Origin of the sequence: Corynebacterium sp. H128, from assembly GCF_037482625.1 — a bacterium.
Lineage (GTDB): Bacteria > Actinomycetota > Actinomycetes > Mycobacteriales > Mycobacteriaceae > Corynebacterium.
The window spans coordinates 1-44,791 of record NZ_JBBHKW010000013.1 but is presented as its reverse complement, the minus strand read 5'-3'; the positions used below and the strand labels follow the sequence as shown (position 1 = coordinate 44,791).

At 59.0% G+C, this 44,791-nt stretch carries 40 protein-coding genes, 1 tRNA gene and 1 other RNA gene; 21 read left to right on the top strand and 21 right to left on the bottom strand.

Annotated elements, in window-relative coordinates; all coding sequences use genetic code 11:
• Window positions 1–169 precede the first annotated feature (169 nt).
• Window positions 170–2,917 (bottom strand): pyruvate dehydrogenase (acetyl-transferring), homodimeric type, encoded by a 2,748-nt coding sequence (gene aceE, locus WG915_RS10910; protein WP_339565411.1) that lies wholly within the window; start codon window positions 2,915–2,917, stop codon window positions 170–172.
• A gap of 353 nt (window positions 2,918–3,270) precedes the next feature.
• Between aceE and WG915_RS10905 the strand changes: the two genes are divergently transcribed.
• The 3 genes from WG915_RS10905 (at window position 3,271) to cbiB (ending at window position 5,054) form a co-directional block, all read left to right on the top strand.
• Window positions 3,271–3,699 (top strand): DUF3052 domain-containing protein, encoded by a 429-nt coding sequence (locus WG915_RS10905; protein WP_445227832.1) that lies wholly within the window; start codon window positions 3,271–3,273, stop codon window positions 3,697–3,699.
• Between the two features lie 79 nt (window positions 3,700–3,778).
• Window positions 3,779–3,851: transfer RNA gene (locus WG915_RS10900), tRNA-Val, on the top strand.
• A 276-nt stretch (window positions 3,852–4,127) separates the two neighbouring features.
• Window positions 4,128–5,054: an adenosylcobinamide-phosphate synthase CbiB gene (gene cbiB / locus WG915_RS10895; RefSeq protein WP_339565409.1), complete on the top strand. Its 927-nt coding sequence runs from the start codon at window positions 4,128–4,130 to the stop codon at window positions 5,052–5,054.
• On the opposite strand, the gene WG915_RS10890 is transcribed toward cbiB, so the two are convergent.
• The 3 genes from WG915_RS10890 to WG915_RS10880 are packed head-to-tail and all read right to left on the bottom strand — an operon-like array spanning window position 5,020 to window position 7,097.
• On the bottom strand, window positions 5,020–5,898 hold the full coding sequence (locus tag WG915_RS10890; RefSeq protein WP_339565408.1) for an SURF1 family cytochrome oxidase biogenesis protein: 879 nt from the start codon (window positions 5,896–5,898) through the stop codon (window positions 5,020–5,022). The genes cbiB and WG915_RS10890 overlap by 35 nt on opposite strands.
• Window positions 5,899–5,935: 37 nt before the next feature.
• The gene (locus tag WG915_RS10885; protein ID WP_339565407.1) at window positions 5,936–6,466 is read right to left on the bottom strand and encodes a low molecular weight protein-tyrosine-phosphatase; all 531 of its coding nucleotides are present in this window, start codon (window positions 6,464–6,466) and stop codon (window positions 5,936–5,938) included.
• Window positions 6,444–7,097, bottom strand: a complete 654-nt coding sequence (locus WG915_RS10880; RefSeq protein WP_339565406.1) for an HAD-IA family hydrolase — start codon at window positions 7,095–7,097, stop codon at window positions 6,444–6,446. Before WG915_RS10880 ends, WG915_RS10885 begins: the two co-directional genes overlap by 23 nt.
• Before the next feature lie 34 nt (window positions 7,098–7,131).
• On the opposite strand from WG915_RS10880, the gene cobC reads away from it, so the two are divergent.
• The 8 genes from cobC to WG915_RS10840 all read left to right on the top strand — a co-directional run bounded on the left by cobC (window position 7,132) and on the right by WG915_RS10840 (window position 14,816).
• Window positions 7,132–8,154 (top strand): Rv2231c family pyridoxal phosphate-dependent protein CobC, encoded by a 1,023-nt coding sequence (cobC, locus tag WG915_RS10875; protein WP_339565405.1) that lies wholly within the window; start codon window positions 7,132–7,134, stop codon window positions 8,152–8,154.
• Between the two features lie 30 nt (window positions 8,155–8,184).
• Window positions 8,185–9,300, top strand: coding sequence for a Nif3-like dinuclear metal center hexameric protein (locus WG915_RS10870; protein ID WP_445227833.1), 1,116 nt, complete (start codon window positions 8,185–8,187; stop codon window positions 9,298–9,300).
• 9 nt (window positions 9,301–9,309) lie between these two features.
• Window positions 9,310–10,017 carry a zinc ribbon domain-containing protein gene (locus WG915_RS10865; protein WP_339565403.1) on the top strand — a complete coding sequence of 236 codons (708 nt, stop codon included), beginning with the start codon at window positions 9,310–9,312 and terminating at the stop codon, window positions 10,015–10,017.
• Window positions 10,014–11,117: a bifunctional RNase H/acid phosphatase gene (locus tag WG915_RS10860; protein WP_339565402.1), complete on the top strand. Its 1,104-nt coding sequence runs from the start codon at window positions 10,014–10,016 to the stop codon at window positions 11,115–11,117. The genes WG915_RS10865 and WG915_RS10860 overlap by 4 nt, the downstream gene beginning before the upstream one ends.
• A 73-nt stretch (window positions 11,118–11,190) precedes the next feature.
• Window positions 11,191–12,297 carry an S-(hydroxymethyl)mycothiol dehydrogenase gene (locus tag WG915_RS10855; protein ID WP_339565401.1) on the top strand — a complete coding sequence of 369 codons (1,107 nt, stop codon included), beginning with the start codon at window positions 11,191–11,193 and terminating at the stop codon, window positions 12,295–12,297.
• Window positions 12,298–12,299: 2 nt separating this feature from the next.
• Window positions 12,300–12,926: an MBL fold metallo-hydrolase gene (locus WG915_RS10850; RefSeq protein WP_339565400.1), complete on the top strand. Its 627-nt coding sequence runs from the start codon at window positions 12,300–12,302 to the stop codon at window positions 12,924–12,926.
• 29 nt (window positions 12,927–12,955) lie between these two features.
• Window positions 12,956–13,355, top strand: an RNA gene (gene rnpB / locus WG915_RS10845) — RNase P RNA component class A.
• Window positions 13,356–13,412: 57 nt separating this feature from the next.
• Window positions 13,413–14,816, top strand: coding sequence for an RNB domain-containing ribonuclease (locus tag WG915_RS10840; RefSeq protein ID WP_339565399.1), 1,404 nt, complete (start codon window positions 13,413–13,415; stop codon window positions 14,814–14,816).
• Here WG915_RS10840 and WG915_RS10835 read toward each other — a convergent pair.
• Window positions 14,813–16,075, bottom strand: a complete 1,263-nt coding sequence (locus tag WG915_RS10835; RefSeq protein WP_339565398.1) for a galactokinase family protein — start codon at window positions 16,073–16,075, stop codon at window positions 14,813–14,815. The genes WG915_RS10840 and WG915_RS10835 overlap by 4 nt on opposite strands.
• Before the next feature lie 146 nt (window positions 16,076–16,221).
• Here WG915_RS10835 and WG915_RS10830 point away from each other — a divergent pair, with 146 nt between their 5' ends.
• Window positions 16,222–16,440: a hypothetical protein gene (locus WG915_RS10830; protein ID WP_339565397.1), complete on the top strand. Its 219-nt coding sequence runs from the start codon at window positions 16,222–16,224 to the stop codon at window positions 16,438–16,440.
• A 3-nt stretch (window positions 16,441–16,443) separates the two neighbouring features.
• Here WG915_RS10830 and WG915_RS10825 read toward each other — a convergent pair whose 3' ends face one another.
• A complete protein-coding gene (locus WG915_RS10825) occupies window positions 16,444–18,120 on the bottom strand; it encodes a CYTH and CHAD domain-containing protein (protein ID WP_339565396.1) in 1,677 nt (558 codons plus the stop codon).
• Window positions 18,121–18,276: 156 nt separating this feature from the next.
• Here WG915_RS10825 and WG915_RS10820 point away from each other — a divergent pair, with 156 nt between their 5' ends.
• The 4 genes from WG915_RS10820 to WG915_RS10805 all read left to right on the top strand — a co-directional run bounded on the left by WG915_RS10820 (window position 18,277) and on the right by WG915_RS10805 (window position 23,821).
• A complete protein-coding gene (locus WG915_RS10820; protein WP_339565395.1) occupies window positions 18,277–19,617 on the top strand; it encodes a glutamine synthetase family protein in 1,341 nt (446 codons plus the stop codon).
• Between the two features lie 55 nt (window positions 19,618–19,672).
• The gene (locus WG915_RS10815) at window positions 19,673–22,738 is read left to right on the top strand and encodes a bifunctional [glutamine synthetase] adenylyltransferase/[glutamine synthetase]-adenylyl-L-tyrosine phosphorylase (RefSeq protein WP_339565394.1); all 3,066 of its coding nucleotides are present in this window, start codon (window positions 19,673–19,675) and stop codon (window positions 22,736–22,738) included.
• Window positions 22,739–22,784: 46 nt separating this feature from the next.
• Complete coding sequence (locus WG915_RS10810; RefSeq protein WP_339565393.1) at window positions 22,785–23,090, top strand: hypothetical protein; 306 nt, start codon at window positions 22,785–22,787, stop codon at window positions 23,088–23,090.
• 188 nt (window positions 23,091–23,278) lie between these two features.
• The gene (locus WG915_RS10805) at window positions 23,279–23,821 is read left to right on the top strand and encodes a hypothetical protein (protein WP_339565392.1); all 543 of its coding nucleotides are present in this window, start codon (window positions 23,279–23,281) and stop codon (window positions 23,819–23,821) included.
• Window positions 23,822–23,831: 10 nt separating this feature from the next.
• Here WG915_RS10805 and WG915_RS10800 read toward each other — a convergent pair whose 3' ends face one another.
• From WG915_RS10800 to glnA, 7 genes are all read right to left on the bottom strand, one after another.
• Window positions 23,832–25,085 (bottom strand): MFS transporter, encoded by a 1,254-nt coding sequence (locus tag WG915_RS10800; RefSeq protein ID WP_339565391.1) that lies wholly within the window; start codon window positions 25,083–25,085, stop codon window positions 23,832–23,834.
• Window positions 25,086–25,784, bottom strand: a complete 699-nt coding sequence (locus tag WG915_RS10795; protein WP_339565390.1) for a sortase — start codon at window positions 25,782–25,784, stop codon at window positions 25,086–25,088.
• A gap of 6 nt (window positions 25,785–25,790) precedes the next feature.
• Window positions 25,791–26,522 (bottom strand): hypothetical protein, encoded by a 732-nt coding sequence (locus WG915_RS10790; RefSeq protein WP_339565389.1) that lies wholly within the window; start codon window positions 26,520–26,522, stop codon window positions 25,791–25,793.
• A 32-nt stretch (window positions 26,523–26,554) separates the two neighbouring features.
• Window positions 26,555–26,734: a hypothetical protein gene (locus WG915_RS10785; protein WP_339565388.1), complete on the bottom strand. Its 180-nt coding sequence runs from the start codon at window positions 26,732–26,734 to the stop codon at window positions 26,555–26,557.
• 96 nt (window positions 26,735–26,830) lie between these two features.
• Window positions 26,831–27,688 (bottom strand): PRC and DUF2382 domain-containing protein, encoded by an 858-nt coding sequence (locus WG915_RS10780; RefSeq protein ID WP_339565387.1) that lies wholly within the window; start codon window positions 27,686–27,688, stop codon window positions 26,831–26,833.
• A 453-nt stretch (window positions 27,689–28,141) separates the two neighbouring features.
• Complete coding sequence (locus WG915_RS10775) at window positions 28,142–28,657, bottom strand: hypothetical protein (protein ID WP_339565386.1); 516 nt, start codon at window positions 28,655–28,657, stop codon at window positions 28,142–28,144.
• A gap of 190 nt (window positions 28,658–28,847) precedes the next feature.
• Window positions 28,848–30,281: a type I glutamate--ammonia ligase gene (gene glnA, locus WG915_RS10770; RefSeq protein WP_339565385.1), complete on the bottom strand. Its 1,434-nt coding sequence runs from the start codon at window positions 30,279–30,281 to the stop codon at window positions 28,848–28,850.
• A gap of 203 nt (window positions 30,282–30,484) precedes the next feature.
• On the opposite strand from glnA, the gene WG915_RS10765 reads away from it, so the two are divergent.
• Window positions 30,485–30,955 carry an RDD family protein gene (locus WG915_RS10765; RefSeq protein ID WP_339565384.1) on the top strand — a complete coding sequence of 157 codons (471 nt, stop codon included), beginning with the start codon at window positions 30,485–30,487 and terminating at the stop codon, window positions 30,953–30,955.
• Window positions 30,956–30,961: 6 nt separating this feature from the next.
• On the opposite strand, the gene WG915_RS10760 is transcribed toward WG915_RS10765, so the two are convergent.
• Both WG915_RS10760 and WG915_RS10755 read right to left on the bottom strand, forming a co-directional pair.
• Window positions 30,962–32,578, bottom strand: coding sequence for an aspartate:alanine exchanger family transporter (locus tag WG915_RS10760; protein WP_339565383.1), 1,617 nt, complete (start codon window positions 32,576–32,578; stop codon window positions 30,962–30,964).
• 24 nt (window positions 32,579–32,602) lie between these two features.
• Window positions 32,603–33,379, bottom strand: a complete 777-nt coding sequence (locus WG915_RS10755; RefSeq protein WP_339565382.1) for a DUF4191 domain-containing protein — start codon at window positions 33,377–33,379, stop codon at window positions 32,603–32,605.
• A 47-nt stretch (window positions 33,380–33,426) separates the two neighbouring features.
• Between WG915_RS10755 and WG915_RS10750 the strand changes: the two genes are divergently transcribed.
• The 4 genes from WG915_RS10750 to WG915_RS10735 all read left to right on the top strand — a co-directional run bounded on the left by WG915_RS10750 (window position 33,427) and on the right by WG915_RS10735 (window position 37,058).
• On the top strand, window positions 33,427–34,149 hold the full coding sequence (locus tag WG915_RS10750) for an AAA family ATPase (RefSeq protein WP_339565381.1): 723 nt from the start codon (window positions 33,427–33,429) through the stop codon (window positions 34,147–34,149).
• Window positions 34,150–34,495: 346 nt separating this feature from the next.
• Window positions 34,496–35,659: an RtcB family protein gene (locus WG915_RS10745; protein WP_339565380.1), complete on the top strand. Its 1,164-nt coding sequence runs from the start codon at window positions 34,496–34,498 to the stop codon at window positions 35,657–35,659.
• Window positions 35,660–35,670: 11 nt separating this feature from the next.
• A complete protein-coding gene (locus WG915_RS10740; RefSeq protein WP_339565379.1) occupies window positions 35,671–36,354 on the top strand; it encodes an AAA family ATPase in 684 nt (227 codons plus the stop codon).
• Window positions 36,351–37,058, top strand: a complete 708-nt coding sequence (locus tag WG915_RS10735) for an AAA family ATPase (protein WP_339565378.1) — start codon at window positions 36,351–36,353, stop codon at window positions 37,056–37,058. Before WG915_RS10740 ends, WG915_RS10735 begins: the two co-directional genes overlap by 4 nt.
• Before the next feature lies 1 nt (window position 37,059).
• Here the strand turns inward: WG915_RS10735 and lipA are convergent, their stop codons facing one another.
• The 6 genes from lipA to sucB form a co-directional block, all read right to left on the bottom strand.
• Window positions 37,060–38,103: a lipoyl synthase gene (gene lipA / locus WG915_RS10730; RefSeq protein ID WP_339565377.1), complete on the bottom strand. Its 1,044-nt coding sequence runs from the start codon at window positions 38,101–38,103 to the stop codon at window positions 37,060–37,062.
• Window positions 38,104–38,145: 42 nt separating this feature from the next.
• A complete protein-coding gene (gene lipB / locus WG915_RS10725; protein WP_339565376.1) occupies window positions 38,146–38,904 on the bottom strand; it encodes a lipoyl(octanoyl) transferase LipB in 759 nt (252 codons plus the stop codon).
• A 72-nt stretch (window positions 38,905–38,976) separates the two neighbouring features.
• Entirely contained in the window at window positions 38,977–39,366 is a 390-nt protein-coding gene (gcvH, locus tag WG915_RS10720; RefSeq protein WP_339565375.1) for a glycine cleavage system protein GcvH, read from the bottom strand.
• 21 nt (window positions 39,367–39,387) lie between these two features.
• A complete protein-coding gene (gcvT, locus tag WG915_RS10715; RefSeq protein WP_339565374.1) occupies window positions 39,388–40,476 on the bottom strand; it encodes a glycine cleavage system aminomethyltransferase GcvT in 1,089 nt (362 codons plus the stop codon).
• Window positions 40,476–43,346 carry an aminomethyl-transferring glycine dehydrogenase gene (gene gcvP, locus WG915_RS10710; RefSeq protein ID WP_339565373.1) on the bottom strand — a complete coding sequence of 957 codons (2,871 nt, stop codon included), beginning with the start codon at window positions 43,344–43,346 and terminating at the stop codon, window positions 40,476–40,478. Before gcvP ends, gcvT begins: the two co-directional genes overlap by 1 nt.
• Before the next feature lie 207 nt (window positions 43,347–43,553).
• Window positions 43,554–44,791: 2-oxoglutarate dehydrogenase, E2 component, dihydrolipoamide succinyltransferase (gene sucB, locus WG915_RS10705; RefSeq protein WP_339565372.1), on the bottom strand; the 1,238-nt coding region annotated here is incomplete at its 5' end.

The window sequence follows — 44,791 nt, the reverse complement described above, 5'->3', positions numbered from 1 at the left end:
CCCCTGTTCAAATAACTCAACGAGCTGCTCCCGCTGTACCTGACTCAACGAACTTCGTGCTCTCAAAAGAAAAACTCCCCACTAGTCGGAAACTGATTTCTCAGTCCAACTAATGGGGAGCAGTTCATTTCACTGCGCATCCTGCGGGCGGTTGTTCTTTAGTCGGGGATTAGACGGAGGTTGGGTCCGTCAGTTTGTACTTAGCGGCGGCGGCATCGGCGACGGAGACGTCGATCTTGCCTTCACGCGCCAAGCCTGCCAGCACTGCAACGACGATGGACTCGGCATCGATGTTGAAGTAACGACGCGCCGCAGCGCGGGTATCAGAGAAGCCGAAGCCATCTGCACCTAATACGGTGTAGTCACCAGGCACCCACTTGCGAATCTGCTCAGGGACGGCGGTGGCGAAGTCGGAAACTGCCACAAACGGACCAGAAACCCCTGAGAGCTGCTTAACAACGAACGGTGCTTCCACCTCAGTAGCAGGGTGGCGGAGCTGCTCGAGATCGCGGGCAGCTCCCTCGCGGGCCAGTTCATTCCACGAGGTGACCGAGAAGATGTTCGCGGCCACGCCATAGTCGTCGCGAAGCAGCTCAGCAGCGCGCAAGGCTTGCTGCATACCGATGCCCGAGGCAAGAATGTTGGCTGTGTGGCCGGAGCCTTCGCCAGCACTGTACTGGTAGATGCCCTTGTGCAGGCCTTCAATATCCAGGTTCTCAGGCTCAGCAGGCTGGGACACTGGCTCGTTGTAAATCGTCAGGTAGTAGATGACGTCATCACCGCGGCCAGGGCCATACATGCGGTCAATGCCCTCACGAATCAGGTGCGCGACTTCGTAGGCGAATGCCGGGTCGTAGCTAACCACCGAAGGGTTAGTGGAGGCGAGCACAGGGGAGTGCCCGTCCATGTGCTGCAGGCCCTCACCAGTAAGTGTGGTGCGGCCAGCCGTAGCACCGAGCAGGAAGCCACGCGTCATCTGGTCTGCGGCAGCCCAGATTGAGTCGCCGGTGCGCTGGAAACCGAACATCGAGTAGAAGATGTACAGCGGAATCATGGCGTGACCGTGCGTCGCATAGGAGGTGCCGGCGGCGATGAAGGATGCCATCGAACCTGCCTCGTTGATGCCCTCGTGCAGGATGTGGCCGTCGGTGGCCTCACGGTAGGAGAGCATCAGATCATGATCCACCGGGGTGTAGTTCTGTCCGTGTGGGTTGTAGATCTTGAGCGTAGGGAACCACGAGTCCATACCGAAGGTACGTGCCTCATCAGGGATGATCGGCACGAGGCGCTCCGCTAGCTCCTTATCGCGCATGAGCTCCTTAAAGGTACGCACCACAGCCATGGTGGTGGCTACCTGCTGCTTGCCGGAGCCCTTACGCATGGACTTGAGCTGATCAATATCTGGGACCGTGATTGGCTCGTAGCTGCTGCGGCGTTCCGGCAGGAAGCCGCCCAATTCCTTACGACGCTCCAGCAGGTACTTGATTTCGGGGGCATCAGCACCAGGGTGGAAGTATGGCGGCAGGTAAGGATCCTTCTCCAGTTCTTCGTCGCTGATCGGGATCTGCTGCTTATCGCGGAACTGCTTCAGATCATCCAGAGTCAGCTTCTTCATCTGGTGCGTGGCGTTGCGGCCCTCGAAGTTGTGGCCGAGGCCGTAGCCCTTGATGGTGTGAGCGAGAATGACGGTCGGACGATCCGTCTCCTCCATCGCACGCTTGTATGCTGCATAGACCTTGCGGTAGTCGTGGCCACCGCGTGGCAGGGCCCAGATCTCTTCGTCGGTCATATCTTCGACCAGCTTGAGGGTGCGTGGATCGCGGCCGAAGAAGTGTTCACGCACGTAGGCGCCATCGTTGGCTTTGAAGGTCTGGTAGTCACCGTCAGGCGTGTTATTCATGATGTCGACAAGGGCACCGTCCTTGTCCTTTTCCAGCAGGGCATCCCACTCGCGGCCCCAAACCACCTTGATGACGGACCAGCCGGCACCACGGAAGAAGGACTCGAGCTCTTGGATGATCTGGGTGTTGCCGCGCACCGGGCCGTCGAGACGCTGCAGGTTGCAGTTGATCACAAAGGTCAGGTTGTTGAGGTTATTCAACGCCGCCATCTGGATCAGGCCACGAGACTCTGGCTCGTCCATTTCGCCGTCGCCAAGGAAAGCCCAGACATGCTGCTGGGAGGTGTCCTTGATGCCGCGGTCTTGCAGGTAGCGGTTGAATCGCGCCTGGTAAATAGCGTCCATAGGGCCAAGGCCCATAGAAACGGTAGGAAACTCCCAGAAGTCCTTCATGCCATGCGGGTGCGGGTAGGACGGGATGCCGCCCTGCTCGCGGGAAACTTCCTGACGGAATCCGTCCAAGTCATCCTCGGAGAGACGCCCCTCTAGGAAAGCGCGGGCATACATGCCTGGGGAGGCGTGGCCCTGGAAGAAGATCTGGTCGCCGCCGCCGGGGTGGTCCTTGCCACGGAAGAAGTGGTTGAAACCAACCTCGTACAGGGGGGCTGCGCCAGCGTAGGTGGAGATATGTCCACCGACACCGATGCCGGGGCGCTGGGCGCGGTGCACCATGATGGCGGCGTTCCAGCGCATCCAACGGCGGTAGCGCTTCTCGACGTCCTCATCACCCGGGAACTCAGGCTCTTGAGTCGTCGGAATGGTGTTGACGTAGTCCGTTGAGGTTAAAGCAGGCAGCTCAACCCGCTTGGCGGTGGCGCGCTCAAGCAGACGAAGCATCAGGTAACGGGCGCGCTCAGGGCTGGACTCTTCCAAAAGGCCGTCCAGTGAGTCCATCCACTCCTGGGTTTCCTCCGGATCGGAGTCATTGAGATAGGACGCAACACCGTCACGAATCAGTGCGATGTTGGAGTCGTCAGTTAGATGGCTACCGGGGTTCGGCTCAGCTGCATCAGCCATGGCATTCCTCCAATATGAATTCTTTGGTCAATCTTCGGCATGCGTGCATAGCTGCGCGCTCCGATATGTCCCTCCAGAATACGGGTTATGCAAGTTCAGTGTTGCATCCGCATAGGAAACTACTGGTGACGTGCGGAATGTTTGCAGAAATTGCAAATCTTCGGGGTATATTTCACAACAGTTTAGAAGCTGATTTTCGAGCCTAAATTTCCTGTGAAACTGCGTGGTTTACCTCTAAAATCCCCCTAAAGTCTGTAATTTCCCAGGAGAACTGGTATTTTCGACGATTGAATCAAGTTTTTGCTTCTGGATGCATCAGCGCCACAAGCGCAGTAAAGAGGAGGACAGATACAGTGGTCGACGTTCCGGGCGTGACTAAGTCAAACGCCCAGGATTATGCTCAGGTTCTGGGTATCGAAGCAGGTCATATAGTGCAGGAAGTGGGCTGGGACGAGGATTGTGACACCGCAATCAGCGAAGCAGTCGAGGATCGCATCGGCGAGGAGCTTCTTGATGAAGATACTGACGAAGTCTGCGATGTTGTACTGCTGTGGTGGCGCGACGACGATGGTGATCTAGTGGACGGCCTCGTGGATTCGATCCGCCCACTCGCAGAAAGCGGTCGCATTTGGTTGCTCACCCCTGGTGCCGGCAAGCCGGGCCACCTGGTGGCCGGTGAAATTGCCGAATCCGCAAAACTCGCCGGTTTGGTGCAAACCACCGCAACCCGTGTTGGTCAGTGGCAAGGTTCCTGCCTAGTGCGCCCGGGAAGCAAGAAGTAAAATCCTTTCTGAGCTGGTGATTTTGGAAGCCTAATCAGGGCATGATACGCTTTTCCGAGTCGCACAGCGATGAAAGTTTGCGCCTTTAGCTCAGCTGGAAGAGCAGCTGGTTTACACCCAGCAGGTCGGCGGTTCGAGCCCGTCAGGGCGCACAGGTATTAACGCTCCGGATCATTTGATCCGGGGCGTTTCTGTTTTGCGGGGAAATCGTGCTCGGAGCAAGCAAGTATGCCGTGTTGCAGCGAACCCCTTTTGCCGAACTTTGCAGGATGCAGCTGAATCAGAATATTGCTCACCTGGAAAGTTCGGCAAAAGGGGTTCGCGTGTCAGGCCAACGCAGCGCAGCTGCCCATCCATAAACCCAGCCGGTTAGGCGCAATTGCGAATTGCTGATGAAACCATGTGCGCGGAAGGGGCTCCCGGTTAGCATGGAACTCGTGCACGCAACAGCAATCTTCGCAGGACTCGCTCTCGATCGGATTCTCGGCGATCCGCAACGTCATCACCCAGTGGCCTATTTCGGCTCGTTTGTGGGTGCGGTGGAAAAGTGCACCTACCGGGATTGCAAGTGGGCTGGTGTAGGGCTCGTGGCTGCGACAGTGGTACCTATGGTCGTCGTCACGCGCGCTGCTTATCGACGCGCCCCTGCGCTCACCACCGCCCTCGCGTTGTGGGCGGCTCTCGGCGGACGCACGCTTGAGGAGACTGGTGTGCGGCTTGCTACGGACCTAGAGTGCGGCGATCTCGACGCCGCTCGAGCTTGGATCCCATGGCTGTGCTCCCGTGACCCGCAGCTTTTGGATGCGGCCGGCATGGCGCGCGCTGCGGTGGAATCGATTGCGGAAAACACCTCTGACGCTGCTATAGCTCCCATCGTGTGGGCGGCCATCGCCGGCGCTCCGGGAGTGGTGCTGCATCGCTGTGTGAATACCCTCGACGCGATGGTGGGGTATCGAAACGATAGGTATAGCAACTATGGGTGGGCAGCGGCGCAGCTCGATGACGTGCTCGCTTTTGTGCCCGCGCGGCTTACTGCGGCGACGCACGTACTACTCGCGGCTACCCGGCGTCGTGGAGCGGCAGCGATCACCGCATGGCGCGAGGACGCGCCACAACACCCTAGTCCTAACGCTGGTCCAGTAGAGGCGACCGCGGCAGCTGCTTTGGGTGTGCAGCTGGGCGGGGAAACTCACTACTCCTACGGCGTGGAGCAGCGGCCGACGCTGGGAAGCGGTCCACAGCCAGGCACTGGCACCATCCGGGATGCCGTCAGGTTAGCGCGCGCAACACAAGTGCTCGTTGCCATCGGGGTGATCGGACTTAGAAGCGTTCTTCCTCGTCACGCTGCCAGTTAGCTTGGTGTGACTTGGTGGTGCCGTAGCGGCTCCGTGTCGGTGCCGTGAGGGGTGTTTGCGCTTCTGCCGGCGATTCCTCCGCGAGCTCCTTCTGCTCTTCGCGCTCGCGGCGACGCTCCCGAAGTTCCGCGTATACGAAGTAGCCGAGCCCGATGGGCGCGAGCAGGCCGAAGGCGATCCATTGAATGCCGTAGGAAAGGTGAGGGCCGTTGTCCAGTTTGGGAAGCGGGAAGGCGGTGAGGACGCCGGGTTGCTCTTCGGCAAGCTGTACGTAGTCCTTGGCCAGGTTTAGGTTCGTGAGCTGGGAAATCTCCTCGGTGTCGATGCCGGTGACCATCTGGTGCTCGTCTTCCATAGTTGGGGCAATCTGTGGGGACGGCTCGTCGATACGGGCATAACCGACGATGGTGTGCTCCCCAGCGGGGGGCTTAGGGAAATTTGCTGGCAGGTGCCCGTTTTCCGGGCGGGTCCAGCCGCGATTGACCAACACAACCGTGCCGTCGTTCATCTTGAAGGGGGTAAGAGCATGATAAGCCGGTCCCGACTCAACTGGACGCACCCGCATGATTACTTCCTGCTCCGGCAAATAGGTGCCGGTGATTGCGACTCGCAGGTACTCGTTGTCGGCAGGCAATGCGCCGTCGGGGCCGAATACCTGGTCGAAGGCCACCGGGGCTTTATCAAAATGCTCGGAAATTAGCTCATTGCGGTGACTGACCACGTCATTCTTGTGGAGCTGCCACGGGGCGAGCAGGCTGAATGCCGCGTAGGTAAACGCGATGATGATGAGGAAGGTGATGATCCATCCGGGCTGCAGGAACGTCTTCCATGCTTTGGCATTCATAATTTCCCCAGTCTAATGCGCGGGGCAGGAAAAACAATTAGCGGGCGGAAGCACTCGCGAGCATCGTCTTCACCCAGGAGAGCATGCCCGGAACTGCGGCCTCAATTTGAGCGCGGGTGGTAGTGAAGTCGGAGGCTTCGCCATAGTAGGGGTCCGCAACTTCTGCGTTTTCCGTTGCCGCGGGATCAAAAGAACGCAGCAAGCGGATGCGTTCTGGGTAGATGTCGCGGTTGATCAAGTCTTGGACATGATTGCCGTCGAGGGCAACGAAGAGATCCGCGGAACGATGCTGGTCGGAGAGCTGTGATGCGCGGTGCTGGGATCCGTCGTGGCCCGCGTTGCGAAGCTCTGCGATGGCGCGTCGATCAGCGCTCTGCCCAATATGCCAGCCGCCGATGCCACAGGAACGCACCCGCACAAATCGGGTTAGGCCGGCTTCTTCGATGGCATCGCGGAAAATAATCTCTGCCATGGGGGAGCGGCAAATGTTACCGGTACATACGAAAACGACGTAGAGGCTTTCCGTACGTTCGGTATCAAAACCGTTAATGCTGGCGTGCCCATTCATCGACAATGCTCTCCAACTCCACTGGCGTTGCAGCCTCGAAGGCTGCTTCCTTGCGTTCACTTTCACTGCCGTATCCCCACGCGACGGCGACTGTCTCAATCCCGAAACTGCGCGCGCCTTCAATATCGTGGATACGGTCACCGACCATGAGGATAGCGCTTTCCTGTCCGCGAAGCTGCATCGTGTCCAAGACGTGCGCAATTACCGCAGATTTAGAGCGACGTTCCCCGTCTTCTTGCGCAGCTCCCAAGAAGTCAAACAACTCCCAAAACCCATGTTCGCGCAGTGCTTGTTCGGCAAAGAATTCGCCCTTACTGGTGGCAGTGCACAGCAGGAACCCTTGGAGCCGAGCCCAGTTGAGAAACTCGTGCATTCCAGGGAACGGCGAGCTCATCTTCCACCCCGTGTGGCCGTAGTGATCTAGATAGTGGGCAAGCGCTAGCTGGGCTTGGCCTGGGGCCATACCGAGGTCGAGCATCGTATCAATCATGGGAGGTCCGGCGATCTGAGAGATGCGTTCTTCACTCGGGATAGGCCAATTCATTTCCGTCAGTGCGTGCAGAAAGCTAGCGCGGATGCCCGGGAAAGAATCGATGAGGGTGCCGTCAACGTCAACAAGGAGGATATTCACACACTCAAGTGTGTCAGACAATAGAGTGGAGCGAGTGAGTGTTCCTGATCCCTACCGATTCCATGGCGACGTTGAGGCCCGTGGCGCCCGCGTCGATTTCGCCGTCAACGTGCGTGGCTCCAAGCCTCCGGAGTGGCTGCAGCGCGTGCTTATCGACGCCATCGGCGACCTAGCTAGCTACCCGGATGCCTCCGATGAGAATGCGGCCCGGAAAGCCGTCGCACAGCTCCACGGCGTTGCCCCAGAGTCGGTGCTGCTCCTTTCCGGGGCGGCCGAAGGGTTTGCGCTACTGCCTAAGCTTCGTCCCCAAGCAGTCGCGCTTATCCACCCTGGCTTCACAGAGCCAAACGTGGTGTTCGAGGCTGCGAATATCCCCGTGCACAACGTGATTTTGCCACCGCCCTTCGAACTCGAAGGCGTAGTCGAACTCGGTGATACTGACATGGTGGTGGTGGGCAACCCCACCAACCCCACCGGTGTGCTGCACGATAAGAACGACCTCCTTGCGCTGGCGCAGGGCAAGTTTCTGGTGGTTGATGAGGCATTCCTGGATGTCACCGATGACTCCGAGTCGCTGTGCGCGACTGCTGCTTCTCGTACGGACCTGTTGGTATTGCGCAGTTTCACCAAAACTTGGGCGATCGCCGGGTTGCGCTGTGGCTATGCGATCGCGCATCCAGCGGTCGTCGCAAAGCTGGAGCGGGGGCGGGCTCAGTGGCCGCTGGGGACGCTACAATTGCGGGCCATCGCGGCTATAGCGTTGGGAGCCGTCGACGATGTAGAAAAGGAACGCGGCATCATCGCAGCGGAGCGGGCTACCATGACGGAAGCGCTTGGTCGCGCCGGATTCGAGATCGCTTCCGCAACGCAAGCGCCCTTTGTTCTGGTTCGGCCACCCGCCACCGATGCTGCAGCAGCCGAGGAGCTGCGACTCAAGCTCAAGGCCGCTGGCATTGCGATTCGGAGGTGCGATACATTCCCGGGGCTGGACCACAGCTATTGGCGGCTGGCGGTACGTCCCGCGAACCAGATCGCGGAACTTTTGAAGGAGATATAGGTGAGCACAGTTGGCGAAATCTGCGCGGTCATGGACCGCGCCTACCCACCGCACCTCGCAGAGTCCTGGGACCATGTCGGGTTAATCTGTGGTGATCCCGAGGCGAAGGTGAGCAAGATAGCTTTTGCCCTCGACTGCACGCAAGCAGTGGCCGAGCGCGCAGTAGAAATAGGTGCGCAGCTCCTCATCGTGCACCACCCGCTGTTGCTCCGTGGGGTGAACTCGGTGGCAGCGAATACTCCCAAAGGTAAAGTCATTCACACCTTGCTCAACGGGGGCGTAGCACTGTTCGCAGCCCACACCAATGCGGATTCTGCACGTCCTGGCGTCAATGATCGCCTGGCGGAACTGGTTGGGATCGTGCCGGGGCGGCCAATTGCTCCGAAGCCAGCAACAGGGGTTGATAAATGGGGCGTGATGGTGCCAGTGGCGGCAGCAGAGCAACTTAAAGCGGCGGTCTTTGCCGCCGGTGCTGGCGCGCTAGGCGACTACGCGGAGTGCGCTTTCCAATTTGAAGGTCAAGGACAGTTTCGTCCAGAGGCCGCTGCAGATCCTTTCGTCGGAAGCCAGGGACAGCTACATCACGAACCGGAGCTGCGCGTGGAGTTTGTAGCCCCGGTAACCCTAAGGCAGCGAATCCAGGAAGCGCTGGTGTCCGCGCACCCTTATGAAGAGCCGGCCTTTGACTGCGTGACCATCGCCTCTTTTGAAGATCCGGAAACTGCTTGTGGCCTGGGGCGCATTGGCGAGCTTCCTGAACCTATGACGCTGCGAGAGTTCACCCAACAGGTAGCAGATGCCCTGCCAGTGACCGAGTGGGGCGTCCGTGCCGCGGGCGATCCCGAGGCCATGATTAAGAAAGTCGCTGTTTCTTCGGGGGCAGGTGATAGCTTCCTGGATACTGTGGCTACGCTGGGGGTTGATGTTTACGTCACCTCGGACCTGCGACATCACCCGGTGGACGAGTACTTGCGCGCCGGGGGACCAGCAGTGATCGATACCGCGCACTGGGCGAGCGAATTCCCGTGGTGCGCGCAGGCCGCCGGGGTGATCGCTGACAGTGACATCGACAGCGTAGCCAGCATAGACACCGAGATCATTGAAATCCGTACCGACCCGTGGACCGTGTCCGCACACGCCCAGTAGGAGAAAACCATGAACATCACTAGCGCTGACCAGCGACTCCTGCTGGAGCTAGCTAATTTGGAGCGAACCCTGGACCTCGGACTGAAATCCGGATCTCAGGAAAAACAAGAATTGCAGGAACTGGAGTCGCAGCGAGATCGCCAGCGTGAGCTCGCAGCAGCCAACCAGCTCAACGTTGCAGATGTAGAGCTGGATATCCGGCGCATCCAAGACGACATAGCTAAGCTCAATCGCCGCTACAAAGCCGATACCGCGGGACTAGGAGCCGCAGTTGACCCGCAACAGCGCCGTGACCTGGAGCATGACCTGGCTACTACGTCGCGTCGTCTGTCCGACATGCAGCAGGAACTCAAAGAAGCCCATGACGAAGTCAACGCTATGCGTGCCAACGCGGAGCGAAACGGCGCGTTGCTCGATGAACTGGAACAGAAGGTAGCCGCTGCTGCGCGTGCTGCGGAGGCAGCCGAAGAAGCACACTCTGCTACTGATTCCGCGGAGCGGGTAGCGCAGCTGCGTGGGCAGCTCTCCGCAGACATCCTTGCGGAGTACGACGATCAGCGTTCCATTTTCGGTGTCGGTGCCGCGGCATTTTCCGGGCGCTCCTGCGGTGGCTGCCACATCGTGTTGCCACCTGCAGCGCTATCCGAGATCCGACATGCTTCCGCAACTGAGATGCCACGCTGCCCAGACTGTGGCACCTTCTTGGTGCGTGTATGAAGCTCATCATCGAATCTGACGGTGGCTCCCGGGGTAATCCCGGAGTCGCTGGCTCGGGAACCGTGGTCTATGACGCGGACCGGAAGGTACTGCGAGAAATTGCCTACGTAGTAGGCAAAGCATCCAACAATGTCGCGGAATACCACGGCATGCTGCGTGGCCTCGAGGCCGCTGCTGAGCTTGGCGCTACCGAGGTGGATGTGTATATGGACTCCAAGCTCGTCGTGGAACAAATGTCGGGCAAGTGGAAAATCAAGCACCCCGATATGAAAGAGCTGGCTCTGGCGGCTAAAAAGATCGCCCGTGGGTTCAAGCGGGTGAACTACCACTGGATTCCGCGCGAGAAAAACAAGAAAGCCGACGCACTATCCAATGTTGCGATGGATGCCTGCGCTGCCGGAAAACCAGTAGGAATCCTGGGCGCAGAAAAGAAAGCAGCTGCCACTAAACCCGAACCCGCGGCAGCACCCTCGTGGCATGGGGCCAGCATGCGTCCGACACGCTTCATCCTTATCAGACATGGGGAGACAGCGATGTCGGTGGCTAAGCAGTATTCGGGGATGAGCGATCCCGCGCTCACGGCGAAAGGGGAAGCGCAGGCGGCGGCCGTCGCTCAGCGACTGGCTCGCCGGGGTGGCATTGATGCCATCGTGTGCTCGCCGCTACAACGGGCCCGCCAAACTGCGGCTGCGATTGCTCAGGCCCTCGATGTTCCGGTGCGGGTGGTTGATGAGCTTCGCGAACTGGACTTTGGCACCTGGGAAGGGCGCACATTCTCTGAGGTGATGGAGAGCGACCCCGCTGCGCATGCAGCATTCCTTGCCGATACTAAGGCTGCCCCGACCGGCGGCGAATCCGTGCAGGCAGTAGCCCGCCGGGTGAAGAAGTGCGTTGAGGCGCTGACCGAGGAATACGGCGCCGCGAACATCCTCCTGGTTTCGCACGTCACTCCGATCAAGTGTGTGCTGCGCATGGCGCTAGACGTGCCGGCAGCTGTGGTGCATCGGATCCACTTGGATTTGGCGTCGATGTCCATTGCTGAGTTCTACGCCGATGGTCCGAGCATCGTGCGACTGGTCAATGACACGGCACACCTTTAGGATGCTTCAGCGCTGAACGTGCTGGTCGGGTAGGGTGGTGGCACTCAATCTTCCAGTTAAAAAGGAGTTCAGCATGTCTCAAACAGTGGCCGGAATCATTGCGCGGGAACAGGGTGCGCCGGTTGAGCGGGTGAACGTAGTAATCCCTGATCCGGGACCCAATGACGTGGTGGTGAAGATCCAGGCGTGCGGTGTGTGCCATACGGATTTGGCTTATCGCGACGGGGACATTGAAGATGCTTTCCCGTTCCTGCTGGGGCACGAGGCAGCGGGGATTGTGGAATCCGTTGGCTCGGCAGTCTCTCACGTCTCCGAGGGGGACTTTGTAGTCCTCAATTGGCGTGCGGTGTGTGGCGAATGCCGCGCCTGCAAGAAGGGTGAACCAAAGTACTGCTTCAACACGCATAATGCCTCCGTCCCTATGACATTGGAGGATGGCACTGTGCTGAAGCCGGCCTTGGGGATTGGTGCCTTTGCGGAGAAGACGCTGGTTCACGAGGGGCAGTGCACTCGGGTCAACCCGGAGGAAGACCCCGCGGCAGCAGGCTTGCTGGGATGCGGTGTGATGGCGGGCCTTGGCGCGGCAGTGAACACCGGCAATATCGGACGTGGTGATTCCGTAGCTGTATTTGGAGTGGGCGGCGTCGGGATGGCTGCGATCGCAGGGGCAAAGCTTGCCGGTGCGACAACGATCATCGCAGTGGATCTTTCGGAGGAAAAGCTGGAACTTGCTCGCACGTTCGGCGCGACGCACACGATCAACTCCTCGGGCGCCACGGGAGCCGGGGACGAAGACTCTACCGTCGCCGCTATCCGCGAGCTCACTGGCGGGTTTGGTGTGGATGTAGCAATCGACGCAGTCGGACGCCCAGAGACCTGGAACCAGGCGTTTTACGCCCGTGATTTGGCGGGCACCGTCGTGATGGTCGGTGTACCAGGCCCTGCCGCTCGTATCGACGTCCCGGCTATCGACGTCTTTGGCCGCGGAGGCTCCCTCAAGTCTTCCTGGTACGGCGACTGCTTGCCAGAGCGTGACTTCCCGATGTACGTGGATCTGCACCTGCAGGGACAGTTCCCACTCGGTGACTTTGTGAGCGAACGTGTCGGCCTCGACGAGGTGGAGCAGGCCTTTGAGACTATGAAGACCGGCAAGGTCCTGCGATCGGTGGTAGTGCTGTAGCTATGACGCTTCGAATTGATCACGTAGTAACGCATGGAATTTTCGCGCTCGATGGTGGCGAGTGGGAAGTGGACAATAACATCTGGGTCGTAGGCGATGACTCCGAGGTTTATGTCATTGATGCCGCCCATGATGCTGACCCGATTATTGCTGCCGTAGCCGGCCGAAAGGTCAAAGGCATCATCTGCACGCACGCTCACAATGACCACATCACCGTGGCACCCGAACTCTCCGAACAGCTCAATGCGCCCATTTTTGTTCATCCTGGCGATCAAATGTTGTGGGAAGAAACCCACGGGGCGTTGGCTCATGAAGATTTGGTGAATCTCCAGAAGTTTCAGATCGCAGGCACTGACCTGCAGGTCCTCAACACCCCAGGTCATAGCCCCGGCTCCTGTTGCCTGTATCTTCCGGAAGCAGGCGAACTCTTCTCGGGAGACACCCTATTCCAGGGCGGACCGGGGGCGACCGGGCGTTCCTATAGCTCCTTTGACACCATCATTGATTCCATTCAGAAGTCCATCTTGACGCTTCCGGCAGAAACTATCGTGCGTACCGGACACGGTGATCACACCACTGTCGGAGCCGAGGCTCCGCACCTAGAGGAATGGATCAAGCGGGGGCATTGAGTTCCCGGTGTATACTTACGAAACGCGAACGAGCCGACCGGGTAATCGCGGCGCCATGTAGCGGCCTTTTAAGGCGTTTGACAGGTGTCGAGGAAAGTCCGGACTCCGCAGAGCACGGTGGTTGCTAACGGCAACCCAGGGCGACCTGAGGGAATAGTGCAACAGAAAGTAAACCGCCCGGGCAACCGGGTAAGGGTGAAAGGGTGCGGTAAGAGCGCACCGGCATTTCGGGTGACCGAAGTGGCCAGGTAAACCCCACTGGGAGCAAGGCAAGAGGCTGCACTTTCTGAGTGTGGCTGCGTGGGCATTTTCAGGCTGCTCGTCTGACGTCCACGGGTAGCTGCTTGAGGCTAGTCGGCAACGGCTAGTCCAGATAGATGATTACCGCCCGAAAGGGAACATAATCCGGCTCATAGGTTGGCTCGTTCGCCCTCATTCCTGCGGTTTCGTGGCGGTTTTCGCCCGCAGCTGCAACAATGGCTTCTCATGAAGCTTTATGCGGCCACCCTCAACTTCCGACCAGTTGCAGAAGAATTCAACGTCCCCACAGAATTCTCCCCGGAGCAACATGCTGAGGCTGCGGCAGCTCAGGATCACTTCGCGGAGCAACGAGCTGACAAGCGGGATATAGAATTCGTGACGATTGATCCGGTCGGATCGATGGACCTAGACCAGGCAGTGTGCATCGAACCTGCTGGTGAGGGATACCGGGTCTATTATGCGATCGCTGATGTAGCGGCATTCATCGCTCCGGGCAGCGAGCTCGAACGGGAATCATTTGTGCGCGGGCAGACCATTTACCTCCCTGATGAGCCAGCACGTTTGCACCCGGCGGAAATCTCAGAAGGCGCGGCCAGCTTGTTGCCAGAGGTGGATCGCTCGGCCGTGTTGTGGACTATTGAGCTGGACAAACAAGGCGAGGTGACTCACACGGATGTGGAGCGTGCCTTGGTGCGCAGTCGTGCACGATTGGACTATGACGGTGTGCAGCGAGACTTCAATTCTGGCAAGATGCACCCTTCGATCCGATTGCTTCCGGAGGTAGGCAGACTCCGTCAAGCCAGCGCATTGCGTCGTAGCGCGGTTAATCTCAGGCTGCCGAGCCAACGTGTGGACCGTCGTGAAGATGGCCGTTATGAGCTTGAGCTGGAACCACGGTTGGATGTGATGGAATGGAATTCCGAGATTTCCTTGCTTACGGGGATGGTCGCGGGGCAGATGATCGCCAAGGCTCAGCTTGGTATCCTGCGTACGTTGGGTCCAGCAGATAAGAAGTCACTGCGTCAGTTCGCAGTGGAGGCGCAAGCCCTGGGCTTTGATTACACGCCAGAGCAACCGGTAGGAGAGTTCATCGCCGGGCTTGACGTGACTACTAACGCCGGTATGGCTGTAATGCGAGAAGCTCAAAAGCTGCTGCGCGGCGCGGACTACGAGGTCATTGCTGGTGCTCCGGCTGCACCAGAGGATGTCCATGCTGGCGTAGGAGGATACTACGCGCATGTAACTGCCCCGCTGCGCCGCCTAGTAGACCGCTTTGCCACCGAGGCCTGCCTAGCCATCGCTAAGGGGGAGGAAGTACCGGAATGGGCGCGCGCTAAATTCCCGGAGGTAGCGGAATCCATGCGACGTACCACGGCCTTGGCCGGCAACGTGGATCGCGCCTGCCTCCGGCTTACGGAAGCAACCGTGCTCAAACCACACGTTGGAGATACGTTCACCGCCGTGGTTCTGGCTACTACTCCCGAGCAGAGCAAGTGCCGGATCTTCCTGGAACAACCACCAATGCTGTGTGGCTGCGCTGGCACCCCCGAAGAAGCGACGGAGGTTCAGGTCCGGCTTGTCGACGCCGATATCGCTGCGCGAACAGTGTCCTTTGCCTGGCCCGCCTAGCAGCTACTGAGACGGATGACCAGCAGGCCGTCCTCGGCAAGATCAGCGATGAGGTTCTCGCATTTGCGTTGCTCAGCGTGAACGAGGACTGCGCTGCTCACCCCAGCGTAAGAGCTGCGGGCTGCGGCTGCTCCGCGAGTTCTACACAACTTAACGAGCGCTGCTTCCTGCTCCGGAACAGCATGGTACAAGCTGCTTAACTCTGCTTGGGAATCATTGACTAGCTGTAGTACCTCTGGGACTTTACGTGCCCGCAGTGCCATCGTTGCCTGCGCGGCCCGAGCAGTCTCCGACTCATAAAAGCTCAGCCACCCTGAGGCCTCAGTGACGGCAGGCAACCCGTCTGGCCCCGAGGCCTGGTGTACAGCGGTGAGCCATTGCGCTACGCGCTGCGCGGCATCCGGTAGCCGACGCAGATTATCGACGCCAAAGGCTGCGGCTGCGGCGGCGAGAAAAGCGGAGCGCTCAGTGATATTTGCTGTGGTGGAAGGAGCAACTGGTGGCACAACCAAGAAGACACCGAAGTCTTTAGCAGACTCCCGGAGCAGCGGTGCTTTAGTTACAGAATCATCCGCGTAGTCCACGATGCTGTAGGAACTCGGGGCACCCCGGAGCGCAGTGGTGTATCGAGCGCGGGGCGCTGCGGACGTCGAAAAGGTGCTTGCCGAGGACGCGCACAGCTCAGCCAACCGTGCCAACAGTGGCGGGTCGAGTTTGTGGCCTGAGCCCTGAATGAGGATCTTCGCGAACGCCACCTCCGCGGCGAGGTCATCGCCCAATCCCACCCCGGCTGGGATTTCAGACAGCACGGTGATATTAAAGCCCTTGGTGTCGCGACTGAGGTATTGGCGATTGACCATGGACCACACCACACCGGCAAGACGTACTTCGATCCCACCGAGGGGAAGCTGGCTCGGAGGCAGGGTATCAATGCCATCGATGTGCTGTTGGGAAGCAGCGTATTGGGCGATCTCCGCGAGGGTGATACCGCCCGTGACTGACAGTGCTTCGCCGGTGCAATCATGCCCGTGCAGGGTGACCATGACGGTGTCGTCGTCACGCGGGCTGGCAGCAACGGCAACCTGGTGGTCGGCGACGGCACTGATCACGATGCCGCCAAATTGATCGGTGTGCTCACCGAGAAGAGTCCACGTGGCGGGCGCAGTGGCGACCTCTGGCGCGGTGGCATCATAAGCCGCTTGATGCAGCTCAGAGATTCTCGCGGAAATCGTTGAATCGGGGGAGGGCCACACCGGCATGGATTTCAAGGCTCCTTGGCTCAGATGAAACGTGGTTACTAACAAGTGGCTACCACTTTACTGAAGGGCGCTGCCGAGAGCCTGTGAAGGCCGAAAAACAAGTACCGTGGAGGTCACCCGTTTCCCGATTGATTGAAGGAGTTGTCATGGACGACGCAGATCTGCAGTGGTACTACAGCCCATCGAGTGGCCAGGTGGCGCAGGGGCAGGAGCTTTCCTGGGACGACCGGATGGGGCCTTATGCTTCCCGTCAAGAGGCTGAACAAGCGCTAGCGAAGGCAGCCGAACGCACGAAGGCCGCCGACAACTACGACGAGAAGGACGACGACTGGGGCGTCACCCCAGCCTGGGACAAAGACAAGTAGGAGTTAGCGCGCGGACTTCTTGGCTTTGGCCGCAGCCCGCGCGGCTTCCCGCTTCTTGGACTTTGCCAACTTCTTATAGGCGCTTTCGATGTCACGCGCCGCCTCGGCGTATCCGCGTAACGCTTCCGCTCCCAACTCGCGCTCCCGCTGGTACAGCACACCATAAGCGAAGGTGTCTTCCCCATGCTTGCGTGCCGATTTCGCCAGCGCGAGCAGCTCATCACGTGAAGTCACCGAATCTTGGAAATCGCCCAGGACGGACTGCATCTTCTTACATGCGGCGTACAGATCTTTGGTCTTGAGTCCCGTGGCACGACCTACGGCATCAGCTGAATAACGCAGCTTCTTCGCTGCCTTCCGCATGTTGTGGAAGTTCTCTTCCCGCTCGCGCAGCGGGGTTTCCGTCTCTTCCCATTCAGAAACCGCCACGTTGTGGCGCTTCATCAATTTCTTGTAGGCGGAGTCTAGGTGCTCGAATAGGGCGGATTCTTCCTCAAACTTCACCTGCTCCTTGGTGACCTCTTCCTCGACCTCAGAACGTTGCTCTGCACTGGCCAGCGGTGGATGCGCGATGAGGTTTTCCAAACCTGCGAGCAAGGCGAAGTAGCGCTTGGAATTGAGCACTCGGACAATGGTGCGATGTGCGCGTTCGTATTTGCGCTGCATGTCATTTTCCAAGTGTGTGCTGGCAGCCTCATCGATGATGTGGTCGTCGTCCAAGCCGATGAGCATTTGGAAACGCTCGGCCACCACCTCGGCGTCTCGTGCCACACCCAGGGTGGCTGCGAGCAGCTTGAGTTCTTCTTCTAGCTCCAGGTATTCCTCGCCAACGAGGATGCCTTCAAAGGTCTGCATCAGGCTGCGTAGCTCGCGAGTAGCCACTCGCATTTGGTGCACAGAATCATAGTCATCACGGCGCACGGCTGGATCGACTTCCAACAACCGGTCACGGTTGATCCGCAACGCGTTGACCACGGCATGGGCCGCAGTATCTGGATCGAGTTCCGCCATAGCCGGGGGCAGGGGAGCGTAGTTGATGGAATTGCCCAGCGCCGCCACGAGCTTGGAGGGGCTGTCCGAAGCGACCGCTCCCGCCTCCTGGAACACCTGGTGCGCGGACTGGAGCAGCTGCGCATTTAAGGAGGTGTCCTCGCGCTCTAAGGCTTCCTGCGTCAACTCCAGCTCCCATTCCCGCCACATTTGCTTGGTTCCAGCAGGCAAAAGAGACCAAGCGGTGACGTGATCATCGCAAAACTCGGCGAGCGGAGTACCGGAGTCATCTGCCAGCACACTCTCGTGGCGTTCGTTATCTACCTGTGCAATGACCTGCAGCGGCAGGTCTCGCACGATGGCCCGAATTGGGTTGAGGATTTCGGCCGGGGCCTGCTCAGACTCCGCACCCAGTGGTAGTGCGATTTCCATTCGTCCGTGCTCCGCAGGCAGCTTTAGATGCCAACCAGCGTCTTTGCCGCCTGTGCGGCGCCGCAGGGTGATCTTCGACCGGGTGAGGCGAAGATCCGCAGTATCAAAATAGCGGGCGGACAAGTTGTGCACTGCGGTGCTGGAGACCGCAGCGATGCCGTCGATAAGCGCGAGCTCGGGGACCTCGGTGGTCTGCGATGCCGCGTACTTCACTTCGACTTCCATCGCAGTGGAAAGGGACTGGGTTGAATCGCTCATGGGGGTACCTGCCTGCACTAACGTCGGAACTGCGAGCACGAATCAAAAGAAAACTCGCAGGTGAGTTCGTCTTTAAGCTTATCGAAGAAAACGCACGCCCGGTATCTCCTGGCAGTTCTACGCATCTGCAGGCGCAGAATACGTACTGTTGTAGCTATGAATAGCCAACAGGAATTTGTGCTCCGGGCGCTAGAAGAGCGCGATATCCGCTACATTCGCCTCTGGTTTACTGACATCCTGGGATACCTCAAATCCGTGGCCGTGGTGCCTGCGGAGATTGAGGCAGCGTTTGAGGAAGGTATCGGTTTCGACGGCTCCGCGATCGAGGGCTTTTCCCGCGTCTCCGAATCCGACACCGTCGCGCGTCCTGACCCGTCGACCTTCCAGGTGCTGCCCTTCGAGCACGATGACCCGGAACCTCATTCTGCTCGCATGTTCTGCGATATCACGATGCCCGATGGAGAGCCATCCTGGGCGGACCCGCGCCAGGTACTGCGCCGCAACATTCACGCAGCCGCGAATGAAGGTTTCACCTGCTTCATCCACCCGGAGATCGAGTTTTACCTGACGAAGGATCTCCCCGCAGACGGTTCGCCACCAGAGCCCACCGACTCGGGTAGCTACTTCGATCAAGCCATGCATGACGAGGCGCCGCATTTTCGACGCGATGCCATCGCCGCACTAGAAGCCATGGGCATTTCGGTGGAATTCTCTCACCACGAGATCGGCCCCGGTCAGCAAGAAATTGATCTGCGCTACGCAGATGCGCTGACCATGGCCGATAACATCATGACGTTCCGCTACCTGGTTAAGGAGGTGGCACGTCGAAACAACGTTTATGCCACCTTCATGCCTAAGCCTTATCAAGAGCATGCAGGATCAGCGATGCATTCGCACATGTCCCTGTTCGAGGGGGACACCAATGCCTTCCATGATCCAGACGACGAGTACAACCTGTCCCGTACCGCGAAGCAGTTCATCGCGGGCATCCTTAACCATGCGCCAGAGATCTCGGCGGTAACCAATCAGTTTGTGAATTCCTACAAACGGTTGATGTTCGGCAATGAGGCCCCGACCGCCGCGACATGGGGTATCTCCAACCGCTCCGCGCTGGTGCGCGTGCCGACGTACAGCCCAGGCAAAGTGCACTCCCGGCGCATCGAGATCCGAAACCTGGATTCCTCTGCGAACCCTTACCTGGCGTACTCGGTCTTGTTGGCTGCCGGACTGAAAGGGATCAAAGAGGGATATGAGTTGCCCGATCCCGCAGAGGACGATATTTCCCTGCTCACCCGTCGTGAGCGCATCGCCATGGGATATGAAGATCTGCCACAAAGCCTCGATCAGGCGCTGATCTTGATGGAAAAATCGGAACTCGTCGCCGACTCGCTCGGCGAGCACGTCTTTGAAGTCTTCCTGCGCAATAAGTGGCGGGAGTGGAAGGACTACCAGGCGCAGGTTACCCCGTGGGAGCTACGCACAGACCTCGGTTACTAATTCGGTACGGCACTCATCTCGAAATAAGCCGCGCAAGCGCGATTCAAGGAGTCACATGTCCAGCCCTCGTTCCTCCCGGTCCAGTTTGCCCACCCCGGGCGCGCTCAGCCTGCAGGCAGCTACAGCAGTTGCTGATTTAGAACAGCTGGGCTGGTACAACGCCGAGTCCCTGGATGTGCTGTGGGCGTTGTCCGGAGCTGGTGACGGCGATCTTGCTCTCAATAACATCGTGCGCTTGCAGGAGTGCTTGGTTTCCCTGGGACAATGGGAGGCTTTCGATACCGCCTTACGTAATGATCTAGCCTTCCGGGTGCGCCTGATCGCGCTACTAGGGGCCTCTCGGGCTATGGGCGATCACCTCGTGGCGCATCCGGAACTGTGGACCTTGTTGCAGCTGCCATTGCCAACCTCAGCGGAGCTGATGCAGCAGATGCTGGCTAGTGTGGCCGCAGAACCTGCCGGGGTTCCGGGGGATAGCGCCCAGGCTGATTGCAGCACCCCGGGTACTTATCGGGCAGCCGCGGCCACGGCCGAACAAGAGCGCGCGTTGAAAATCGCCTACCGTAGTTTGTTGATGCGCATTGCCGCTCACGATGTGGCTGGCACATACCCCTTTAATTCGCGTCGTCCGGGGCAACCGCCAGTTCCTTTTGCAGTGATTTCGGGGCTGTTGGCAGATCTGGCCGACGCCGCACTCACAGCCACGTTGGCGGTGGGAGTACGCAAAGTTTATGGCGAAGAAGTGCCGGCTCAGCTTGCGGTGATGGCCATGGGTAAGTGCGGTGCGCGCGAACTGAACTACATCTCTGATGTAGACGTGGTCTTCATTGCGGAGCCTGCCGACGAGGCAACCACGAGGCTAGCTGGAGAGCTGATCCGGATCGGGTCGAAATCATTCTTTGAGGTGGACGCTGCCCTGCGCCCGGAGGGCAAATCCGGCGCGTTGGTGCGCACCCTGGAATCCCACGTCACGTACTACAAGCGTTGGGCGCACACCTGGGAGTTTCAGGCGCTGCTCAAAGCCCGCCCGATGACGGGATACTTACCCTTGGCCGAGGCGTATCGTGCAGAGCTCGACCCGATGGTGTGGGTGGCTTCCGAACGAGACAGCTTCGTGGCGGATGTGCAGGCGATGCGTCGGCGTGTGATAGAGCATGTGCCTCAGGAGCTGCGGGAACGCGAGTTAAAGTTGGGTATCGGGGGGCTGCGCGACGTTGAGTTTGCAGTGCAATTGCTACAAATGGTGCACGGCCGCAGTGACGAGTCGCTCCGCGTCCGCTCCACAATCGACGCGTTGCAGGCGCTTATCGACGCCGGTTATGTTGGTCGCGAAGACGGGCACGTCCTCATTGAGGACTACGAGTATCTGCGGCTACTGGAGCACCGCCTGCAATTGCAGCGGCTGCGCCGGACGCACACCATGCCGCCCGAAGAAGACGAAGATAACCTGCGTTGGTTAGCAAGGGCAACCGGAACGGTGGGCACGGGCGCCCGGAAGAGCGCGGAGATTCTGGCAGAGGAATTCCGCCGGGTGCGGATGAACATTTCCACGCTGCACTCCAAGCTGTTTTATCGCCCGCTACTGGAATCCGTGGCCTCATTGTCCGTGGACACGCTACGACTTTCCTCGGAAGCTGCAAAACGCCAGCTGGCTGCTTTGAACTACCACTTCCCAGAGCGTGCCTACGAGCATCTGACCGCTCTGGCAGCCGGAAACTCGCGCAAGGCGAAGATCCAAGCGATGCTGCTGCCAACGCTCATGGGCTGGTTGGCCGATACTGCAGACCCGGATGCGGGATTGTTGAACTATCGGAAGCTTTCCGATGCTGCGCATGAGAAACAGTGGTTCCTGCGGATGCTGCGAGATGAGGGAGTTGTGGGGCAGCGTCTCATGCATATCCTGGGAACATCGCCATATATTTCCGAGTTGCTATTGGCTACTCCCGACGCGGTACAACTGCTGCGTGATGGTGCCCATGGTCCTAACCTGTTGCAGTCCAACCCTGACACCGTTTCGAACTCATTGGTCGCCGCGGCCTCCCGCCACCCGGATCCAGAAAAGGCGGTAAAGGTGGCCCGCAGTCTGCGGCGAGTGGAACTCACTCGGATCGCTGCGGCGGATTTGTTGGGCCTGATGGATGTGAAGGAAGTGTGCGTCAGCCTTTCCCGAGTGTGGGATGCGGTGTTGGAGGCTGCGTTCAATGCCGAGATAGCGGCAGCCACTCCGGAAGGGGAGGAGCCTCTGGCCCGCATCGCCGTAATTGGTATGGGGCGTCTTGGTGGCCAAGAGCTGGGCTATGGTTCGGACGCAGACGTGATGTTTGTGTGCCAGCCGCATGCTGGTGCAGAAGAAAACGAGGCCATCAAATGGGCCATCGGTGTGTGTGACAATGTTCGACGTCGACTAGCTAAGCCTTCGCAGGACCCTTCCCTTGAGGTTGACCTCGGTCTTCGTCCCGAAGGGCGCTCGGGTGCGGTGGCGAGAACGATGGAATCCTACGAGCAATACTACGAGCGATGGGGCGAGACCTGGGAGATCCAGGCCTTGCTGCGAGCGGCCTTCATCGCCGGTGATGAGCCCCTGGGCACTGCCTTTATTGCGATGATCGAACGATTCCGCTACCCGAAGGGGGGCGCCTCGCCCAAGACCGTGCAGGAAGTCCGCAGGATGAAGGCTCGGGTAGATAATGAACGGTTGCCGCGCGGCGCGGATCGCAACATGCACACCAAACTCGGCCGTGGCGCGCTGACGGACATTGAGTGGACCGTGCAGCTGCTAACGATGCTGCATTCCCACGAGTACCCAGACTTGCGTACCCCATCGACCTTGGAGGCACTCGATGTGATCGAAAAGCATGAGATCATCGCCTCCTGGCAAGTCGAAACACTCCGGACGGCATGGCTGACTGCGACGAACGCACGTAACGCGCTGGTGCTCACGAGGGGGCGGCGCACGGATGAACTGCCACCATCGGGCCCGCACCTAGCCTCCGTAGCTGGTGCTGCGGGTTGGGGGCGGTCCCGCTCGCAGGAGTTCCTTGACCATTATCTCAAGACCACGCGCCGGGCTCGCGCCGTGGTGGACGAGGTGTTCTGGGGCGAGCCTGCCTTGGACCGTTAACTTGGGTTAGCCTGGGGCGTACAGGCAACGATCAAAGGAGCAAGTCATGGGAATCTCGATGTCACTAGACCTCGGCAGTGCCACACTCGCTGAACTCGCCGCGCTCGTCGACGCAGCCCAAGCTGCAGGAGTCAGCATGGACACCGTCGTACGTGTCGACGCCGAGCAACTCACTATCGACGTGGGCGAAGTCATCCGTCCGGAAGTAGTTGAAGCCGAGGAGGTGGCGGGTCCGCACATCTCTGCTGGAGCTGATGCCGTGCGGGACACCGTCCGACAAGTGTTGGGTGAGGAAGCCGTCCGTAATGTAATTGACTCGCTGATCCTAAAGAATTCGCAGCGTAAGAGCTAAATTTTCAGACTGCGCAGTAAACTGGCAGCCATTCATGGCTGCTTCAGATGCGCTTGGCAACCTGGTCTTAGTTTCCGGGAGTGAAGTAGAAATCAGCAACAAGGAAAGCTCTTCTCACCGCTTTCACGCACCCCAACTCAGAGTGCGCCAACAGTGCTTGTTTGCAGATTACTTCTAGGAGAACCGCCATGCGCGCGAATTCAATGACCGCAAAGATCCTTGCCGCCGGAGGAATTGGCCTTGCAGCCCTAACTGGCACTGCAGCGTTTGCCTTCGCCGCCGAGCCCGATACCCCCGCGACCCAGCAACAGCCAGACGGGAAGGACGGTTTGGCGCAGCGTCTCGGAGTCAGCGAAGAGCAACTACATGAGGCGATGGATACGGCTCGACAGTCTGATGCTCAGGATCGGGACCAGGTGCTGGCGGACGCCTTAGGCATCGATAAGGCCACGGTAACGTCGGCGATGACTGAGATGCACAGCGAACGCCAGACTGCGGTCCGGGAGGACCTGTCCAGCCGCATTGATGCCGCTGTCACCGAAGGAAAGCTGACTGCTGTGGACAAGGAATCCGTTCTGAAGGCTTTTGACGCCGGCTTGCTCGACCCGCGGGCACTCAAAGTTAAGGGGCTCGATCGTGCCCCAGGTGGCGAGCGTGGACATCACGGCGGCAAGCGGGAAGGTGCCGAAGGCACGGCACTAGAAACACCAGCTGAGACCACCGCTGGTTAACGTCGGGGGATCAACTCTCGACGGCGGGTCCTGGGCTGCGCAGCGCCAGGGCCCGGGTCAGCACTAGCCCAATGATGCCGATGATCCAAACTACGAACACCGCCCACCAGGCGATGCGGAAATCCGCCCAGGTCCAGACTCCATCAGAATAGTGCGCCAACAACAGGCCGATGCCCTGAGCGGAGATCATCGCGGCGCTAAAGCCGCCCATGTTCGCCAACCCAGTTCCTGTCGTGACCACCGCATGCGGTAAGGACTCTCGCACGGTGTCAAAGCCGTAGTTGGCTGCGGGTCCGAGCAGCCCGAGTAGGCCGGCGAGGGTCGCTATCGCTAGGAAGCCGCGCGGTGTGGTGCTCATAAAGAAGGCGATCATCGATACCAACAGCAGTACGGTGTATCCGAGGGAAAACAGTTCACGCTTGCGACCGGCGCGTGCGGAGATGATGCCATGAAGCGGACCTGCAAGAATCGTCACAATAGTGTTAATGACAAGCACAGAAGCTGCTTGAGATTCATCGAGTCCCATACCGAGCGTCATCGTTGGCATACCCCAGAGCAGGTTGAAAACGATGAGGGGCATCAGCATGGTGAAGTGGTTGAAAAAACCCATCCAGCACACCGGTAGGCGCAGGACGTCGAGAAGCGAGCCGGTGCGCTTAGTGCGTACTTCCGTTGGACTGTCATGAATGAGGATGTTGGCAGCCAGCGCCACCAATACTCCGGTCCCGCCCAGGGACAGGAAGGCCAGTCGCCAACCGGATGCGCCCAATAACGCTAAGAAGGGCACCGCAGAAAGAAACTGGCCGGCCTGGCCGACGGCGGCGGTGAGTTGGGTGAAGAGCGGGGTGTGCTTGAGCGGAAACCAAAACGGCAGGATACGCATGACCGAGAGAAAAGCGGAGGCATCGCCGGCCCCGACTAGTACGCGCGCGAAAATCGCGACGGAGTAGGAAGTAGTCAGCCCGAGGATGATCTGGCCGATCGCCATGATGAGTGCTCCGGCAAATAGCAGTCGCCGCGCTCCGAACCGGTCAATTAGAATACCCATCGGAATCTGCACCAGCGCATAGGTGCCCACCTGCACTGAAGTAAATACCGCTAGCTGCGCAGCGTTGATATGGAAGTGATCCACCGCGGCGACGCCAGCTACGCCCATGGAAGTTCTACCCGTGATCGCCATGACGTACACCAGGACTGCAGCGGTCCACACGATGAGCGCGGTTCGGCTGAGCTGGCTACGGGGATCGAAGCCGCTAGTAGTCATCTATGCCAGGTGACCTGAGACGATGACGTTGTAACCGAGATCCGTCGTTCCTGACACGGAGCATGCGATCAGGACGATGCGTCCGGCTTTGTGCTCGTCCATGAGCTCCTGATCCTCAATGGCCTCGTATTTGTCCACGAGCCAGGCGTTGTCAACGATCCATTCGCGCTGGTTGCCAGCAGCATCAGACAGGGTGATACGGGAGCCATTGAGAACGTCCGATGAGTAGCGCCCCACGGTGCCTCCGGAAACAGCAGTGACCTGCTCGGCTGGCTGATTCAGGTCGACGTCTGCGGTCACTACCTCTGAAATCGAGTTGAAGACCAGTTTCTGCTGACCCCACGCGTGCCCCAGGACGTACATCGTGCCCTGTTCGGCTTGGGAAGGGTTAACACCCCACCCTTCCACCCAGCGCACCATTGTTTCCTGCGGGCCGGCAGGGTTCAGCGGAAGCTCATACGGCATTTCATCGAACGTCGCCCCAACGACGGATGCCGGGCCATTCATCTCAAAGCTGCCGCTAGTTTGCAGCGGAGGTCCCTGATTGACCGTGGAGGTAGGTTTGTCCGAGGGCAGTGCGCTTGAGCTGCTTATCGACGTCTCCGGTGCGTCCGCAGTCCCCAGCTCATCCTTGGCGCCACATGAGCTGAGGGCGAGAGCTGCGCATAAAACGACTGCGGTGGTTGTGATGCGTTCCATAGGAAGCTACGATACCGAATACTCCCAGCCCTGCACGCTGTAACGAAGCGTTTCTCCCGGTTTCGGAGCGCGGAAAAACAGGCGGGAGCCGTGGACGCGGGGGAGTAGCTCAAGTGCTGAGCGGAACTCAAAATTGTCCGGATCATCGGCGTACCCAGCGGGTTCTTCCTCTGTCAAGGCGACGAATTTGCCGAAAGTGGTGTATTCGAGCCGACGCAGCGGAGCGCTAGTGGCGAGCTTGGCTGTGATCACTTGGATGCCGGCTAGCTCTTCATCAGAGATGTCGGTTAATGTGTTTTCCCTATCAAGGTCGCAGAGTGCGAAGGGGTCGCGCCCTAGGGTGATCGTCAAGGCGGCGATGGATTCCCGAGCCACCAGCACGGCTTCTGGCTCTGTAAGTGCGAATACCGGGGCTAGCACGCCTTCGCCTACTACGATGCCCTGGATGCGAGTGCCAGCGAGGAAAGGAACATCGTTCAGCCAGACGCGCCCCGGTACCCAGGGGCCGTCCGTCCGGAGGAATACCGTGCGTAAAGTTGCTACCGCAGCGGGGAGATCCGCCTCAAAAACTGTGCAACTGTATTCTTGCTCGGATCCGACAGTACACACGGTGACCACATAGCGGTCCTGCACCTTGTGCCGAAACGCGTACAGCGCGACGCCGTTGAACTCCTCGGCGATCCGAGCTGACTGCAACCCGAATCTTTGCTCCAACTGACGTATCTTCTCCCGGCTCATGGTATTCCAGCTTAGACCGCCACCTGCCGTGGTTACTTAATTTCGCGGCCGAAGTGACGTTCTACTTCGGTATCGCTGCCTGCAGCACTAGCTGGATTCTCGCTCGAGTTCACTTCGTCTTTGAGCTCGCGTCCGAAATGGCGCTGCACTTCTACGTCTGGTTTCTCCGCAGGGGCGGGAGTTACTTGATCGGAACTGTTTTCGGTGCTCATGGTTTTGCTCCTGGAGGGTGATGGAAGGAAAGCCTAATGGGGCCGTAGCCCTAAGACTACGACCCCATTAGTTAATGCGCAGGGTTAGCTTTTGACTTACTTGAAGTCGCGGCCGTGCTTATTGACGTCTACGCCATCAACGTCGATCTTTTCCTTGCGAACGTCCTCGGAAACGGTTTCGGTGTCGCGTACGACATCCTTCTCCAGGCGAACCTCTTCCACCGGGACGGTCTCCTTGTTTACGCTGACGCGTTCCTCATGCAGGGTGACAGATGCTTCTTCCTCGCCGATGCCAGCGTTGGAGATGCCACCCTCGCGTGCAGTGCCATTAACAGGGGTGCGCTCGACGCGGACCTCTTCGCGGGTAACCGGAACCTCAACGGTCTCGGTGTCCTGAACCACGTACTTGCGAAGGCGAGCCTCGCCGGTGTTGACCTTTTCCTTATCTACGGACAGGCGCTCCTCGGAGCGGACCAAAGAATCGGAGTCGCCAGCGTTAAGGTCGCGACGATCGCGGTCTACATCGGCGCCGTTTACGCCAGCACCTGCAACGCCCGCACGGTCGCGCTCGTAGCCTTCGGTGTGCAGCTCGCGGTCACGATCGGAGTGGTTGTAGCCACCGTAGGTCTCTACGTCCTTAACATCAGACAGGCCGTAGTGGCGGTAGATCTTCTCCTGATCAGCTGGGGTGAGAGCGTTGTTGACGTCCATGTCAGGTGCGTCCTTGATGCGGTCCTTAGCAAAAGCCAGCTTCAGATCGTTGCCGGAGAAGTTGTGGCCACGCAGCGGAACCAGGGAGGAGCCGAGGCCGAACAGGCCGTGGCCGACCTCTACGAAGGTTGGCTGACCGGTCTTATCGTCAACGAAGATTTCCTTGACATCGCCAAGCTTGTCGCCGGTGTTGTCATAAGCAGTCGCGTTGAACAGGTCCTGAATGTTCTTAGTGTTATTCATCTTTCGGTGCCTTTCTTTCGTACTGTTGTTGAATCTTCTTTGTCTCTCCCGACATCGTTCCGCTCTCGGTCTTCCTGTCGGATTTCCGTTGCGATCTTTCATTTGGCTAATCGGTGCTTCCCGATGTCGGTGATTCCAACGTTAACCATTTCGGCTCACGGCTTGCCACGAATTTGTGCTGATCACACGGCTGTGAAAGCGCAAAAACCGCCAATGTTACGGTTCTGTGACTTTTGCAGTTTCTCGAGCGATGCAGGGAATTTATTTGAATAATTTTTGCCCTTGCGTGGCAAAAATCAACAGTTGGTCACGATTAGAAAATCTGCAGTTTTCGGCCCCGTTTGGCCCGAAGTCATGTCGATTTTGGGATCAAAAAATCCGGATGCCTCTCGCTGAAATTGCGAAAGAGCACCCGGATTAAAAACGCAGGAGTTCTGCTCTGAAGCTAAAAAACTACTGTGCTGGCTTCTCGCCCTGCTCAGCCGGTGGTGCTGGTGTTTCTGCAGGCTTGTCTGCAGGCTTGTCTTCTGGCTTTTCTGCTGGGGCGGGAGCTTCCGGTGTCGCAGTTTCATCGTCGCCAATTACTGGAGGGACACCTTCACGGGAAGGTATGCCACCATTGTTTGGAGCTGGAGCTTCACCAACAGGCGCTGCTGGTGCCGGTGCTGCATCTCCTGCTGGTGCCGGCTGTGGAGCTGGTGCCACTGGTGCTGGAGCATTCCCGCCGGCGTTGCTGTTGCCAGTGTTGGAATTAGCTGGCTCTTGGCCACCTGCGGCATCTGGTGCGGTCTCAGATGAGCTTGGCTTAGCCGAGGTAGTGGTTGGCTTAGCGGAGCTGCTGGCTGCCGGGGTAGAAGTCTTGACAGGCTTTGCAGGCGCGTCATCTTTTCCGCAGGCGGTCAGGGATAGGCCGGCCAGCGTGATTGCGACAAGCGCTACACCGCGACTGAGAGGGGTTCGAATTGACATGTGTTCCTTTCAATAATGGCAATGGTACTCACCTGATTCTTTAGGTAAGAGCTAATGAAAGTGCTGCAATCAGACGACGTGTCCCAGAAATACCCCCGTATGATAGTAGCCACGGCGCGAAAAACCCCGCAGTTTGCGGATCTTTAGTGATCCAAATCAAACTGCGGGGCCTTAAGTTAAGGGGCGAATCCTATACGTCGTAGTACAGCTCGAACTCCAACGGGGTTGGGGTCATACGATTCGGGGTGATCTCGCGGTCATACTTGTACTTGATGTAAGTATCGATCAGGTCCTCGGTGAAAACGTCGCCTTCGGTGAGGAACTCATGGTCGTCGGCAAGCGCGGCCAGCGAAGCCTCGAGGGAGGTCGGGGCGGTCGGGATGCTTGCTGCTTCCTCTGGTGGGAGCTCGTAGAGGTCCTTGTCCACGGGAGCGTGTGGCTCGATGCGGTTCTTGATGCCGTCGAGACCGGCCATCATCATCGCTGCGAACGCGAAGTATGGGTTGCCGGAGGAGTCAGGAGCGCGGAACTCAATGCGCTTAGCCTTCGGGTTGGAGCCGGTGATTGGGATACGCACCGCAGCGGAGCGATTGCGCTGGGAGTACACCAGGTTGATGGGAGCCTCGAAGCCTGGCACCAGGCGGTGGTAAGAGTTCAGCGTAGCGTTGGAGAACGCAAGGACAGCACCTGCGTGATGCAGGATGCCACCGATGTAGTAGCGAGCTAGGTCGGACAGGCCTGCGTAGCCGTTTTCGTCGTGGAATAGCGGCTTGCCGTCCTTCCACAGTGACTGGTGCGCGTGCATGCCGGAGCCGGCATCGCCAGCCAGTGGCTTTGGCATGAAGGTGGCGGACTTGCCGGCGGCGCGTGCGGTCTGCTTGATGATGTATTTGAAGGTCTGCAGATCATCCGCGGCGTGCAGCATGGTGTTGAACTTGTAGTTGATCTCCTGCTGGCCAGCACCACACTCGTGGTGGAAGCGCTCGACCTCAAAGCCAGCATTTTTCAGGTGCTTAGCCATGTCATCGCGCAGGTCTACGACGCCGTCGTAAGGCGCGTTGGGGAAGTAGCCGCCCTTGATGCGGTTCTTATAGCCCAGGTTGCGGGAGCCATCGAGGTTGTACTCCTCGCCGCGGTTCCACCAGCCTTCATCAGAATCCAACTCATAAAAGGCTGCGTTGGTGTCGGCGTGGTAGCGGACGGAATCGAAGAGGTAGAACTCGGCCTCAGCACCGAAGAAACAGGTGTCAGCGATACCCGTAGATGCCAAGTATTCTTCAGCCTTGCGGGCGACGTTGCGTGGGTCGCGGGAGAACGGCTCGCGGGTGAACGGATCATGGACGAAGAACTTCATGTTCAGCGTCTTGGCCGCACGGAAAGGATCAATCATCGCGGTCTTCACATCCGGCAGCAAATTCATGTCGGATTCTTCGATGGTGGTGAAACCTCGAATGGACGATCCGTCGAATGCCAGTCCCGCTTCCGCTGCTTCTTCATCGAACATGGAGGCCGGGATGGAGAGGTGGTGCTCCGTGCCGGGGACGTCGGTGAATCGAATATCAAGGAATTCGACGTTCTCGTCCTTGATGTACTTGATTACATCTGCGACGTTTTCAAATGCCACGTGGTGCTCCTCGCGGGTGTGGTCCGATGACGGTTGGCGCGCGCATCGGGCCGGGCTGGTAATTATCGAACTACACACAAACTACGCATGCATAGGCTAAAGCGCCGGAAAATTATTCACTGGCGCATAGATCCAGTGTACAAAGTTCCCACAGAATTAGGTGAAATTGCGCGCTCATTTCGTTCACGGATAGATTGCTAGGTATGTCTGAACCCAAGCGCAGTTGGATTGAGGGGCCGCAAATCCCTGGCGATTATGATGAACTCGGCCCTGGTAAGTGGCCCGGGGAAAAACTGGGGCTCCCTGAGAAGGGCAACGGCGCTTTGGCTTCCGTCCTCCGGCGATGCGGTGGCATCACCCTGGACTGGTTCTTTGCCATGTTCATCGCCATAATCATCCGAAACTACACAGCCGATTTTGGTGGGGTGTCCACACTGACCCTGGTGATCTTTGTCGTCATCTCGGTGATCAGCGTGTGGCTCTTCGCCCGCACTCCAGGGCAAGCGATGATGAAGATGGGGGTGGCGCGTGTCGACGCCGAGGAGCGCGTCGGCTTGTGGCGTGCCCTTATCCGTGCTGCGTTGACGGTGTTCATCTTGCCCCCAATCATGGTGGACTCAGATGGCCGCGGCCTGCACGACCGCGCTACTGGCACTGCGGTGATTCTGGGATAGCTTGCCTCAGACTAAGGCAAACAGGAGCACTTGGGCGGCCACGATCTTGGCCACCATGCTCAAGGGGTACACGGAGGTGTAACCGATGGCAGGCAGTTCGTTCTTCGCCTGATCGCTGGCGTAGCCCAGGACAGCCGGATGGGTTTGCAGACCAGCCAAGATGCCTGCCGTTTGGCCAAAGGGGATCCGCAGCACCTTGTGGCCCACCACGAGAGTCGCCACGCTCACGAATAGGGTGAGCAGCGCGCCGAGTCCGATGACCAGCAATGAGGCGGGGTCAGACATCGCCTCCGCAAAACCCGCTCCTGCCGTAGTCCCGATGCCCGCCAAGAACAGCGTGATTCCCAGCGATTGGAGCGCCTGGATTGCAGAATACGGGGCCTGCCAGACAATAGGGCCAGTGCGTCCCAGCGCACCGAGGACGAGTGCCACCAACAAGGGGCCACCGGCGTTGCCGAGCTTCAGCGTCATTCCACCGGGCAACGGGAGCGCGATCATGCCAACCAGCACACCCAGCGTGATGCCGATAAGAAGCGGGATCAAGTTGATGTCGGAGACGTTTTTGTAGGAATCGCCAAAGAGCTTGGTCGCTCGGTCCATCTTGCTGATGGTGGTGACCACTCTGACACGATCACCCAAGTGCAGCGTCATGTCAGGCGTTGCCACCATGTCGTCATCACCGCGCCGGATGCGGGTGATCAGCATGTCAGACATTTTAGGGCGCAGCTTAGCCAGCGGAATACCCACAACATCTGGGTTCGAAACAAAGATGCGGCGATAGTCAAGGCCGTTATCGTGCGTGGGTTCTCCAGGAAGCGGCGTGCCGATGAGCTTTATGGCGCGTTTGATTTCCTCTTCGGTACCCACCACGCTGAGCACATCGCCTACTCGCGCGCGATCGCCAAGATCTGGGATGTGGAGATCACCGCCACGTTCCCGCCGGGAGATGATCACCGCCAACTCGAGAACATAAGGAATATTCGTGATAGCCGGCAGATCTGGATTCTCTACTCGGATGCGCTGGGTAACAAGTTCCTGCACTGCAACGCCCGCGGCTACCGCTTCGGCGTGGTGATCTACCCGGAACAGCTTCCCGCAGATGCCCACAGCGAGGATCACGATGAGCACACCAAGAGGGTAGGCCAGGGAATATGCGACGACGGGCAGTCCGGTGATGTGCGCGAGCTCGGTGGCGTCGAAAAGCGCAGGCAGTGACTCCTTCGCGGCGGCCATCGCCGGAGTGTTGGTCAGTGCGCCGGTGAAGAGTCCCGTAGCGGTGGCGGGGTGTATACCCGCTATTTTGACCATCAGATAGGCCAACGCCGTGGTAGCGATGATTACTCCAAGGGCGAAGGCATTGTGCTTCAAACCAGTGGTGCGCAGCGAGCTGAAGAAGTCAGGTCCCGCCTCAAGACCAATGGTGTACACGAAGATCGCTAGTCCCACCACGTAGACGATCGGCGGCAGTGTGATTTGCGGCTCGACGGTGGCGAAAGCTAGGCCCACGAAGAGGACCGCCGCCACCCCTAGTTTGAAAGAACCGATCCGAATCCGGCCAAACAAAAGCCCTAACGCCATAATGACGACTAGGGCTAATAGTTGATTTTCTACGAGGATGTGCACATCTCTATAGTGCCACTTTTGAAGCTACTTTCCACGCTCTGACTGACGACGCGCACGGCGGTTCATTCCGGAGACCTTTGCACCCTTCGGAAGGGGGCCCTTTGGCAGGCCAGGCTGTCCCATGTTGCCGGCAGCATCCATGGCCTCGATTTTGTTCGCGAGTGCGTAAACCTGATCCTTCTTGAAGTTGCGTGGCAGCTTCATGAGCTCCTTTTGGAGGTCGCGAATGCGGATCTGGCCCTCACCCTCCCCGGCGTACATTTCGTAGATTGGGGTGTCTCCGGCCACGCGGGCGGTGCGGCGCTTAGCCTGCGCCATGAGCTGCTTAGCCCGGAACTTATCTCCCTCAGCAACCAACACGATGCCAGGATTACCAATGACGCGGTGTACCGCATCCATGTGGTTGTTCGCGGCGATCGCCGTCTTCGTCCGCCATGCCATGCCGACACCAGACTTGAGGTTCTCCAACGCCCAGCCGGCAGCGCCAGGCTGATCAGAAGCTTGGTCATAAACCGAGTTCTCTACGCGCTTAGTGAAGATGAACATGGCGAGCATGAAACCCAGCGCCAAGCCGATTGGCAGCATCCACCACTCGGCGTTAATCAGCAGTCCGATACCGAAAAATACCAGGCCAATGCCCAGAATCGACGCGAGCATCAGCGGCACAAGAGCCTTATCGTTCTTGCGCTGCATGTTGAATGCTTGCCACATCTGGGAGTAATTCTGCTTGCGCTGTGCGCGCTTCGCGGCCTTTGCTTCCTTATCAGCGGCCTTCAACTGAGCTTTCTTTGCGTCTGCCATGTCTAATACTTTAGGTCACGTTGTAGCAATGTCTAAACTTGGTGGGTGTGTTTCTCCGCAGCATTCGTCTCCGCGACTATCCCGGCCACAGCTATATTCGCGACTTACCCGTAACTCGGGCGTTGCTCTCCGGTGAGCCCATGCTTTTCGACGTCCCAGTGACCTTCATCGTGGGCGAGAACGGATCGGGCAAGTCGACTCTGGTGGAAGCCATCGCGGTAGCACTGGGCTTCAATGCTGAAGGCGGCTCAAAGAACATGAACTTTGGCACAGTGAACACAGCATCGGACCTGCACTCCTCTCTGGAACTTGTCCGGAGCCGCAACCCCCGGGATGGCTACTTCTTCCGCGCAGAAACCCACTACAACATCGCATCAGAATATGATCGCCAAGCCAATGCGCTAGGTGGCATGCCACCGCCCGGCGGTAAGTCCTTGCATGCCATGTCCCACGGGGAGTCAGTATTCCAAATCATTGAGCATCGCTTCCACAGCTTCGGGCTGTTCATCCTCGACGAGCCAGAGGCTGGACTTTCCCCGCTGCGCCAGCTGGCATTGCTGGCCCGGATTCATGAATTGGCCGCAGCTGGAGCGCAGTTCATCATCGCCACTCACTCTCCGGTGTTACTCGCTGTGCCAGATGCCAGGATCTACCAGATCTCCGAATCCGGGATTGCTGCGGTGACTTTCGACGAGTGTGAGAATGTCCAGCTCACCAGGGAGTTTCTTGGTGATACTGGTGAGTTTGTGGCGGAGTTGCTGGGGGAGTGACTTCATGCGGAACTCCTTTTGCCGAACTTCCCAGTTCACAGTTAATGAAAACGGGTGACATCCAGGGAAGTTCGGCATTTAAAGTTCGGGGTATTGCGCAACTACACAGAATCTGCGACTATTTCCCATTGGACTATCAATCAGAAAGGAAGAAGTACATGAGCTACATCGTGTCTTCCCTCCAGAAGCACCTACAGGGCGAATTTTCGATCCCTGACAGGTGGATTTAGTCCTGGAATTTTTCATTTCGGTGCTGCCTGTCGATGGACAGAGCAGCACTTTTGTGTTTTAGGGGTGCGGGGCTGTGGCCGTCGACAAGCAGCGCCCAACACAGAAAGGGCACACAATGTGTACCGGCAAAGTCATCAACTTTGCATCGATCGTGGAGGATGAGGCGCTGCGCCAGGCCGCGATCACCGCTGAATTGCCGTTCGTCTACCCGCACGTGGCGTTGATGCCTGATGCACACGTGGGTATGGGATCGAGCATCGGCACTGTCTTCGGAACGAAGGGTGCGATCATCCCGGCAGCCGTCGGCGTGGATATTGGTTGCGGCATGATCGGCGTGCGCACTGAGTTCAGCGCCGCGGATCTGGCCGGCAAGGACCTCACCCAGCTTCGCGACGACATCGAGCGCATCATTCCGCTGTCTCCGGGTAACTACAACACCAAGGTGCGTTTCACCGCCACCAAGAACCGCGTGCGGGAACTGGAGGACCTGGCCGCGGAAGGCGGAGTTAACCTGGAGCACTCGCCGAAGTGGAAGGTGCAGCTTGGTTCGCTCGGCGGCGGAAATCACTTCATCGAGCTGTGTCTGGATGAAGTGGACCGGGTGTGGATGTTCCTGCACTCCGGTTCTCGCGGTGTGGGCAACAAAATTGCGCAGAAGCACATCCGCGCAGCGAAGGCCGATATGCGGATCCGGCGCCGGGAGGTATCTGATCCGAACCTGGCCTACCTCTCAGAAGGCACCCCGGAGTTCGATTCCTACATTCGGGACTTGAACTGGGCACAGCGCTTTGCCTACCTCAATCGGGAAGAGATGATGGACCGTTTCGCCTACGCGTTGGGTGAACTGATGGGTGCGCCCGTAGTGGAGGCAGAACGGATCAACTGCCACCACAACTACACCGTGCAGGAGGAGCACTTCGGTGAGAACGTCTGGCTGACCCGTAAGGGAGCGATTCGCGCCGACCGTGGCATGTTGGCGCTTATCCCCGGTTCGATGGGCACCGCTTCCTATGTGGTCGAGGGGCTCGGGAACGCGGATGCGCTGCGTTCGGCGCCGCACGGTGCCGGCCGCCTAATGTCGCGCACTGCCGCCAGAGCGGCCTTCACCGCAGCGGATTTGGAGGCGCGCATGGGAGATATTGTGCACCGTTCGGGCGAAGAGTTCGTCGACGAAATCCCGGATGCCTACAAAAACATCGATCAGGTCATGTTGGATGCGGCCCCGTTGGTGAAGGTACGGCACAAACTACGCCAGGTACTGAATGTGAAGGGTACGTAGAATAGGCGGGTATGTTCGTTGATTCGATTCGGGCAGTCCCAGCTGGAGTGGGGGACTACTCGGCCAGCCTGCCAGTCGTCAGCCAGCTGAGCCTAGCTGACGGGTGGCGGCTGGAACATCCGGTCACATTTCTCACCGGTGCGAACGGCTCCGGCAAGTCCACTCTGATCGAGGCGATTGCCTGCCGACTCGGCTTCAACGCCGCCGGCGGGCCGCAGGCAGATTTCACCCGCGGTACCGAGTGGACTACCTCAAAGCTACATTCGCGGCTGTACATGACCGGATCGAAACCACTGCTCGGAGGATACTTCCTGCGTTCCGAGACTCACTATGAGGTATGCGATCATGTGCATGCAATGTCTCATGGGCAGTCGATCATGGCGGTGGCTGACGAGTACTTCTTCAACAAGTGGCTGTTCATCCTGGATGAGCCCGAAGCTGGTCTGAGCCCGGTGCACCAGATGGCGTTACTCGGCTATATCTCCCGCATCGCACGGGGTGGCGGGCAGTTCATCATCGCCACGCACTCACCGATACTCCTTGCAGTGCCGGGAGCGGAGATCTATCACCTAGATGCCGGGTTGGAACGCGTGCGTTACGACGACCACTCCTTGGTCACCGCTACTACCGACTTCTTCGCCCATCGGACAGAGCGAGTCCGGTGCGCTATCGAAAAAGTGCGGAGGCAAGGATGAGGTTTCTCGCTGGTATTGAACTACGGGAGCTAGGCAGCGATACCTACATAGCGGACTTGCCCGTGGTACAAGGATTGCTGCGCGCCGGGCCATTGCGCTTTAAAAGCCCGGTGACCTTCTTGGTGGGGGAGAACGGTTCGGGAAAATCTACTCTCGTCGAGGCCATGGCCGTAGGGATGGGCTTCAACGCCGAGGGCGGATCCCGCAATACCCTGTTTTCCGCCGAGAATTCAGTGTCCGAGCTGCATCAATGGTTGACACTGCAGCGAATTCGGAATCCGCGCGACGGCTATTTCCTCCGCGGCGAATCCACCTACCGGTTGGCTATCTACCTAGACAAAGAGGTAGGCGGAACCGCTCCGCTGCTGCCAATTTCACACGGGGAAATGACCCTGAAGCTGCTGCGGGAGCGCTTCCACGGCAGAGGGCTGTACCTCCTTGACGAACCAGAATCAGGGCTTTCTCCGGAATCCCAACTGGAACTCATGGCCCGGATTGCGGTGTTGGCGGAGATGGGAGCCCAGTTCGTCGTCGCCACGCACTCACCGATTGTGCTGGCGGTTCCTGGTGCGGAGATCTGGCAGATCACCGACAGCGGGATTGTGCCCGCCAACTATGATTCCTGCGACCTGGTGGCGGGGTACCTCGAATTCATGGCCGATCCGCACGGCACGGCCGACTATCTGTGCTCCGAGGATGAATAGATTAGCGGGTGAGTATCGGGGTGTCTTCGGAAGCGCCGTACTTTTCTAGAAGCGAGGACGCCTCTTGGACAGCGGAACCACCGGAGGTCTCCGCCAGGTGAGCTAGGTTCTCCGGCAGCTCAAGGCCGCGGGCGTTGATGGTTTGCGCGTAGAGGCGACCTGCGCGGTAGGAGGAGCGCACCAACGGGCCAGACATGACGCCAGTGAAGCCGAGTTCACGGGCATAATCGGCGTGTTCGATGAATTCCTCTGGTTTTACCCAGCGGTCGATCGGGTGGTACTTGATGCCCGGGCGAAGGTACTGGGTGATGGTGATGATGTCACAGCCTGCGGAATGAAGATCGCGCAGTGCTTCGTGAATCTCTTCGGAGGTTTCACCCATGCCGAGGATGAGGTTGGACTTGGTCACCAGACCGAAGTCACGGGCCTGACGGATAACGTCCAGGGAACGCTCGTAGCGGAACGCCGGACGGATGCGTCGGAAGATGCGGGGCACGGTTTCAATGTTGTGCGCGAAAACCTCCGGGCGGGCCTCGAAAACCTCTTGGAGCAGATCAGGCTTGCCAGAGAAATCGGGTACGAGGTTTTCCACACCAGTGTTGGGATTCAAGGCGTGAACTTGGCGCACAACCTCTGCATAGAGCCAGGCACCCTGGTCTTCCAGGTCATCGCGAGTCACGCCGGTGATGGTGGCGTAGTTCAATTCCATTTCGCGCACGGACTCGGCGACACGTCGTGGCTCGTCACGATCCAGCGGACCTGGTTTTCCGGTGTGGATTTGGCAGAAATCGCAGCGCCTCGTGCACTGGTCGCCACCGATGAGGAAGGTAGCCTCGCGGGATTCCCAGCACTCGTGGATATTAGGGCAGCCGGCTTCCTGGCAGACGGTGTGTAGCGAGGCCCCGGAAACTCGCTCCTTCATATCCTGGTATTCCGGCCCAGTCTTCACAGCAGTGCGAATCCAGCGTGGTTTGCTCTCGATCGGGGTCTCGGCATTGCGGGCCTCGACACGGAGCATTTTTCTTCCCTCAGGTGCAACAGTCACGTTGCCCACCCTACAACTTATGGTTGAGCAAGTTCAAACACCTCAGTTTTGGCGCTTGCCCAGGCCCTTACAAGGATCAGGCGCAGTGGCAAAGGTGTGGTCTGCCACAATGAGTCGGCCTTCGAAGGCGTCGATGAGCGCGGTACTAAGCGGTGCGATGCATTCCGCGACGCTCACCTGGCGGCCTAATTCCTCAGACAGGGTTGTCACATCGGCATCGGAAATGCCGCATGGGACAATATGACCGTAGTACTCCAGGGTGTTGTCGCAGTTCAAGGCGAGGCCATGCATGGTGACGCCGCGGGTGACCCGGATCCCGAGCGCCGCAATTTTGCGGTCGGGTTTGCCGTTGTTTGCGGGGACCCACACGCCGGAACGGCCTTCGATACGCCCGGCGCTCACAACGCCGAGCTGGCGGACTACCTGGATCAACGCCTCCTCGACTCTTCGCACATAGTCCACCACATCCACTGGGTCGCGCAGTTTGATGATCGGGTAGCACACCAGCTGGCCGGGGCCGTGCCAGGTGATCCGGCCACCGCGGTCCACATCGATTACCGGCAGCCCGTTGGTGGGGCGGTCCTCTGGCTGGGTGCGCTTGCCTGCGGTGTAAATCGAGGGGTGCTCCAGCATGAGAAGCTGGTCAGGTACCTCGTCCGCCGCGCGCTGAGCAGCAATGTCGGCTTGGCGGTGCCACATCTCTTCATAGTCCTGCAAGCCCAGCTTAACGACGTCAATGGGCGCGGTATCGCGGCGAATCGAGATGTCTGCTGGAGTGAAGGGGTCACGCGGGGCTGTCATGGATATCAAGAATACAACCCCGTGAGGAGCCGCCGACAGGCCACTGGTTGAATCTAGGCCTGCCGGCGAGCTTTAGATCTTGTTCTTCGCCGCGTATTCGGCGGCGGTCATCATCGGTCCTACCTCGGTGACTTCCACCTCAATGAGCCAACCGGCATCGAAGGGATCGGAGTTGACGGTCTCTGGAGCATCAGCGAGCGCCTCATTGACCGAGACGACGGTGCCGTTGACAGGGGAGTACACGTCGGAGACAGACTTGGTGGATTCGACTTCGCCACAGGATTCGCCGATCTGGACGGTGTCGCCTACGGCTGGCAGGTCCACGTACACAATCTCACCGAGTGCCTTGGCGGCGAATTCGGTGATTCCCATCTTGACAGTGGTGCCGGCAGCTGCGTCAGCGCTCGCGGAAATCCACTCGTGGTCCTCGGAGTAAGAAAAATTCTCGGGCAGATTAGACATGGGTTCTCCTTTTTCGAGTTACTATCGTCGGGTATAAAATGGCGGCTTGACCACAGTGTACGGGTATTTTTTGCCGCGGATATCTGCTTCCAGCTGGGTTCCCTCAGCAGCGTATGCACGATCCACATACGCCAAGGCGATCGGGTAACCGAGCGTCGGGGAAAGCTGGCCGGAGGTGATCACACCGATGCTCTCGCCACCAGGGGTTGACACGGCTGCGTCAGCTCGCGCCGCGCGGCGACCGGTCCCCTGCAGCCCTATGAGCACACGCGCAGGTTCCGGGGCGTTCAGGAGTGCGTCAGCGGCGAAGAAGTCCGGGGACTTCTTCTTGCTTACCAAGACTCCCAAACCGGCATCAGCAGGGTGGAGGTCCTTGGACAGCTCGTGACCGTAGAGGGGCATCCCAGCTTCCAAGCGGAGCGAATCGCGAGCCGCGAGGCCACAGGGGAGCATGTCCAAAGGCTCCCCAGCCTTGAGCAGGGCATCCCACAGAGTCTGCGCAGCTGCGTTCGGGATGAAGAGCTCGAATCCATCTTCTCCGGTGTAACCCGTGCGGGCCAGCAGCACCTCATGGCCGGAAATTGTGGCTGGCATCGCGGCATAGTACTTCAACTGGCGCAGCGTATCCGGTTCATCTGCAATTCCTGCCAGCAAATCCGCAGCGCGCGGCCCTTGCACTGCGATGAGGGCGGTGTCGGAGGTTTCATCGCTGAGCGTGACATCGAAAGCTGTCGCGCGTTCTGCCAGCGCTGCGGAAACCGCTGCAGCGTTGCCCGCGTTGGGGACAACAAGGTATTCCGTCTCGCCCAGGCGATACACAATCAGGTCGTCGATAATGCCGCCGTCTTCGGCGACAATCATGGTGTACTTCGCGCGGCCCACAGCGAGGGCCGAGAGCTGTGAAATCAACGCAAAGTCAAGGAATTCTCCAGCCTGGTCTCCGGTGACACGGTTCTCTCCCATATGAGAGAGATCGAAGAGCCCAACATTTTCACGCACCGCGCGGTGCTCAGCGAGTTCATTGTCATAGCGTAAGGGCATCTCCCAGCCACCGAAGTCGGTGAACATGGCTCCCAGTTTCTCGTGTGCAGCATGCAGCGGGCTGTGCATTACTCGCCTCCTTCTTGTTGCGAAAGGTCGAAAGCCTCGGGCGGCGGGCAGGAGCACGCGAGATTTCTGTCGCCGTAGGCCTCATCGATGCGTCGTACAGCGGGGTAGTACTTGGTCTGTCGGAGGCCCGGAACCGGGAAAGCTGCCTGCTCGCGCGTGAACTTCTCATCCCAGTCATCCGCGGCTATCGCCACCGCAGTAAATGGAGCCTTACGCAGCACTGAATCCTCCAGGGATACCGCACCGGAAATCACTTCGTCGATCTCAGCTCGAATGCTGCGCATCGCCTCAATGAAGCGATCAAGCTCAGCAAGGTCCTCCGACTCGGTGGGTTCCACCATCAGTGTGCCGGCCACCGGGAAAGAGAGCGTTGGGGCGTGGAATCCATAGTCCACCAGGCGCTTGGCGACGTCCGCAGCCGTCACCCCGGATTTCTCCGTCAGCTCGCGCAGGTCAAGAATGCACTCATGCGCGACAAGCCCGTTGTCGCCGGTGTACAGCGTTGGGAATGCATCACGCAGTTGATGTGAAATGTAATTGGCGTTAAGGATCGCGGTCTCCGTAGCCCGGCGCAGCCCTGCAACCCCCATCATCGCGATGTAAGCGTAGGGAATGGGCAGCACACCAGCCGAGCCGTGAACTGCGCCCGCTACCGGGATACCAGCCGAGGTTGCCACTGGGGAGAGCGGATCGCGGGCGAGTGCGTCGCCCGGCAAGAATGGCACCAGATGCTCAGCCACGCACACTGGTCCGACGCCAGGGCCACCGCCGCCATGCGGGATGGTGAAAGTCTTGTGCAAGTTCAGGTGCGAGACATCCCCGCCAAACTCACCGGGGCCGGCGATACCGGTGAGAGCATTCATGTTCGCGCCGTCAATGTACACTTGTCCGCCCGCCTCGTGGACCTTCTGGCACACCTCCCGCACCGTATCTTCGAAGACACCGTGGGTGGAAGGATAAGTGATCATGATGCCTGCAATCGATGCCCCATGCTGGGCAATCTTCGCATCCAGGTCAGCCATGTCGATCGAACCATCGTTGGCAGTGCCAACCACAACGACGCGGAGACCCGCGAGAGTTGCAGAAGCAGCATTAGTGCCATGCGCAGACTGCGGGATCAGCACGATGTCGCGCCCCTCGTCACCGTTCGACACATGGAAGCGTCGGATAGCGAGCAGCCCGGCCAACTCGCCCATCGCGCCGGAAGGCGGTTGCACAGATACCTTTGCATAGCCGGTGAGCTTGGCCAGCCACTCCTCGAGCTCGGCGATGAGCTCCTTCCAACCGGTGGCATTATCCTCCGGCGCGAAGGGATGGATATTGGCAAAGCCGGGATAAGAAATAGTCTCCATGCCAGCCGTTGGATTGAGCTTCATGGTGCAAGAGCCCAACGGGATCATCGAGCGGTCTAGGGCTAAATCTCTGTCGCCCAATTTGCGGATATACCGCATCATCTGGGTCTCGGAGTGGACAGAAGTGAAGATCGGATGACTCAGCAGCTCGCCCTCTTTGCGCAGCCCCGCAAGCGGACTCGTGGTTGCTTCAGGCAGCCGGTGGGCGGGCACCCCGAAAAAGGAGGCCAACGCCAATACATCGTCCGTGGTGGCGGATTCACCAAAGGAAATGGATACTTTGTCAGCACCGATGCGGCGAATGAGGTAGCCAGCATCATCTGCTCTGGAAACAACGGCAGCGGCATCGGGGACATACGCCGTGACCGTGTCAAAGATTTGCTTGTGCAGGACGCGAACCCCGCCCTCGGTGAGAAGCTGGGCAAGCTGACATGCCAAATCATGGGCCCGGGTAGCAATACGCCATAATCCAGCCGGGCCGTGGTAGACCGCGTACATCGATGCAACGACAGCAAGCAATGCCTGTGCGGTGCAGATATTCGAGGTGGCCTTCTCACGTCGAATGTGCTGCTCTCGAGTCTGCAATGCCAGCCGGTACGCAGGAGCACCGGCAGCATCGATGGAGACACCGACGATTCTTCCGGGGATCTGTCGTTTCAGCTTATCCGTCACTGCCATAAAAGCTGCGTGCGGGCCGCCATAAAACAGCGGCACGCCGAAGCGTTGACTAGAGCCAACTGCGATGTCTGCGCCACACATGCCAGGAGACTTCAAAACGACGAGTGCCAGGATGTCAGCGACAACGGTGGCCAATCCGCCGCGAGAGTGGATATCCGCGATGATATCGGTGGGGTCGAAGACATCGCCCTCGGTGCCTGGGTAGGCGATCACAACGCCGAGGAGGTCCTCACCAACGAGGCCCTGGCTCAGGTCGGACACTTCCACTTCGAGGTCGAGTGCGCGGGCGCGTTCTGCGGCTACGACGAGGATCTGGGGGTGCAGTCGTGCATCGAGTACCACCCGACGCCCCTTTCGCACTGCGCGACTCATCAGGCCGACGGCTTCGGCGGCGGCCGTTGCTTCGTCGAGAAGCGATGCGTTCGCGATGGGCAGGCCGGTGAGGTCTGCAATCATCGTCTGGAAATTGAGCAATGCCTCGAGCCGCCCTTGGGAGATTTCCGGCTGGTAGGGGGTATAAGCGGTGTACCAACCCGCATCTTCTAGCACCCCACGGCGGATCACAGGAGGGGTGATGGTGTCGCTATAGCCCTGGCCGTAGAAGTTCCTGCGCTGGATATTGCGACTCGCTAGTTCCTGGAGGCGTGCTTGCACATCGTGCTCACTAATCGGCTCCGGCAACTCAGGCGTGTCAGCGAAGGCCAGACCGTGGGGCAGGGCCGCTGACACGAGGACCGCTAGGCTGCCATAGCCGAGCGCGTCCAGCATCACCTGCGCCTCTGCCTCATCGGGGCCGAGGTGGCGTTCGACGAATGTGGGATCACTCCAGTTCGCTGACATGCAACTTCCTGCACTTTCTCCAATAGACAACGGGTTAACGGAAACCGTTCTAAAACCCACTGTATATGCGCGAACGGACACGAGTTGGGGCTTTAAGAAAATCAACACTTATGCCTGTTAGCGCGCACAAAAGCGCCCCGCTTTGACTTTCGAATTTGTGGTTTCGAAGCAAAACGGGGCGCTCAAGTTGGGAGCGAAGAATCGTTCTTAGAGGCCGAGATCAGCGGTGAAGTCTACGTTCTCCAGGCGGTCGCGAACCGTGGTCATGAAGCGACCTGCGTCTGCGCCGTCGATCAGCTGGTGATCGTAGGTCATCGGCAAGTACACCATCTGGCGGATAGCGATGGCGTCGTTGCCGTCCTCGGTAACTACGACAGGTCGCTTGACGATGGCACCGGTGCCGATCATGGCAGCCTGTGGCGGAACCAGAATAGGGGTGTCTGAAAGCGCACCCTCAGAGCCGATGTTCGTGATGGTGAACGTGCCGCCCATCAGATCGTTTGGCTTGAGCTTGTTGTTGCGTGCGCGGTCTGCGATGTCGACGATGGCCTTAGCCAACTCCGGCAGGCTCATGTCCTGAGCGTTGTGAATGACAGGGGAGAGCAGGCCGGCAGGCGTATCGACGGCAATACCCAGGTTCACTGCTGGGTGGTACGTGATCTCCTTGGTCTTGGAGTTGTAGGACGCGTTGACGTTCGGGTGAGAAACCAGTGCCTCAACGATTGCCTTAGCAAAGAACGGCAGGTACGTGAGATTCAGGCCGTGCTTCTCCTGGAAAGCAGGCTTGTTGCTCTTGCGCAGTTCAGCAACACGGGTCATATCAACTTCGTGCAGCTGGGTGAGCTGAGCGGCGCCGTGCAGTGACTCCAAGGTCTTGACAGCGGTGATCTCGCGGATGCGGTTCACGCGAACCGTGGTGCCACGCAGCTTTGCCTTCTCAGGGTCAACGGACTTGGTGGAAACGTTAGCCTTAGGTGCCTCAGCGGCAGGAGCATCGCCCTGGCCGGCTGCAGCGAGCACGTCTTGCTTGCGGATGCGGCCACCGACACCGGTGCCCTCAACCTTGGAGAGATCGACGCCGTGCTTATCAGCCAACTTGCGTACCAGCGGGGTGACATAAGGAGCATCGCTATTGTCAGCCTTTGGTGCCTCAACCTTGGCTGCAACTTCCTGCTGTGGAGCCTCCTGCTTAGGAGCTTCTTCCTTCGGTGCTTCCTGCTGTGGAGCCTCTTCCTTAGCAGCCGGTGCGGCAGCTGGCTTTTCAGCTGGTGCGGAGCCGTCGCCGATGCGGACGATGATTTCGCCGACATCGACGGTGTCGTCTTCCTGGAACAGGATCTCTACGATGGTGCCGGCTACTGGGGAAGGCACCTCGGTGTCGACCTTGTCGGTGGAGACCTCGAGGAGTGGCTCGTCGACAGCGACGGTGTCGCCGACGGACTTGA

Coding starts and splice junctions, on each gene's coding strand:
- aceE (WP_339565411.1), bottom strand. CDS start 2,917: ATGGCTGATGCAGCTGAGCCGAACCCCGGTAGCCATCTAACTGACGAC.
- cbiB (WP_339565409.1), top strand. CDS start 4,128: ATGGAACTCGTGCACGCAACAGCAATCTTCGCAGGACTCGCTCTCGAT.
- WG915_RS10890 (WP_339565408.1), bottom strand. CDS start 5,898: ATGAATGCCAAAGCATGGAAGACGTTCCTGCAGCCCGGATGGATCATC.
- WG915_RS10885 (WP_339565407.1), bottom strand. CDS start 6,466: ATGAATGGGCACGCCAGCATTAACGGTTTTGATACCGAACGTACGGAA.
- WG915_RS10870 (WP_445227833.1), top strand. CDS start 8,185: ATGGACCGCGCCTACCCACCGCACCTCGCAGAGTCCTGGGACCATGTC.
- WG915_RS10865 (WP_339565403.1), top strand. CDS start 9,310: ATGAACATCACTAGCGCTGACCAGCGACTCCTGCTGGAGCTAGCTAAT.
- WG915_RS10860 (WP_339565402.1), top strand. CDS start 10,014: ATGAAGCTCATCATCGAATCTGACGGTGGCTCCCGGGGTAATCCCGGA.
- WG915_RS10855 (WP_339565401.1), top strand. CDS start 11,191: ATGTCTCAAACAGTGGCCGGAATCATTGCGCGGGAACAGGGTGCGCCG.
- WG915_RS10850 (WP_339565400.1), top strand. CDS start 12,300: ATGACGCTTCGAATTGATCACGTAGTAACGCATGGAATTTTCGCGCTC.
- WG915_RS10840 (WP_339565399.1), top strand. CDS start 13,413: ATGAAGCTTTATGCGGCCACCCTCAACTTCCGACCAGTTGCAGAAGAA.
- WG915_RS10835 (WP_339565398.1), bottom strand. CDS start 16,075: ATGCCGGTGTGGCCCTCCCCCGATTCAACGATTTCCGCGAGAATCTCT.
- WG915_RS10830 (WP_339565397.1), top strand. CDS start 16,222: ATGGACGACGCAGATCTGCAGTGGTACTACAGCCCATCGAGTGGCCAG.
- WG915_RS10825 (WP_339565396.1), bottom strand. CDS start 18,120: ATGAGCGATTCAACCCAGTCCCTTTCCACTGCGATGGAAGTCGAAGTG.
- WG915_RS10820 (WP_339565395.1), top strand. CDS start 18,277: ATGAATAGCCAACAGGAATTTGTGCTCCGGGCGCTAGAAGAGCGCGAT.
- WG915_RS10815 (WP_339565394.1), top strand. CDS start 19,673: ATGTCCAGCCCTCGTTCCTCCCGGTCCAGTTTGCCCACCCCGGGCGCG.
- WG915_RS10810 (WP_339565393.1), top strand. CDS start 22,785: ATGGGAATCTCGATGTCACTAGACCTCGGCAGTGCCACACTCGCTGAA.
- WG915_RS10805 (WP_339565392.1), top strand. CDS start 23,279: ATGCGCGCGAATTCAATGACCGCAAAGATCCTTGCCGCCGGAGGAATT.
- WG915_RS10800 (WP_339565391.1), bottom strand. CDS start 25,085: ATGACTACTAGCGGCTTCGATCCCCGTAGCCAGCTCAGCCGAACCGCG.
- WG915_RS10795 (WP_339565390.1), bottom strand. CDS start 25,784: ATGGAACGCATCACAACCACCGCAGTCGTTTTATGCGCAGCTCTCGCC.
- WG915_RS10790 (WP_339565389.1), bottom strand. CDS start 26,522: ATGAGCCGGGAGAAGATACGTCAGTTGGAGCAAAGATTCGGGTTGCAG.
- WG915_RS10785 (WP_339565388.1), bottom strand. CDS start 26,734: ATGAGCACCGAAAACAGTTCCGATCAAGTAACTCCCGCCCCTGCGGAG.
- WG915_RS10780 (WP_339565387.1), bottom strand. CDS start 27,688: ATGAATAACACTAAGAACATTCAGGACCTGTTCAACGCGACTGCTTAT.
- WG915_RS10775 (WP_339565386.1), bottom strand. CDS start 28,657: ATGTCAATTCGAACCCCTCTCAGTCGCGGTGTAGCGCTTGTCGCAATC.
- WG915_RS10765 (WP_339565384.1), top strand. CDS start 30,485: ATGTCTGAACCCAAGCGCAGTTGGATTGAGGGGCCGCAAATCCCTGGC.
- WG915_RS10755 (WP_339565382.1), bottom strand. CDS start 33,379: ATGGCAGACGCAAAGAAAGCTCAGTTGAAGGCCGCTGATAAGGAAGCA.
- WG915_RS10745 (WP_339565380.1), top strand. CDS start 34,496: ATGTGTACCGGCAAAGTCATCAACTTTGCATCGATCGTGGAGGATGAG.
- WG915_RS10740 (WP_339565379.1), top strand. CDS start 35,671: ATGTTCGTTGATTCGATTCGGGCAGTCCCAGCTGGAGTGGGGGACTAC.
- WG915_RS10735 (WP_339565378.1), top strand. CDS start 36,351: ATGAGGTTTCTCGCTGGTATTGAACTACGGGAGCTAGGCAGCGATACC.
- lipB (WP_339565376.1), bottom strand. CDS start 38,904: ATGACAGCCCCGCGTGACCCCTTCACTCCAGCAGACATCTCGATTCGC.
- gcvH (WP_339565375.1), bottom strand. CDS start 39,366: ATGTCTAATCTGCCCGAGAATTTTTCTTACTCCGAGGACCACGAGTGG.
- gcvT (WP_339565374.1), bottom strand. CDS start 40,476: ATGCACAGCCCGCTGCATGCTGCACACGAGAAACTGGGAGCCATGTTC.
- gcvP (WP_339565373.1), bottom strand. CDS start 43,346: ATGTCAGCGAACTGGAGTGATCCCACATTCGTCGAACGCCACCTCGGC.